The following is a 54,821-nucleotide window of genomic DNA, read 5'->3' as shown; positions in this document are numbered from 1 at the left end:
CTGGGACTACACCGCCGACCGCGCGGCGCCGGGCATGGGCCTGGCGCGGATCGCCAGCCTGATCGAGGCCGCGCGCGACGAGGTGCCGAATGCCCTCGTGCTGGACTGCGGGGATCACCTTCAGGGCAACCCGATGGGGGATCTGTTTGCAGGCGAGAATGGCTTGCACCCGATGTTCGCGGCCATGCACGCGGCGGGAATCGAGGCTACGGCGCTGGGCAATCACGACTTCAACTACGGCCTGGAAGCGCTTGAGAGGGCATCGAAAACCGCGCCGTTTCCGCTGCTTTGCGCGAATGTGGTGCGGACTGGAGACGGTGCGCCTTTGCTACCCGCTACGACGATCCTCGAGCGGCGGGTCCGCGATGCCGAGGGCGCCGAGCAGGTGCTCAGGATCGGCCTGATCGGGCTCTGCCCGCCGCAGATCATGATGTGGGATGCGCGGCACCTCTCGGGACGTGTCGAGGCGGGTGACATGATCGACGCCGCCGCCGCCTGTGTTCCCGCGCTACGCGCTGCAGGGGCCGACATTGTGATCGCGCTCAGTCATTCCGGCATCCATCCGGGGCCGCGCCAGCCGCTTCAGGAGCAGGCGAGCCTGCATCTTGCGCGCGTGCCGGGAATCGATGCCATCATCGCGGGTCATCAGCACCGGCTGTTTCCCGGGCCGGAGTTCGTGGCCAAGGACGGTATCGATCCGGGGGCAGGGACGCTCCACGGAGTGCCGACGGTCATGCCGGGGTTCTGGGGAACGCATCTTGGGGTGTTGGACCTGGACCTGGTCCGCAATGCCGAGGGTTGGCGCATCGCCGGCCACGAAAGCACCCTGCGCCCGGTGGCCGAGCGCACGGCGGATGGCTCGCTGTGCCCGCTGGTCCCCGAATCCCCCGCCGTCCTGCGCGCCACTGAAGCGGCGCACGAGCGCACGCTCGCGCACATCCGTCAGCCGATCGGGCAGACCACGGCTCGGATCGCCTCGCATTTCGCGCTGGTGGCGGATGATCCGGCCGTGCAACTGGTCGCCCGCGCGCAGGCCTGGGCGGTGACCGAGGCGCTGCGCGGCACCGCGCACGAAGTGCTGCCGCTGATCTCGATCACTTCGCCGTTCAAGGCCGGGGGGCGGGCCGGGCCGGACCACTATCATGACATTCCGGAGGGGCCGCTGCGCTTGCGCGATGCGGCGGACCTGTACCTCTTTCCCAATGCCGCTTGCGCGCTGCTGATGACCGGCGAGCAGATCGCGGACTGGCTGGAGCGCTCGGCCGGAATCTTCAACCGGATCGAAGCGGGGGCGGAGGATGCGCCACTGTTCGTGCCCGGATTCGCGACATACAATTTCGACGTCGCGCATGGGCTGCGCTACGCCATCGACCTGAGCCAACCCGCGCGCTTCGATGCCGACGGGCGGCGGGTTGTCCCCGAAGCCTGCCGCATCTGCGACCTGACCCATGCGGGCCGCCCAGTGAAACCCGAAACCCGGTTCGTTGTCGCCACCAACAGCTATCGGGCGGGCGGTGGCGGCGAGTTCCCGATCCCGAGCGATGCCACCCGTGCATTGGAGACCGACGAGAGCAACCGCGACATGCTGGTGCGCTGGATCAAGGCGCAGGGCACCGTGGACCCGCGCACCGAACCCGGCTGGGATTTCTCGCCGATGCCTGGAACGAGCGTCCAGTTCGACAGCCATCCCGAGGCCGATCCTCGCCAGGCGCCCCGCCGCCGGATCGAACCTGTGGGCCCAGCCCCCGGCGGCTTCGCGCGGTTCCGCCTGCATCTCTGAAACCGGCTGCCGCCCGGTGCCGTCTCTGTGCTATTCTGCCGCAGTCTTGGCGGCATCCTTGGGGGACATCATGGCCGTGCATCTGCTTCTGGGCACCAACAAGGGCGCCTTCATCCTCGATGGCGACGAAGATCGCGAGGACTGGACCCTGCGCGGTCCGTTTTGCGAAACATGGCCCATCAACCATGTCATCGGCGATCCCGAGACCGGCGCGATCCTCGCGGGCGGCGGCACCAGGTGGCACGGCGTCGGGGTTTGGCGCTCGGAGGATCTGGGCGAGACGTGGAGCCAGTCGGGGGAAGGGCTCAGCTACCACGAAGGTGATGAAGAGCAGGTCGAGACCGTCTGGTCGCTGGGCGGCGGTAATGGCCGGATTTATGCCGGGGTCAAACCGGCGGGCCTGTTCGAAAGCAGTGACGGCGGGCTCACGTGGACGGAACTGTCCGGGCTGCGCAGCCATCCCACCCGCGAGAACTGGATGCCGGGTGGCGCAGGCCTGATCCTGCATTCGATCGTGCCGCAGCCCGATGATCCGATGCGGATCTGGGTCGGGATCTCGACAGCCGGCGTTTTCGCGACCGAGGACGGTGGCAAAAATTGGGAGCCGCGCAACGCTGGCACGCGATGCGATTTCCTGCCCGAAGACCAGCGCTACCCGGAAGTCGGCCAATGCGTGCACAACCTGGTGCACGGAGCAGGCGCGGGAGAGGTGCTGTACCAGCAGAACCATTGCGGCATGTACCGTAGCGACGACGGTGGGCGGAACTGGGTCTCGATCGAGAACGGGCTGCCGTCGAGCTTCGGCTTCCCGGTCGCCGCGCACCCGCGCGAGCAGGGGACGGTCTGGCTGATGCCGATGAACGGTGATTCCGAGGGCCGATATCCGCCCGAGGGCCGCGCCGCGGTCTGGCGGTCCCGAGACGGGGGCGAGAGCTGGCAAGACATGCGCGACGGGCTGCCCCAGAAAGATGCATTTTTCACCGTGCTGCGTCAGGCGATGGCAGTCGACGACGGTGCGTCCGTAGGGGTCTATTTCGGTACATCGTCGGGGTCGATCTTCGCGAGCCGCGACGAGGGCGACAGCTGGCGGGAAATCGCCCGCCACCTGCCGCTGATCCTGTCGGTCGAGGTCCTGCACAGCTGAACCGGCGGAGGCGCTGGCGCGCCACGACATTCACCCCGGTTCCGCCTCCGGCAGAACCCGGGCGCCGCCATCCCAGCTGGGCGTACCCGCCTTCCACTTTCTCGAAATATCCCCGCCGGAGGCATCCTGCCGCTGCCAAGCGCTCAGGTTTCGACCGCCGGAAGAACGGCGCGGCGAGCATGTCGCGGCGCCGTCAGCCAATTGTCAGGACTCTATCATCCTGAGTTCCCAATGGCATAAGGGGGGCACGGCACCCCCCTGTGCCGCCCGCTCAGGCGCGTTCCGAGTACTCCATGGTCTCGGTGTTCACGATCACGTCTTCGTCCTGGTTGACGAAGGGCGGGACCATGATCCGGACGCCGTTGTCCAGCACCGCCGGCTTGAAGCTGTTGGCCGCCGTCTGACCCTTCACTGCAGGTTCGGTCTCGACGATCTTGCAGGTAACCTTCTGCGGCAGGGCCGCCGAGAGCGCTTCGCTCTCGTGGTACTCGATGGTGACGGTCATGCCGTCCTGTAGAAAGGGACGACGTTCGCCCAGGATGTCGGCGGGCAGTTCGATCTGCTCGAAGGTCTCCTGGTCCATGAACACCAACATGCCGTCGGTTTCATAGAGGAACTGCTGGTCCTTCTGTTCCAGCCGGACGCGCTCGACCTTGTCGGCGGCACGGAAACGTTCGTTCAGCTTGGAGCCGTTGCGCAGGTTCTTCATCTCGACCTGGGCGAAGGCGCCGCCCTTGCCGGGCTTGACGTGAGAGACCTTCACCGCGACCCACAGCCCGTCATTGTGCTCGAGCACGTTGCCGGGGCGGATCTCGTTACCGTTGATCTTGGGCATTTAGGAAACCTCGGAAAGCAGTCTGCTTGTATTGGCGTTTCCCTATCTGCCCGCGCGCGCGCTGACAAGCGGTGCGCGAACGACACGGGGTGTCGGTTTCGGCCTTGCATGCCGCGCGGGGCATGCTTTTGTGGCCCGAGAGCAGAGGCAGGGGTTCATGCGCTATTCGGGATGGCAGGTGATCGCCAGGGGCTTGCGGGGCCAGCGCGGCTGGGAGCCGGCGTGGCGGGATCCCGCGCCGAAGCCCCACTACCGGGTTATCGTGATCGGCGGCGGCGGGCACGGTCTCGCGACGGCCTATTACCTGGCGAAGAACCACGGGATCACTGATGTCGCCGTGCTGGAGCGCGGATATCTGGGGGGCGGAAACGTCGGGCGCAACACGACGATCGTGCGCGCCAACTACCATATCGACGGGAATACCGAGTTCTATTCCCACTCGCTTAAGCTGTGGGAGGGTCTCGAGAAGGAGCTCAACTACAACGTGATGATGTCCCAAAGGGGGATCATCAATCTGGCGCATTCCGACGGGCAGATGGATTTCTTCGCGCGGCGCGGCAATGCGATCCGTATGCAGGGGGATGATGCCGAATTGCTGGACCGCGATCGGGTGCGCCGCGCCTATCCCTATCTGAACCACTATGATCCGCGCTTCCCGATCTTCGGTGGTCTGCGCCAGCGCCGCGCCGGGACCGCGCGGCATGACGCGGTGGCCTGGGGCTTCGCACGCGGTGCGGACCGAAGGGGCGTGGACCTGATTCAGAATTGCGAGGTGACCGGCTTCCGGATCGCGCGGGGCAGGGTTACGGGAGTTGAGACCACGCGCGGTTTCATCGGCGCGGATATCGTCGGCATGGCCGTGGCGGGGCGCAGCTCTCAGGTCGCGCAGATGGCCGGGCTGCGTTTGCCGATCGAAAGCCACGTGTTGCAGGCCTTCGTCACTGAAGGGCTGAAGCCCGTGCTGCCCAGTGTCGTCACCTTTGGGATGGGACATTTCTATATCAGCCAGTCCGACAAGGGTGGGCTGGTCTATGGCGGTGACCTCGATTTCTACAATTCCTACGCCGCGCGGGGGAACCTGCCGATGGTCGAGCATGTGCACGAAGCCGGCACGGCCCTGATGCCGATGCTTGGCCGGGCGCGGATGCTACGCTCCTGGGGCGGGATCATGGACATGAGCATGGACGGCTCGCCGATCATCGACCGCACGCCGGTCGAGGGGCTCTATCTGAACGGCGGCTGGTGCTATGGCGGCTTCAAGGCGACGCCCGCCAGCGGTTGGTGCTTCGCGCATTTGCTGGCGACGGGGCAGCCCTCACCGCATGCGATGCGTCTGCGGCTCGACCGTTTCGAGACCGGCCATGTCCTGGACGAGGAGGGGACCGGTGCTCAGCCCAACAAGCATTAGGGGGGCGACATGCGCCTGACCTGTCCTCTCTGCGGCGACCGGGACAGCCGGGAATTCAGCTATCTCGGCTCGGCAAAGTTGTTGGCACGGCCCTCCGACGATGCGCCGTTCGATGCCTGGCATGATTACGTGCATCTCCGCGACAACCCCGCTGGGCCGAACGCCGAGCTGTGGCACCACGTCTCGGGCTGCTCCGCCTGGCTGCATGTTGTGCGCGATACGCGGACGCACCAGGTGCTCTCGGTCCGGCTGGCGGAGGAGGGCGCATGAGGCTTGAAGCCGGTGGCCTGATCGACCGTGACGCACCCCTGAGTTTCCGTTTCGACGGGCGTGAATACACCGGGTTTCAAGGCGACACGCTGGCCTCGGCGCTGTTGGCGAACGGCGTGCGGCTGATGGGGCGCAGCTTCAAGTACCACCGGCCGCGCGGCGTGCTGACCTCCGGTTCGGATGAGCCGAACGCGCTGATGGAGGTTGGTTCCGGCGCGCGCCGCCGCCCGAACACGCGCGCCACTGTGCAGGAGCTATACGAAGGTCTGGAGGCGCGCAGTCAGAACCGCTGGCCTTCTCTTGCCTGGGACGCGGGGCAGGTGAACGACCTGCTATCGCCCTTTCTTGGTGCGGGGTTCTACTACAAGACCTTTATGTGGCCCGCAGCCTTCTGGGAGCGGGTCTACGAGCCGATCATTCGGCATGCTGCGGGACTTGGGCGGCTCTCGGGCCTGCGCGATCCGGACCCTTGCGACAAGGCCTTCGCGCACTGCGACCTGCTGGTGATCGGCGCGGGGCCTGCGGGCCTCATGGCCGCGCTGATGGGGGCGCGGGCCGGGGCGCGGGTGATCCTTGCTGACGAGGACTGTCGGCCCGGCGGCCGCCTGCTGGCCGAGCAGGAAGAGGTCGGCGGCGTGCCGGGGCACGACTGGGCGGCGAAGCTCTGGGCCGGGCTTTCGCAGATGCCGAACGTCACTCTGATGCCGCGCACGACCGTCACCGGGGCCTATGATGGCGGCACCTTTGGCGCGCTCGAGCGCGTGGCCGATCACATGGCGCAGCCGCCCGAAGCCTCACCGCGTCTGACCTTCTGGCGGATAGCGGCGCGTCGGGCGATCCTGGCCTCGGGCGGGCTGGAGCGCCCTGTGGCTTTTCCGCACAACGACCGGCCCGGCGTGATGCTTGCAGGCGCCGCGCGAGCCTATGCGAACCGTTGGGCGGCTGCGCCGGGCGCGCGCGTCGCGGTGTTCACCAACAACGACGACGGTTGGCGGACGGCTCGGGACCTGTCGGCGCAGGGTGTCGAGGTCGCAGCGCTGATCGACTCGCGTACCGGTGTAGAGCCGCCTGAAGGGCCGTGGCAGGTGATGACCGGCATGCACGTCACCGACACGCGGGGGCGGCTGAGCCTGAGCGCCGTGCAGACCCGCGATGCGGGCGGGCGGCACCGCTGGTTGGAGGTCGACACGCTGGCGGTCTCGGGCGGCTGGAACCCGGCGCTGAACCTGACCTGCCACATGAACGGGCGGCCGCAGTGGAACCCGGCGATCCATGCCTTCGTGCCGACACCCGGTTCCGTTCCCGGGCTTGACGCGGCGGGGGCGGCACTGGGCCAGTTCTCGACCCGCGGCGCGATGAAATCCGGGCAGTTCCGCGCCCGCAAGGCGCTAGAGGAGCTGGGCTTTACGCCGCCCTCGATCCCGGTGCCGACGGCCGAGGACGCGCGGCCGCGACTGTCGCCGCTCTGGCAGGTGCCGCGTACCAAGGGACGCGCGTGGCTGGATTTCCAGAACGACGTGACAACGAAGGACGTCGCGCTGGCCCATGCCGAGAACTTCCGTTCGGTCGAGCACATGAAGCGCTACACGACGCTGGGCATGGCGACGGATCAGGGCAAGACGGCGAACGTCGGCGCGCTGGGCGTGATGGCCGAACTGGCGGGCCGCGAGATCCCGCAGATCGGCACCACGACCTTCCGCCCGCCTTACACTCCGGTAGACATCGCGGCGCTCGGGGCCGGGGCCGGTGGGCCGGGCTTCGCGCCGCACCGCCAGCCGCCCAGCCATGCCTACGGGCAGGAGCAGCGGGCGCCGACGGTCGAGGCCGGGCTTTGGCACCGGGTCGCCTATTACCCGCAGCAGGGCGAGACGCACTGGCGCCAGAGTTGCGACCGTGAGGCGCGGATGGTGCGGCAGGCCGTAGGCGTCTGCGACGTCACCACACTTGGCAAGATCGACGTGCAAGGCCCTGATTCGGCGGCGTTTCTTGATCGCGTCTATGCGAACACCATGTCCACGTTGAAACCGGGCCGCGTGCGCTATGGGCTGATGCTGCGCGAGGACGGGTTTGTCATGGACGACGGCACCTGCGCGCGGCTGGGCTCGGAACATTTCGTCGTCACGACCACGACGGCCGCCGCCGGGCAGGTCATGGCGCACCTGGAATTCTGTGCCCAATGCCTGTGGCCGCAGATGGACGTGGCGCTGATCTCGGTCACCGATAACTGGGCTCAGTACGCAATCGCCGGGCCGAAGTCGCGGGAATTGCTGGACGGTCTTCTGGACGCACCCTTACGCGATTTCCCGTTCATGGCCTGCGCCGAGGTCTCGGTCCGGGGTGTCGGCGCGCGGCTGTTCCGGATCTCGTACTCGGGCGAGCACGCCTATGAACTGGCGGTGCCTGCTCGCTATGGTGACGCGCTGTTCCGGCTGCTGGTCGAGGCTGCTGAGGCGCTGGGCGGCGGGCCCTACGGGATGGAGGCGCTCAACGTTTTGCGGATCGAGAAGGGCCTCTTGACCCATGCCGAACTGCACGGGCGCACGACCGCCGATGACCTCGGGCTGGGGCGCATGGTCAAGCCGGGCAGTATCGGCCACCGGATGAGCGAACGGTCGGGCCTGTCGGGCCGCTGGCGCGAGCAACTGGTGGGCTTGCAGGCGGTCGATCCGGCGGCGCGGCTGAACGCCGGGGCGCGGTTCGTGGCGCAGGGGGCGGCGAAGGTGCGGCAGACGGATGAGGGTTACATCACTTCGGCCTGCTGGTCGCCGCACCTGGAGCGGTACATCGCGCTGGGCTTCGTGCGGAACGGACGCGCCCGCACGGGCGAGGTGCTGGACATTGTCGATCACATGCGCAAGGGCGCGGCTCAGGCGCAGATCGTGCCGCCGCCGTTCTTCGACCCGGAAGGAGGCCGCCTTCGTGACTGAGCTTGCCGCCACCCCGCCGGTCAAGTTCGCGCCGTGCCGCTACGGGCAGGCGGCGCTTGCCCCGATGCCTTGGGTCAAAATTACGTCGGTTGTCCCCTTGGCGGGCACAAAGCACGACCTGCCACCTCCGGGGAGCACCGCCAAAACCGGCGAGGCGCGGGTCATCTGGATGGGCCGCAACCTGTGGTTCGTCCTCGGCGACCCGCCGAAATTTCCGGGGGTGGCGCACACAGATCAGTCAGACGGCTGGGCCGGCTTCCGCCTGACCGGGGTGGGCGCACGGGACGTGCTGGCGCGGCTCTGCCCGCTGGACCTGTATCCGGACGGCTTCAACGAAGGCGCAACCGCGCGCAGTGAACTTGCTCACATGGCAGCTTCAATCACCGCCGAGGCGGACGGCTATCTGATTCTGGTGATGCGGTCCTTCGCAGGCACGGCGCTCGACGAACTGGAGACCGCGATGCGATCCGTCGCGGCGCAGGAGGCGATGAAAGGCCGAGGGGGAGGTTATGGTACCGACTCCCCGGATTGAACGGGGGACCTCTAGATCCACAATCTAGCGCTCTAACCAACTGAGCTAAGTCGGCACCGTGGCGGGCGTGGTACCCCCAACCGAAACGGATTGCAAGACCCTCGCGCTTGCAATCGTATCGTTCCCGGCTTAGGTCAGCCGCCGTTGATACAGGAGGGCTGGTGCCATGGGCATCAACACGGAAACCGACGTCGAAACCGGGCTGCAGATCGGCCCGACCGACCGGGGCATGGTGCGGCTGTACATCTTCGGCGAGGCTGTCGATCTGCCGCTGGATTTCGATCCGGACGAGGCTGACGAGATCGCCGAGGAACTGCGCATCGCCGCGCAGCAGGCACGCAAGGTCAAGACGAAGAAGAAATAGGCGTTCAGAGCGCCGCATCCTCGAACCGGCGCAGCCGGTCGGCGGCGGTACGCGCCAGTTTCAGCGTCATCGCCTTGCGGCGGGCGGGGGCGAGCTTGCTCTCGGGGCCTTCGCGCAGGATCTCGGCATCCCAGTCGTCTGCGAGGATCAGGCCGGTTTCGTCCGGCAGCAGTTCCTGCGGAAACTCTGCATCCACTGCCCAGAAGAACCGGTCGCAATAGGGCAGGTAGCCCTGCCACTTGTGGTCCGTCATGAAATCCGCGCGGCAGGATTTGCACTCGACCACCCAGATCTCGCCCGAGCGGCCTATCGCGGCGACGTCGACACGCAGGCCGCGTGCCGGAACGAACTCCAGCACGCTGGAAAAGCCGAGGCTTTGGAGATGGCGGCTGACGCCGCGCGCCAGGCGCTGGCCGGGAAGCAGGTCGTAGTCCATGCTCCGGAGTATGAACAATAGGTGAACATTTCGCAAGCGCCCAAGGCGCGTGCGTCCTTAGTAGAGCGGCCAGAACACCGGGATCACCAGGCTTGCAAGCAGGCCGATCGTCAGGTTCAGCGGCGCACCGATCTTCAGGAAATCCGAAAAGCGGTACCCGCCAGGACCGTAGACCAGCGTGTTGGTCTGGTAGCCGATGGGCGTCGCGAAACTGGCCGAAGCAGCGACCATCACCGAAACCACAAGCGGACGTGCATCGACCCCGAGCGCATCGGCCAGACCGATGGCAACGGGCGTCACGACTACGGCGACAGCATTGTTCGACATCATCTCGGTCATCACCGAGGTCATCAGGAATACGCCCCAGATCAGCAGCGGCCCGGGCAGTTGCATCAGCGACGGGGCGAGGGCGTTGGCGATCAGCGTCACTGCACCCGATGCCTCGAGCGCCTGGCCGACCGCCAGCATCGAGAAGATCAGGATCAACAGTCGTCCCTCGATAAAGCCGAAGGCCTCGTCCGCATCGATGCAGCGGGCGGCAAGCACCAATGCGACGCCGAGGATCGCCAGCGCGAAGATCGGCGCGACCCCCATGGCGGCGAGCACGACGATGCCGGCCAGCACCATCAGCACCAGCGGCATGTGGCTGCGCCGGTAGGATCGCGCGGTGGGTGTCGCGATGTCCACCAGTCCCTGATCCAGCGCGAGGCGTCGGATGTCCTCGGGCGTGCCCTCCAGCAGCAGCGTATCGCCAACGCGGACGGTCACATCGTCGAGCTGCCGACCGATGTTCTGGTTTCGCCGATGCACTGCCAGCGGGTAGACGCCATAGCGGCGGCGCAGGCGCAGCTCGCCGAGAGAACGGCCGATCATGGCGCAGCCCGGCGAGATCAGCGCCTCGACGGTCTTGGTAGAGCGCGAACCCAGTTCGTCGATCATATGGACGGCGCCGCCTTCCTTGAGGCCCAGAAGCTCGCCCACGGCAGTGCGCAGAATGACGCGGTCGCCCTTTTCCAGCGTAACGTCCGGGAACCGTCGGCGCAGCGATTCGTCGGCGCGCAGCACGTCGATCACGCGTGTGCCGGTGCGCTGGAAGAGCGGCACGTTGAAGACGGTCTCGCCGATGAGCGGCGAGCCGTCGGGTATCGCCACTTCCGTGAAGTATTTCATCGACTTTCGGTCGGTGAGCAGGTCCGCCATGCTTTCGCGCTCGGGCAGCAGACGAGGGCCCAGGACGCGCAGGTAGAGGAGCCCCCAAGCGGCGAGGATGATGCCCAGCGGGGTGATCTCGAACAGGGTGAACGGCTCAAGCCCGCTGGAGCGGGCGACGCCGTCCACCAGCAGGTTGGTCGAGGTGCCGATCAGCGTGCAGACACCGCCAAGGATCGCCATGTAGCTTACCGGAATCAGCAGCTTCGAGGGCGCGATCTTCATGCTTTGCGCGACTGAGACAGCGACCGGGATCAGCATGACAACGACGGGCGTGTTATTCATGAAGGCCGACGAGAACAGCGTCGCGACGGCGAACGCGCCGATCACCATGCGGGGCTTGGTCTCGACATGCGCGCTGACTGCGTTGGTCAAAGCATTGAGCGCACCTGTTCGCACCAGCGCCCCGGAGATGACGAACATCGCGCCGATGGTCCAGGGGGCGGGGTTCGCGAAGACCGACAACATCGCCTCGGTGTCGATCACGCCCGCTACCAACAGTGTCACCGCGCCGAACAGGGCGACGACCTCGGTCGGATATGTCTCGCGGACAAAGAGGACGAACATCGCGAGCAGGATGCCGAGCGTGAAGTAGGCCTCCAGGCCCGAAGGAATCAGGTCGGTCAATTGATGCCCATCGCCCGCTTTGGATCAGGTCGGGGGCGCAGCTTGACCGAGAAACCCGAAAGCCTCAAGCGCGAAGGCCGTCAGAACCGCGGCCCGGTTTCGGCAAGCCGCCCGCCGACGCGTACCGCAGCAACATTGAGCGCCCGCCCGGTGCGGTCGTCGGTCTCAACCATGACGCCCGACAGCGTCGCATCCCCGCCCGCCGGCTGGAAGCGCCCCTTGCTCATGCCGGTGATGAAGCGGTTCAGCGGCTCTTCCTTGTCCATGCCGATGACCGAATTGTAGTCGCCGCACATGCCCGCGTCGGTCATGTAGGCAGTGCCCTTCGGCATTATCTGGGCATCGCCAGTCGGCACGTGCGTATGCGTGCCAACAACCAGCGAGGCGCGCCCGTCGCACCAATGTCCCATCGCCATCTTCTCGGAGGTCGCCTCTGCGTGGAAATCCACGATCACCGCTTGTGCCAGCCCACCCAACGGCGCGGTCTTCAGCGCGGCATCGACGCCTGAGAACGGATCGTCGAAAGGCCGCTTCATGAAAACCTGGCCCAGTACCTGCACGACAAGGACCTTCTTGCCGTTCGTCGCGGTGAACAGCCGCCAGCCCTTGCCAGGCGCAGCTTTGGCGAAGTTCAGCGGGCGGATGATGCGCGGCTCTCGATCTATGAAGCTGAGCATGTCGCGCTGGTCGAAGGCGTGATCGCCAAGCGTCAGGCAGTCGACGCCGGCGTCCAGAAGCTCGGTCGCGTTGCCGCCGGTGATCCCGGTTCCGGACGAGGCGTTCTCGCCGTTCACCACGATGAAGTCGAGTTTCCAGTCGGCGCGCAGTTTTGCGATGCGGTCGAGGACCGCTTTTCGCCCGCTGCGCCCAACGATGTCGCCAAGAAAGAGTAGCCGCATGGGCCGGACCTAGAGCGCCGCCGCGCGGAAGGCAAGCTTGCTCGTACTGTGGCTCATGTGGGCGTGATGAGCCCGCGTTCGGTAACGATACCGTCGAGTGGCTGGTCCGTCGGCTCGGTCGGCACCTGGTCCTGCTGCTGGGCGGCGTAGGCGAAGCCAAGCGCCTTGGTCGGGCGCGACGCCCTCAGTTGCTCGAGCGTGCGGTCGTAAAACCCGCCGCCATAGCCCAGTCGGAAGCCGCGCGCATCGAAAGCCAACAGCGGCACGATCAACAAATCGGGGGTGTTGGGTTCGGCACTTTCGGGGATCAGCGCTCCGAAAGCACCGGGGATCAGCGGCTCGCCGGGTGTCCACGCACGAAAGCCGAGCGGGCGGGCAGGACCCTCGACCACCGGCAGGCAGATCTGGTAGCCTTGTGTGTTAAGTCGTTCCAACGCTGGGGCCGGGTCGATCTCGGAGCGGATTGCCGCATAGCCCGCAATACATCCGCCTGTCGGGCAGAGCCGCGTAACCTCGTCCACAAGGCGGGCAAGAGCCTGGCCCGGGTCGACGGTCCGGTGCGCCTGCGCGCGGGTTTCGCGCGCGCGGGTTCGCGCCTGAGCCTTGGGATCGGAGGGAAGGTCATTCATCCGAATGAAGTGCCATGCGGCGCGGGGCCGGGCAAGCATCGGCGAGGAAGTAAAGCGGCGGGCCCGCAGCGACCGTTGAGGCACTGGATCCTTGAGAGCCTGGAAAACCAGGTGGGCGCCGGGTACGCAAGACCAGGGTCGAGCACAGAGCCAGCTCCCTCAAGAATGCTTAAGGCCACTAGGATGAAGGCCTCTCACGAGAAGAGCAGCACCCGCCATCGAGCAAGATAGGGGCGCCGGGGCGGGTTGAGAAGGGGGTTAAGTGTAAATCTGCGCAATCGGAGATTAACGCTCCGTTAACACCTGCGGCGCAGCATCGCGCGCATGGCGATTACGGCTTCCTCCGACGGCGATCGTATCGGCGCCCAAATTTGGGTGCTGGGCAGCTTCGCGCTGACCGGCGGGCAGCTGACCACGCATTCCGCGGTCTGCGTCGCTTCCGCCGCCGGTTCGGGCGCCGATGTTATGCCGCTCTCGATGCATCGGGGAGCGTTCGCGGCTGCAACCGTCGTGGCGGCGAAGCTGTGCCCCAGCGCCGCGGGCGTGGTCTATGCCAAGGCACTGCGGCGCGGCGCTGGTAGCGCGGGACTTGCGCCCTGGCTCGCGCAGCTTTGGCAGGTTCGGCGGCTGGTCAGGCAGTCCCGAACGGTCGTCCTCGTCCGCGAGCGTCGGACCGGAACGGTGCTGCGGATTGTGGTTCGCCTCGCGCTAGGAGGGCATGTCTCGGTCATGTCGCTCGGGATGGCGGCTGAGCGGATCCTGCGGCTTGGTCTTGGCGTCGATGCCCCCCCTGTAGCGAAAGACGAGGCCGAGGCCGCCTGCTTTGACCTGATCTCCCGCACCGGGGCTGAGCTTCGACTGACCGACCAGCACGTTGCGCGGGCGCTGGGCGGGCCGCAAGGGATGCTGCTGCCGGACAACGCGCGAGCAGACCTGCTGGCGCTGGCGCAACTGGCGCGGGGCATTTCGGCGCGCACCGTCGAGGCGGCGGCCCGGCATGGGCGCATGCGCCTGGGGTCCGATGCGTCACGGGCGTTGGACATTGCGCTGTCGCCGGACTCCGAAACCGGTCTGCCGCGCATCGCGTTGCACCTGCGTGCGCTGGGCAAGCGGCGGCGGCACTGGCAGCGTTTCGTGCCTGGACCTCCGCCCCCGGCGATCAACCGTCCCGGTCCCGAGGGGGCGGTGCTGCGCGCGCTGGCGAAGATGCCGCAGGACGGGGACGCGGCGTTGCTGGCCGATCTCGACCGGCCCGTTGCGGGTGGCAGGCTGACGCGGCGCGACTGGCTGATGATGCTGGCGCTGCGGCTTCCGGTGGAGCGCTATTCCAGTCTCGGCGCGCCCTGGGACTGTCCGCTGATGGCCGAGGCGCTGGCCGCCGCCCGTCCTGAAACGCCGCCGCCGTTGGACACCGCGCCCGCGCCAAGATTGAGGCTCGTCGGTATCGCTAGCAACGGAACAGGCCTTGCGCAGAACTTCTGGATGAGCGCCGCCGCCCTGAACCGCGCCGGGTTGACGCCGCAGTTGGAGCCGGTGGACAGCAGCGAGGCGACTTTTACGCCGTTCCCCTCGCGGCAGGGGGCGGCGCGCTGGCAGCTTCGCGGCGACGCGACGATCTATCACCTCAACGCGGACCGCGTGCCTCAGCAGATGCTCTCGCGCGGGGCGCTGGCGGGGCAGGGGCCGCAGATCGGTTTTCTGCTGTGGGAGCTGGACCGGATCCCCGCCGCGCACCGCCTTGCGCTGCAGATGCTGGACGAGGTCTGGGTGCCGACGGTGTTCCTCAAACGCATCTACCAGCGGCATTTCGGCGGCCCCGTGGTGGTCATGCGCAAGGGAATCGAGCTGCCGCCACCCGTGCCCTGGCCAGCGCCCGAGCCAGGGATGACGCGGTTTCTGGTCTGTTTCGACGCCCGGTCCTCGGTCGCGCGGAAGAACCCGCTGGCGGCGGTGCGCGCGTTTCAGGCGGCTTTTCCGGAACGGCGGGACATGGAACTGGTGGTCAAGACCACGCCCGCACCGCCCGCGCACTGGGGCGATCCCGAAGGGCAGATGGCCCGGATCGAGAAGGCCGCCGCAACCGATCCGCGGATCAAGGTGATCCGCCGGATGCTGCCGTTTCCGGAATTGCTGGGGCTGATCGACTCGTCCTCGGCGCTGGTCTCGCCGCACCGGGCCGAGGGATTCGGCTATCTGCCTGTCTGGGCGCTGGCATTGGGCGTCCCGGTGGTCGCCACGGACTGGGGCGGGACGCGGGATTTCTGCACTGCGCTGACCTCTGATCCGGTGCCGGCCGAGCTTGTCGACGTCCCGCGCAGCCACACGATCTTCCCTTGTCCCGGCGCTCGTTGGGCTGAGGTAGACCAAGGCGCGCTGGCAGAGGCCATGTTTCGCGTCTCAAATGATCCGCAAGGCGCGCGCGCTCGGGCTCAGGCCGGCAAACTGGTGATCGAAACTGAGTACTCGATGTCCGCGCAGGCCGACCGCTATGCCGAACGGCTCTTGCGCCTCGGTGTGCTTGACCCTGCAGAGACGCCGGTCGCTACGGCTTCGGGCGGTCTCTGATCCCGGACATTTCTCCGGTCGTTGTCGAACTGTCACATACCGTTGCTAAGCCCCGAGAGCCTGACACCAAGGGGACAACATGCAACGCAGCCTGCTGGCCGGATCGGCCATCCTTGCGCTCGCGGCGGGAACCGCCGATGCGCAGTCGAACTTCAACCGCATCGCATCCTTCGCGACGCCGCTCAACATGGCTGAAGGTGAGGACACCGCCCGCGAGACCGCGCCAGAGATCATCGCCGTGACCGGCGACGGCATGACGCTGGTCTACACCGACAGCCCGCTCGGCGTTCTGGGCCGTATCGACATCACCGACCCCGCGAGCCCGCAGCCGCTGGGAAATATCGCGCTGGATGGCGAGCCGACCTCGGTCGCCGTCAAGGACACCCGCGTCTACGTCGGTATCAACACCTCGGAAAGCTATGTCGAGCCCTCGGGCGCCCTGGCGCAATTCGACGCCGTCACGGGCGAGGAACTGGCCCGCTGCGATCTGGGCGGCCAGCCCGACTCGGTCGCCGTTGCCGGTGACGAGGGCTTTGTCGCCGTCGCCATCGAGAACGAGCGCGACGAGGACCTGAACGACGGCGAGATCCCGCAGATGCCCGCGGGCACTGTCGCCATCGTCCCGACCGCGGGCGGCAGCATGGACTGCGACGGCATCGTCTTCGCCGACGTCACCGGCCTGGCCGAGGTTGCGCCCAGCGACCCCGAGCCCGAGTTCGTCGACATCAACGGCTTGGGCGAGATCGTCGTCACCCTCCAGGAGAACAACCACCTCGTCGTCCTCGCCTCGGACGGCAGCGTGGTGAACCATTTCTCCGCCGGTTCTGTCGATCTCACCGGCATCGACACCGAGGAAGAGGGCGCTTACGTCTTCGACGGCGAACAGCCCGGCCGCCTGCGCGAGCCTGATGCGGTGAAGTGGCTCGACGACGAGCGCTTCGTGATCGCCAACGAGGGCGACTACAACGGCGGCTCGCGCGGCTTCACCATCTTCTCGAAATCCGGCGAGGAAGTCTTCGAGAGCGGCACCTCCTTCGAGGAAGCCGTGATCCGCATCGGCCACTACCCGGAAGATCGCTCGGGCAACAAGGGCGTCGAGCCAGAGTCGGTCGAGGCCGCGACCTTCGGTGAAACTGAGTATCTCTTTGTCGGCTCCGAGCGCGGCTCGGTTGTCGGTGTCTACACCATGGGCGATGCGCCCGAGCTGCAGCAGATCCTGCCGTCGGGCATCGGCCCCGAGGGGATCCTGGCGATCCCGTCGCGCAACCTGCTGGTCACCGCCAACGAGGGCGATCTCGGCCCCGATGGCGGCGTGCGCGCGCATGTTATGATTTATGAACTGCAGGACGCCCCGGCGGCCTATCCGACGATCACCGCCGAGGACACGGGCGAGTTGTTCGGCTGGTCCGCGCTTTCGGGCCTGGCTGCCGATCCGGAAACGCCGGGCAAGCTCTATGCCGTCAATGACAGCTTCATGGGTCTGCAGCCGCGCATATTCGAGATCGACGCGACCCAAACCCCGGCTAAGATCACCGGCTATATCGACGTGACCCGCGAGGGCCAGCCGGCGCAGAAGCTGGACCTCGAAGGCGTCGTGGTAGACCCGGACGGCGGTTTCTGGCTGGCCAGTGAGGGCCGCACCGATCGGCTGATCCCGCACGCGCTCTACCACGTCGACGACGATGGCGTAATCGACGAGGAAATCGCCTTCCCGGCAGAACTGCTTGCCGTCGAGAAGCGCTTCGGCGCCGAAGGAGTGACGCTGGTGGGCGACACGCTCTGGATCGCGATCCAGCGCGAGTGGGGCGACGATCCCGAGCATCACGTGAAGCTGGTCGCCTACAATCTCGAGACTGAGGAGTGGGGTGCGGTCCATTACCCGAAAGCCGCGCCCGAGACCGGCTGGGTTGGCCTGTCGGAGATCACGCTGCACGGCGATCACGTTTACATCGTCGAGCGCGACAACCAGATCGGCGGCAACGCGGTCACCAAGAAGCTCTACCGCATCTCGCTCGACCAGATGCAGCCCGCGCCGCTGGGCGGCGAGCTTCCGGTGGTCGAGAAGGAAGAGGTCCGCGATCTGCTGCCGGACCTGATGCAGTGGAACGGCTATGCTCAGGACAAGATCGAAGGCTTCGCCGTCGACGCGGCCGGCACCGGTTTCGTCGCCACCGACAACGACGGCGTCGACGATCATTCGGGTGAGACGCACTTCTGGTCGATCGGCAGCATGTAAGCTGCCGCCTCACCGCTGAGACACCAGCGCCTGCCGGTTCGCCCGGCAGGCGTTATTGTTCATCCAATCGTGCGTGTCCGGGCAATGGCCGCATCCAGCCCCGCTGAGATGGCGTCGCGCAGGGGGCCGTCGCGCATCACGACGAGCCCGGCCGCCGTAGTGCCCGCATAGTCGATCATTTCCTGCACATGCTCTGCCGGGCTGGGTGCATCCGCCGCCAGCATCGTGCCCGCTGCCAGAAATAGTTGCCGAGTGGCCCGGTCCGCGACATCCTCCGGAATGCCGTGGGCAGTGGCGTGATCGGCCATGCATTCTGCCAGGTAAGCAACGAAACCGGGTACCGGGCCGGTGAGCGCGGTGAAATGCTCGATATGTGCTTCCTCATAGACCTCGTCCGTGACACCGCAGGCTTCGAACAGCCGGGTGATACGGCTTCGATCGGTCACGTCGAGAGGGCTTGCGGAGATCCAGGGCGAATACGCGAGGCCCCTCGCGGCAGCGGGGCTGCTCATCGCGCGAATGACGCGCCGCGCGCCTGTGAGCGCCGCGAGCCTTTCCAGTGAGACCCCCGCCATCACCGAGACCACGAGCCGGTCTGGAGCATAGATGTTGATCGAGTCGGCAGCCGCCGGTGGTACCGACAGCAGGACCAGATCACAGGAATCGGCGAGCAACTGGTTGTCCTTTGTCGCGGTGACGCCGTCCGGCAGGCCGGAGGCATCTCCGCTACGATTGGAAACCCAGAGCCGCGAGGGTGGGTGACCCGAAGCGAGCACCCCCTCTGCTATGGCACGGCCGAGCATCCCGGTCCCTCCGATGATCCCAAGTCGGGTTTGGTTGTCGATCATGATCACACTCCCTTCGCGTAAGGAGAGCATGACATCCCATCCAGTTTTTCACATCCCCGTGGGACGACTCTCCTGCCACTGGAACGTCGCGCGGGGGCACATAGTTGGGATGGGCAATCAGATGCAATCCACGCAGGAGACCGATATGCCCGCAACCAAGCTGCAAGCTGGCGAAGCCTTTCCGAAGATCACCGTGCCGCGCCTGGGCGGCGGCACCGTCGAGCTGGGCACGCCCGCACCAGGCCGCGATTGGCAACTTGTCGTCGTCTACCGCGGCAAGCACTGCCCGATATGCACCCGCTACCTGGGTGAGTTGAACGGCGTTCTGGACCAACTGGGCGAGCTGGGCGTGGACGTGGTCGCAGTCTCGGGCGATCCCGAGGAAAAGGCCAAGGCACAGATGGAGCAAGTCGAGCCGCGTTTCACCGTCGCCTATGATCTGTCGATAGAGCAGATGGAGAAACTGGGGCTCTACATCTCGAACCCGCGCTCGCCGCAGGAAACCGACCGGCCCTTCGCCGAGCCGGGCCTGTTCGTGGTCAATGCCGAGGGCCGGATCCAGATCGTCGACATCTCGAATGCGCCCTTCGTGCGCCCGGCACTGGAGAGTCTGGTGAACGGGATCAAGTTCATCCGCGATCCCCAGAACAACTACCCGATCCGCGGCACCTACGCGGCATGAACGAAAACGGGCGGCCTCAACGGCCGCCCGTTTGATTTCAGATCTTGAATTCCTGGGTCTTTACCGTGACCTGGGGCGGCTTCTCCGCCCAGTCGGCATTCCATGGCACCTGGGTCAGGACGCAACCTGCAGGCGTGCCCTGCGCGACCGAGCTGGCACGGGAGAACGACGCCAGCGAAGGCAGGATCACCGTATCACCGTCGACAAGCCGACCTGCGCCTAGAAGCTGCGGCTCCAGCGCCGTGACGGCTGCTGATCCTTCCGAAGCGACCACGCCGCAAACCTCGGTCATGCCGGTGTTTTCGCGCAGGCCGTAGGCCAGTCGGGTCACCGCCTCGCTGTCTTCCCAATCGATCGTCGTCACCTGGAAGCCGGGACCGACAGCGAGGGTCGGGGACTGGGAGCCGGTATCGCATCCGGCCAGCGCGCCGGCGCACACCGCCAGCACGGCATAGATTGGTCTGGGCATCGGTCGGGCCTCGTTCCTTCGAAATGACTTTACGTTCGGTCAAGGGCGGCTGGGCGCCCGCGCCAACTCAATCGCATGCAACAATGCTTGTAAACAAGGTGTCAAAATGCTCGGATAACCGGCGGCGATCATCATTGCATGGAGTACTTCAATGACCTTGCGCGCGTTCCTTCTGGCCTCTGCCGGTGTCGCGGTCAGCGCTTTCCCGGCCCTGGCCGAGTTCAACCTGACGATCCTGCACACCAACGACTTCCACTCGCGTTTCGAGCCGATCAGCAAGTATGACAGCGGCTGCTCGGCCGAGGACAACACCGCGGGCGAATGCTTCGGCGGCTCGGCCCGGCTTGTGACCGCGGTCGAGGAAGCCAAGGAGCGCGCCGGCAACTACCTGTTGGTAGACGGCGGCGATCAGTTCCAGGGCACCTTGTTCTACACCTACTACAAGGGCAAGGCCGCGGCCGAGATGATGAACAAGATGGGCTATGACGCGATGACCGTGGGCAACCACGAGTTCGACGACGGCCCCGAAGTGCTGCGCGGCTTCATGGACAGCGTCGATTTCCCGGTGCTGATGTCGAACGCCGACGTCTCGGGCGAGCCGCTGCTGGCGGGTACGCTGATGAAGTCCACCGTGATCGAGAAGGGTGGCGAGCAGATCGGCCTGATCGGCCTGACCCCGCAGAACACGCCTGAACTGGCCAGCCCCGGCAAGAACATCGTCTTCACCGATCCGTCGGATGCCGTCGCGGGTGAAGTAGAGAAGCTGAAGGAGCAGGGGATCAACAAGATCGTCGTGCTCAGCCACTCGGGTTACGGCGTCGACCAGACCGTCGCCGCCAATGTGCCGGATGTCGACGTTATCGTGGGCGGCCACACCAACACCTATCTGTCGAACACCGCCGAGAATGCCGAAGGCCCGTATCCGACCATGGTCGGCAATACGGCTATCGTTTCGGCCTATGCCTACGGCAAGTTCCTGGGCGAGCTGAACCTGACCTTCGACGATGACGGCAACATCACGGAAGCCACCGGCGAGCCGATCATCATGGACGCCAGCGTGACCGAGGACGAAGCCACCGTTGCGCGTATTGCCGAACTGGCCGGACCGCTGGACGAGATCCGCAACAAGGTCGTCGCCGAAAGCGCTGCGCCGATCGAGGGCGACCGCAGTGTCTGCCGGGTCATGGAATGCGAGATGGGCAACCTGGTCGCCGATGCGATGCTGGACCGGGTCAAGGACCAGGGCATCCAGATCGCGATTGCCAACTCGGGCGGCCTGCGCGCCTCGATCGACGCGGGTGAAGTGACCATGGGCGAGGTGCTGACCGTTCTTCCGTTCCAGAACACGCTCTCGACCTTCCAGGTCAGCGGGGCGACCTTGCTCGAGGCGCTCGAAAACGGTGTCAGCCAGGTCGAGGAAGTTGCCGGCCGCTTCCCGCAGGTTGCCGGGATGAAATTCACCTGGGATCCCTCGGCCGAGCCGGGCAGCCGCGTTGTCGATGCGATGGTCGAGGTCGACGGCGGGTTCGAGCCGATCGACCCCGAAGAAACCTATGGCGTCGTGTCGAACAACTTCGTGCGCGGCGGCGGTGACGGCTTCTCGATGTTCGTCAACGCCGAGAACGCCTACGACTTCGGCCCCGATCTTGCGGACGTGACCGCCGAGTACCTGGCGGCGAACGCGCCCTACACGCCGATCGTCACCGGCCGGATCACCGAAGCGAACTGATCCGACTGGCGGGACTTGCCGCCGGGAGCCAATAGCAACAGATCGTCGCCCCCGTAGCGTGCCACGGGGGCGATGTCATTTTTCAGCGTGTGTTTTGATCGAGAGGTTTGGCGCTCAGAGCGTGTTCTTGAAGACGGTGCCGCCCTTCATGATCAGCCGCAAGTTGGGCTCGGGATCGGCAATGAAATCGAGATCGTCTTCCGGATTGCCGTCCACGACCAGCATGTCCGCCAACGCACCTTCCTCAATCACCCCCAGGCGGCCGTCGTATGGTGCCCGGGCGCCCGAGAGCTCAAGCAGCGCGCCGGCGTCGCCGGTCGCCATCCGCAAGGCGTCTAGCGGGGCCATGAAACGCGTCAGCTTGGCGAGGTGCCGGCCCTGGGCGGAAGCGCCCGCCGGATTGAAGAGCACATCCGTGCCGAAAGCCATGTTCACCCCCTCGGACCGACCCATCTCGAAGGCGCGCACCGTTCCCGCAGCGACTTCCTGCTGCTTGGCTAGACTGCCCGGGTCGGTCTTGGGGTTCGCATCCTCGTCGCCGAGGAACGGTTGAATGCTCCACCACACGCCTGCGTCGGCGATCGCACGGATGGTGTCCGCATCGGCAAGCTGACCATGCTCGATCGATTTCACGCCAGCATCGATGCATCGGCGGATCCCATCCGCCGTATAGACATGCGCGCAGACATAGGTGCCCCAGTCGGCGGCGGCCTTGACCGCAGCATGCATCTCCTCAAGCGTGAACTGCATGCTGTCCAGTGGATCGTAGAGCGAGGAAACGCCGCCGCCCGCCATTATCTTGATCTGGCTTGCGCCCTTCATCAGCTGCTCACGCGCGCGCCGCAGCACCTCCGCTCGTCCGTCCGCGATTGCGGCCACGCCGGCGATTTCGGAGTAGTTCGCAGGACCGCTCGGCATCCTGGGGAGTTCGTTCAGTAGGCGGAAGTCACCGTGCCCGGAAGTCTGGGACAGCATCGCGCCCGATGGGAATACGCGCGGCCCAGCAACGACGCCCTGATCGATGGCGGCCTTCAGACCAAAGACCGGGCCCCCGGTATCGCGGATGGTCGTGAAGCCGCGCATCAGCGTATTTCCCGCTTCGCGCCCCGCCATCAAATGCAACCATCCGATGTCTTGCGTCATCGCGGCCACCTGGCTGACCCCGACGAGGGTCGCGTGCCAGTGGCAGTCGATCAGGCCTGGGATCACTGTGCGACCGCCGCAGTCGACGATATCCGCCTCTTCCGGCCCCTGTCCGGCCTGTACGAGCGCCGCTATTCGCCCGCCGTCTACGAGAATGTCCTGGCCATCCGTCATATCGGAGCCGAGGCCGTCGTAGTACCTGAGGTTGCGCAGGAGTAGCGGGCGCCCGGGGGTCTGCGCCCAACCCTTGTCCGGCGACAGCCCGAAACCCGCGAACATCCCCACGACGCCTGCCATCCCGCCCAGCATCTGTCGCCGCGCGAGATCGCTGCTCAACGTTCCATTGCCGCTTGGGTATGTGGTGCGCCGCAATGGCAGGGATCAATCGGCTCGATACCGAGGGCACGTTGCTGAGCGCAGGTCAGACACATCGGGACGTCCTCAAAAATGGATGACACGGAATGCCTAAAGTCAGAGTGTCTTTCCCTTTGCCTGTCAAGAAACCGCTTTGCGCCTCAGCTATTGCTTCTCATCCCGAGGCCACCGGCTTAGATTCTGAGGGCAATGTGTGGCCGTTTTACTCTAACCCTGAGTGATGAGGATCTCGAGCGCCTGTTCGGGGCCGAGGTTGCGCTGGATCTCCCCCCGGTGCCCCGACTCAACATCTGTCCGACGCAGCAGGTTGCCGTGGTCGTCTCGGAGGAGGACGGCCGCGGGCTGCGGCCGATGCGCTGGGGGTTCATCCCACGCTGGTACAAGGCGGCCAACGACGGGCCGCTGCTGATAAACGCCCGCGCCGAGAGCGTGGCCGAGAAACCGGCATTCCGCGAGGCTGTCCGCGCTCGGCGCTGCCTGGTTCCGGCCAGTGGCTTCTACGAATGGACAAAGGCGCCCGACGGGGGCAAGGACCCGTGGTACATTTACCCGGCCGAACAGGGCGCAGCGCTGGCCCTCGCCGGGATCTGGCAGGAGTGGCGCGTTCCCGACTCTGACGAGACACTTACAACAGTTGCCATACTCACGACCTCGGCCAACAAGATGTTGTCCGAGGTGCATCATCGCATGCCGGTCATAATTTCGCCTCAGGACCAGCCGCTGTGGCTGGGCGAGGCGGGCAAGGGAGCTGCGCTTCTGATGCACTCCGCACCCGAGGATTTGTTGGCCTTGCACCGCGTCAGCCGCAAGGTGAACGCCATGCGCGCGGACGACCCGGACCTCACTGCGCCCGTTAACCTCTGATTAACCTAGCAGAATCTTAGCGGAAAGTGACCCGAATTGGATCACGCGTGTACCACATTCGGAAACGATAACCGGAAGGTGCATGGGGAAGGTGTGAGTGTGTGTAACCCCCGCGTGAGTAGCGAGTGGCCCCATGCACGCCATCAGCTCCGGGATCAGCCGTTCTGCGCCAGGAAGTATCCCACCGTACCCGCGAGAATGGCCCCGAGGATCACAGCGATCGCGATCTTCCAAGCCGAATAGGGTCGTTCGCCCTGCACCGCGCCGGTCCGTGCGTTGACCACGAAGCGGTAGGTCTTGCCGCCATACTTGTAGGCCGCCAGCCAGACCGGCAGCAGCACGTGCTTGAATGTAACCTCGGAGACGTCGGTCTCCATCGCGTCGATCATCTGCCGGTCGCCGCCGATGTCGAACTTCACGTCCCGGCGGATCGTCGCGTCCATGATGTCGCGCGCCTCCACGAAACCCTCGGACAGCTCGACCTGGTAGGCTTCGGCCCGGAAACCTGCGAGGTATTGCGGCTGGTACGGCTCCAGCCCCGCAAGATCCCAAGGCGCCAGCCGGTCAGTGTACTGCTTGGGCAGGCTACGGGAGGCCAGGACCAGCACGTCGTCGAAAGCGCGTGCCACGCGGCCTGAAACAGGGGTCCAGCGGATCTTCTGCACCCGCTCGGTACGTGTCTGCGACTTGCCGTTGACGTTTACCCGGCGCGTTCTTGTCTCGTAGTAGACGGTGCCGCGCTTGCCGCGATAACGGGTCCGGGTATCCGCGTCATACGTCCAGTAGGGGACGTAGATCCCGTCCATGCGACGTCCCTTGCGGGCGTATTTCTTCAGCCCGTTCGGGGCGAACCACAGCCGGCCCAGCCAGTCGGTCATCGCCTTGCGGGCCTCCTCCTCGGCCAATGCGAAGGGCAGGACGGCGGCCGGCTTGATATGCCGGTGCGTGCCGGTATCGGTCACCACCGGGGACGCACAGAACGGGCATCGCGTCGCGTGGGTGTCGGGGTCGAACTCCACTTCGGCGCCGCAGCTTTCGCAGCGGATGACGCGGGTTTCCTCGATATCCGCCTCGGGGATCTTCGCGTCGAGCGCCGCGCGGAAATCCCGTTCGCGGATCGCGTGGGCACCCGCCCAGGGTCCGCCACCCTCGATCAGCTCCTCGTTGCCGCAATGATCACAATGCAGCCTGTCCGAGCCCGGCAGGTAGCGCATGTCCGAGCCGCAGTTCCCGCAGGGAAAGCGGTGCTCCTCGGTGGTGGGGGTCATGGATCGCTCCGGGCCCGGGATTTGTGTCGGTTCGGTCGGCGGGTCAGTCGGCAGGCGGCGGAGGCGGCGGCATTACCGTGAAAAGCTGCGCCAGCTCGGCGATCTCGCCCGCCCGGGTCCAGCCGTCGATACCGGCGGTCCAGACGAAGGTCTCGCGCGTCAGCTTGCCCTCTGCGGCCATCTTGCCAAGGTCCGCGCGGCTGAACGGCCCCGAGCTTTGACCGCGGCTCGCGGTATGCCAGACCTTCTCGACCGGCGGGGGCGGCGGAACCGGGGCTGCCGACTGTTGCGCCGGGGCAGGGACCGCGCCCCATGGCCCCATGCGGGAGCCCATGGCCATACCCATGCCGGCGCCCAGCCCGGCAGCCATGCCGCCGCCAGCCGGGTTCGAGGCCGCTTCCGTCATCGCCTCGGCCGCCGAGAACTGCGTATAGGCCCCCAAATCGCCGACGATCCCCATCGAGGTGCGCTTGTCGAGCGCCTTCTCGACGGCCTCGGGCAGGCTGATGTTCTCGATGAAGAAGGCGGGCATGCTCATGCCGTACTCCGCCAGCTGCGGCGAGACCTTGGCCGCGATCAGCTTGCCCAGCTCGCCCGTGTTCGCGGCCATGTCGAGCACCGGGATGCCGCTGCCAGCGATGGTCTGGCCGAACTTGGCGACGATGATGTTGCGGATCTGGAAGCTGATCTCGTCGGTCGTGAACTCACCGTCGGTGCCGACGATCTCTTTCAGGAACAGCGCCGGGTCGGTGACTCGGATCGTATAGGTACCGAAAGCACGGAGGCGCACCGGCCCGAACTCCGGATCACGGCACATGATCGGGTTCTTCGTGCCCCACTTCAGGTCCTGGAAGCGGGTCGTGTTGACGAAGTAGATCTCCGACTTGAACGGTGACTGAAAGCCGTGATCCCAGTGCTGAAGCGTGGTCAGGATCGGCATGTTGTTGGTCTCGAGCATGTAGAGACCGGGTGTGAACACATCCGCCAGCTGCCCTTCGTGTACGAACACGGCCGCTTGGCCTTCGCGCACGGTGAGCTTAGCGCCGTACTTGATCGCATGGCCGCGCCGCTCGAACCGCCACACCAGCGTATCGCGGGTGTCGTCGGTCCACTCGATGACGTCGATGAATTCGCCGGAGAGGAAATCGAAGATGGCCATAGGTACCCCCGCTCTTGCTACTGCTGACCGTTATATGCGTGTGTCTGTTTCTAAGGAAGCGTTGCGCTCGTCGCACATTTTTCGACGATACGCGCGATACAAGAGGAAACCTCAGCTTCGTGTGCTAGAGCTTTCACCTCTTCTATTGAGGCTAGGTGTACGAGAAACATGGAATAGCTTTCTGCTTGGTCGGTTTTCGCGGAAACACAGCGGTAACTCGCAGCCAGATCCTGCACCGAGTTCTCTGCAAGCATGGCGATATGAGTTTCCCGAGCAGTGCAGGATCTGACGCCTCGGGCAAAACTACTCCATGGTTCCTCCGATAGCCACGGAAAACTGATCTGGATTACTGGCGTCTCTCGCGCAGCTACTTCGGAAAGCCCATCTACACCCCAGAGATTGGAAGCAGACGAACGGCCGGCGAGTTTGGCGATTTCTGCGTTGTTCAATCCCAAAGCGTCAATTACTTGCCTGTTAGAGAAGTACGCTAGCGCTCCCACATCAGTTCCTCCAACCTCCATTCCTGCGGGGACTAAGTCTGACAAAGCCATTGCAGGAGCGGCCAAATCCGAGACTGAAGCATGGTCCTGTCCTGATATTGGCCACTGGTGGACTGAGATTTCCTGATAGCCACTTCGAAGGACGCTAGCGAGTCCACTCGGATAGGACAGCAGCGCGTAGTTATTGAGGAGGAAGATCATAAGGACGGAGTAGCCAAAGACGCGCTTCGCGATGTTCCGGTCACTAACGAGTATCGCGAGATCAATTGCTGCGATAGGAATTATAGGTAAGAGGAACCGGCCTAACGGGTGAGGATCTCCGCCCTCGACGATGACAATTGCGAGTTGGCCGAGTACGAAAAGGACGCGTAAGGCACTGCCCTTACCTGCTGAAATTGTTATCAAAGGTGCTATGATGACTATGCCGCCTTGCCATAGAAACCAATACCTTACGTACTCCCAGCCATCTCGTATTTCGGCTAATCTCGATCCCGAGGATTTTGCATAGAATGTGTTGGGGAGTGGATGGCCATAGAGAGTAAGCCTCCAAAGAAGTAACGCCGCCACAACTGCGAAGATTGCTCCTGCATAGCGACGGGCATTCTTCACGCGCGGCTGCACCGCAAAGAACAATCCGACGGCAGGCGCAACTAGATAGCCTTCTGGCCGGATCGTGGCAAGTAAGGCGCAGGCGGCGAAAAGACCGAAGGTAAAATTCTTCGAACTCCAACACTCCTCAGCAAGAACGTAAACGCAAAATAGGCCCAAGCTGTATAGTAGTGCGTCCAGGCCTGCACCTGCCCAATGCACGTAGCCAGCAGAGAGGAAGATCAATGATAGAGCGGTTATTTGGGATGTTATTGTTTTTGGAACACGAAGGGATAAGGTGAGCGCCAGTACGGCAACAATCGCAAGGTTCAGAAGCCAATTGAACGCGATTACATCGATGTCCGCGAGAAAACCCGCCGATAGTATGATTACATGCGCCATTGACGTAAACCCATCAACGGGTGATGCCTCTGGCCACCAGGTTGCAAGGCCCGTTTCCGCGAGGTTACGGGCGTAGTGCAGGCTGATGAAGGTATCGTCTACCAGTTGGGCATCAGAGGCACAAAGAATCACGAAAAGGGCAAAGAGACCCGACAATACCGCAATCCGCGAAAAAGGATGCAGCTCATTGGCCTCTTGCATCAGTCGCTCTCCGAAGGCCCGTCAAAGCTTCAGCCCGCTCGCCCGCGCGGCATCCGCCGCGATCTGGCGCAGCATCGGGCGCGCCTGCTCCAGGCTCATGCCCTCGGTCAACCGCGGATCGTAGAGCATCCGCAGCAGGATCTCGTCATGCACGGTGAGCAGGGCGAATTCCTCGTCGTCGTTGAAGATAGACGGGCGAACCTCGTCACTGTCGTTCAGCAAACCGAGTGCTTGTGTCATTTCCTCGTGGAAGCACGAGGTCCGCATCAGACCGCGGTGCTCGGCCTTTACCAGCGCGACGGCGACGGCGATGCCGCCATTCCGCTCGTTGGGACCGAACAGCGAGGCCGAGCACAGCAGGCTGGGCCGCGAATCCCAGAGGTCGCGCGCCAAGGCAGCGGGGAAATCGCCCTCATCGAGGATTGCGCTGGCCAGCGCGCGTTGCTCCAGCCGTTCCAGGATCAGGACGATGAAGTTTACATCTCCGGTCGGGACATAGCGGATGTCGAGACCGGTCAGCTTGCGGTAACGCGACAGCAGGTCCTCGATCACGGCAAGGTCCTTCTTGCGCTGATCCGGCGGGACGCTCTCGCCGAAGATGACGCCGACGCGGACGGGCTCTGCCCAACGTGTCAGCCGGATCTCGCGCGAGCGCTTCAGACGGCCGTTGCCGCGCCGGGCGAACTCTGTGAAGAACGCGATCTCCTCGAAGTTCTTGGCCAGCGTGTCGATGCTCAAAGGCGCATCGGCGGGTGCCCGATCGGTCCGCAGCCCGCCGTTCAGGCGGATCGCGTAGGCGGTCTCCGCGTACAGGTATTCCAGAGCCGGACCGCTCAGGTCCGGCTCTTGCGAAGCAGGCGGCGCGCAGGCCGCGAGCAGGGGCAGGAGAAGCGCCACCGATAGGCGGCGCAGGAAGTCTTGGGGCGTCACTCAGGTATCCGGTACGGTCTCGCCGACGGTGACGCCGGCCTTGTCCTGGCGGGCCTTGGCTGCGGCCAGCGTCTCTTTCAGGTCGTGCTCCATCTTCGTCAGTTCTTTTTCGGCCTCTGCGCGGGCGGCCTTGCCCTGGTCGGCGATCGACAGGCTTTCCTGGATAGTGGCGATCAGGTCCGAGTTGGCCTGTTTGATCGCCTCGATGTCGAAGACGCCGCGCTCCATTTCCTTGCGGATCTCGGCGTTGGCCTCCTTGAGGTTGGAGGCGTTCGACTTCAGCAGCTCGTTGGTCAGGTCGGTGGCTTCCTTGACCGCACCGGCCGCCTCGCGCGAGCGGTGGATGGTCACTGCCTGCGCCAGCTGCGTCTCCCACAGCGGCACGGTGTTCACGAGAGTCGAGTTGATCTTCGTGACCAGCGACTTGTCGTTCTCCTGCACGAGGCGGATCGAGGGTAGGGACTGCATCGTCACCTGGCGGGTCAGCTTCAGATCGTGCACCCGGCGCTCGAGATCGTCGCGGGCGGCGCGCATGTCGCGCAGTTCTTGCGCCTTGATGACGGCCTGGTCCTCAGGGGCGTCCTGTACGGCCTGGTCAAGGCGCGGGATGTCCTCGTTGTCCAGCTGCCGGATCTTGGTCTCGCCAGCCGCAATATAGAGTGCCAGCTCGTCATAGAACTGCAGCGTCTTCTCGTAGAGCTTGTCGAGCGACTTGATGTCTTTGAGCAGCGTGTGCTCGTGGGTCAGAAGGTTCTCGGTCACGCTGTCGATCTGGCCCTGCACATCCTCGTAGCGAGCAAGGAACTCGGAGACAGGCTTGGCCTTGCCGAGCAGCTTCTCCCACCAGGACAGCTTGCGGTTCGGGTCCAGCTCGTCGACCGAAAAACCGCGGATCGAGCTGACGATGTCGCGCAGCGCGTCGCCAGCGGGGCCGGTGTCCTTGTTCTTTACGTCGGCCAGCATCTCCTGACTGATCGTCTGCAACTCGGCCTGCGCGCGCGAGCCGAACTGGATGATCGACTGGCTGTTGCCCATGTCGAGCTCGCCAATGCGCTTCTCGATCTCGACCTTTTCGAGCTCGTCTGCCTGGTCGATCACGATCAGTTCCTTCTTCGGCTCTGGCAGGGGCGCGAGGGCGACGCTTTCGACCTCGGCGACGGCGGTTTCGGCCTTGGTGCGGACTTCGGTGGACATGTTCAACCTCTCCGTTGGCAAATGCGGCGATCAGACGCCTTCTTGTTGCAGCCGCTCGCGCAGCACCTCGATCTCGACGTCCAGCGAGACCTTGTCGTCGGCGAGCAGATCCTGGCGGTGCTGGCGGAAGCTCGCTTCGAGGTCCGTCAGCAACGCCTCGTATTCCTCGCGGGCCGTCTCGTTCCGGGTGCGGGAATAGAGCTCCGCGAACTTGCGCGTCGCATCCCGCGCGCCGACCAGGTATACCCCCAGGAACTTACGGGCGCGGGTCAGGTCACGCGGATCGGCCTCGACCGTTCGGAACACCTCGCGGACCTGGCCGATCAGCCGCTCAACCCGGCCTTCGAGCCTGCGGTCGCCGATCTGGCCTGCGGCGGCCATGATCTCGGCGACGGTTTCCTCGGCGCGGTCGATGGCGCGGGCCACGCGCTCGGCCTCGAAATCATCGGTCGCGGCGCCGCCCTTGGCTTTCATCGGGTCGAACCCGAAGGCAAGCAGTTGCGCGCAACCGGCCGCGACGCCGAAGATCACGCCGCCGATCAGGTTGAAGCCCGGCGCGACGCCCGCAGCGAGGAACACGCCGAGTCCAGTCAGCACAGAGGCGAAGAGCTTGCGCGGAACAGCAGGCGGCTTTGCGATAGCGCGCGCCTCGTAGGCGGCGTCAGCTTTTAGCCCCTCGTTCAGCATCACCGCCGAAATGAGAAGCAGTGCAAAAGCGCCCAGTTCGACGACCATTCCAACGGCGTCACCGCCCGCGATCTCGCCCAGGCCCGAGAAGAGAAGGGGCAGCGGGACCAGGAACATCGCACGCGCGGCGATATTCACCCGGCTCGCCCGGCGACCACGAAACCGCGCGCCAGGTTCGTTGGCGGGCGACTCGCCCGGCTTGTTGCCGGGGGTCGGGCTGAACTGACCGCCATAGCGCTGTGCCATCAGAATGCACCGCTCATGCCCCAGGCCCGGAAGCCCGAGAACAGGATGATCGCCAGCAGCACCACTGCCGCAAAGCCGCGCAAGGTCCGGTCACTCATGTGAATTCCCCCGTTTGCGGCGCAAACCTAGCACGCCGCGCCCGCTTCACATAGTCCCCGAAGCCGCGCCGGCCAAGGCTGCGGCGGATTGCGCGCTCAGGTCCTCCGCAGCCGGCTCGCGTTGGGGCCAGCGAGGCCGTCAGGGACCTAGGCCTGCAGGGTAAAGGTGGCCGAAATCCCCTAGCTGGAGGCGGTTCCTCGCCTCAGGCGCTCTTGCTCTTCGGTTTTCCGATCGAATGCGGCCCTTCCCGGGACCGGAGTCGAGCTCCGTTCTGCCGCACATATTGCCGCAATTGAGCGACTCGGCAGATTCGGGTTAGGTTTCCTCTACGGGATCGCCGTTTGGGGGAACGCGCGCGGCCGTATGTCGTAAGGTGAGCCCTCAGTCTGCGTTGCCGGTGACGAACCGACGCCTGTCGCGTCGGAGAAATTATGATTGGACTCCGCAATGGCTAAAGGCACCGTCAAGTGGTTCAACACCGAAAAAGGCTATGGCTTCATTCAGCCGGAAGGTGGTGGGAAGGACGTCTTCGTCCACATCACGGCCGTTCAGGCCGCAGGCTTGACGACACTCAGTGAACATCAACCGATAGAATACGAGCTTCAGCAGGGCCGGGACGGGCGCGAGATCGCCGGCGAACTGAAGGTCTGACATTCACGCGATTTGCTGCCGGCACGCGATCCGGGTCGGCAGTGTCTCGGGTGCTTCGGCCCGGGTGATGGTCCGGCGCGCGCCCCAAGGGGCGGCACCGGCTCAGAAGTTGAGCCGGCGGTAGCGTTCGGGATCGAACCCGCATGCGAAGCCGTCGCCATCGGGGTCGAGGTTGTAGCGGTCGTTGTTCGGCCCGCCGGTGCTGAGAAACTGTCTCTGCGCCTCTTCGTCGGATTCGAACCGGCGGCAGACCGAGGCGGACTGGAAACGGTCGCGGAACACCGGGCGGTTGTAGACCTTGGTCCCGACCGGGTGCGTGGTCTGCCGGGCGAAGGCGACGACGTTCGCGTTGATGTCCTGCTGCGGCACGGGCTCGGGCTCGACGATGACCAGCTGGCTTTCGGCAGCCTGACGGCGTGCCTCGGCGGCTTCGCGCTGGCGTTTCTGGACCTCGAGGCTCGATTGGTTCAGATCAATGCTGTCCGCGTTCGGATCGACGCCGATCTCGGCCGCACCGGGCATCGCCTGCGGAGCGGCGGGAACCGGTGTAGCGGTCACCATCGATGCTGGCGCAGTCGCGACCGGAGCGGGGGCCCCCGTCGGCGAGGTCGACTGCAGAACATTCGTTACGTCCTGCGCCAGTTGCGCATTCGGATCCGGATTGACTGTCACCGCGCTGCGTGGCGCGCCACTGGCATCCGCGGTTTGCGCGCCATAAGCGCCCGCGGCCGCCGTTTGAGGCGCGGGGTAGGCATATGGATCCGGAACGGGCGCAGGCGGCGGCGGATCGAACGGCCCGGGTCCCCCCGCGGGAACCGAGTTGTTGCACGCCGACAAAACGGTGGCCCCAGCCACCAGGAACGCCACAAGCCTCATTTCTTGCCTCGCCTCGTTACGCGGTCTTCACCACCATTTTTCGGCATGGTGCGCGAAACCGGCGGATTTTTCCAGTGCGTAGGCGGTATTCAGCAGATCCGCCTCTTCCCAGGGACGCCCGATCAGCTGCAAACCAAGCGGCAGACCTTGCGACGACAACCCGGTCGGAACCGCGATCCCGGGCAGGCCCGAGAGGTTCACGGTCACGGTGAAGACGTCGTTCAGATACATCTGGATGGGATCCGCGTCGGCCATCTCGCCAATGCCGAAGGCGGCCGAGGGCGTCGCCGGTGTCAGGATCGCGTCCACCCCGTTGGCGTAGACCTTCTCGAAGTCCTGCTTGATCAGCGTGCGGACCTTCTGGGCCTTCTTGTAGTAGGCGTCGTAGTACCCTGCCGACAGAACGTAGGCGCCGATCATGACGCGGCGCTGCACTTCGGCGCCGAAGCCCTCGGCACGGGTACGCTCGTACATCTCGTTGATGCCTTCGCCCTGCCGGATCTTCGCCCGGTGGCCGTAGCGCACGCCGTCATAGCGCGCCAGGTTCGACGACGCCTCGGCAGGCGCGATCACGTAGTAGGCGGGCAGGGCGTATTTCGTGTGGGGCAGGCTGATGTCGACGATTTCGGCGCCGGCATCGGCCAGCATCGCGCGGCCCTCGGCCCAGAGCGTTTCGATCTCCTCGGGCATCCCTTCGACGCGATACTCGCGCGGAATGCCGATCTTCTTGCCCCGGATGTCACCGGTCAGCGCGGCTTCGAAATCGGGCACGGGCAGGTCGGCACTGGTCGAATCCATAGGATCGTGCCCCGCCATTGCGCCAAGCATGATCGCCGCGTCGCGCACGTCGCGGGTCATCGGCCCCGCCTGGTCAAGGGACGAGGCGAAGGCCACGATGCCCCAGCGCGAGCAGCGCCCGTAGGTCGGCTTGACGCCGGTGATCCCGGTGAAGGCGGCAGGCTGCCGGATCGAGCCGCCGGTGTCGGTTCCGGTTGCCGCCAGGCACAGATCGCCCGCGACAGCCGCTGCCGACCCGCCCGAGCTGCCGCCCGGCGTCAGGTCCGCGTCGGGTGCATCCTTGCGCCGCCAGGGGTTGATCGCGGGTCCATAGGCCGATGTCTCGTTGCTCGAGCCCATAGCGAACTCGTCCATGTTCAGCTTGCCCAGCATGACGGCGCCGGCATCCCACAGTTTGCGGGTCACGGTGCTTTCATAGGGCGGCTTGAACCCTTCGAGTATGTTCGACGCCGCCTGCGTCTGCACGCCCTCGGTCGCGAACAGGTCCTTGATGCCCAGCGGGATGCCGCACATGGCAGGCGCATCACCTGCCTTCAGCCGCGCATCGGCGGCGTCCGCCTGCTCCAGCGCCTGCTCGGGAGTGTGGGCGATGAACGCGTTCAGCCTCGCGCCTTCCTCGGCTGCGGCGACATAGGTCTCGGCCAGTTCGCGGGCGGTGAATTCACCCTTGCGCAGCGCGTCGCGAGCCTGGGCGATGGTCAGTCCTTTGGGAGCGGTCATAAGTCTTACTCCACGACCTTGGGGACGGCGAAGAACCCTTCGCGCGCGTCCGGTGCATTCTTGAGGATATCTGCCTGCCGGTCGCCGTCGGAGATGACGTCATCGCGCCGTTTCAGGTCCATCGGCGTGACCGAGGTCATCGGCTCGACACCGTCGGTGTCGACCTCGGACAACTCGTCCATGAAGTCCAGGATGCGGCTGAGGTCCTTGGCCAGCGGCTCCAGCGCTTCTTCGGCGACCTCGATACGCGCCAGGTGCGCGACGCGGCGGGCAGTGTCCTTGTCGATCGACATCGGCTCTCCTCAGGGATGGAACGGGTGCGGTTTAGCGATGCACCCGCGCGCGTGCAAGGGTGGTCACGCCTCGCGCCGCTCTGGAGGCAGGTGCGTGTGCAGGACCAGGATCATCCAGCCCAGCATCAGCGCGTTCAGGCTGTGCCAGAGGAAATGCGTGCCGATGGGGACGACGCTGCAGACTGCCTCATCGATCGAGCGGAAAAAGAGCGACAGCAACAGGATGCCAGCGCCGATGGCCAGCCCTCGGGCGGTCAGCGGAGCGCCGCGCCAGAGGATCGCGGCGTAGATCAGGATCAGCACCGGTACGGGAACATAGCCGAGTGAACCGTTGAGGGGACCGGTGACGGAGCCGACCAGCAGTGTCACCGCCCAGGAGAATGGGAAGAACAACGCAACCATGAACGCGCCGCCGAGGATGCCCTGTTCGAAAAAGCGCCGGGTTGCCAAATAGATGTAGACGAGAATGAACAGGAGGATAGGCAGCACGTCCGCTGCCCCGGCCCAGCGGGTCGCGTAGGTGTGAAACAGGAACGAGCCGACGCCGATCGCGAACAGGATCACCGTCAACACCCTTGCGCCGGGATCCCGCTTTCCGCCCAGGATTGCCCAGACGACCAGCGCCGCGATGATGAAGGCCGCGTTGGTGATCGCGTTGAGCGGCTCTGCCCAGAAGCCCGGGCCGAGGCGCTCGCAGTAGTTGTCGACCTGTTGCGTCCAGTTCATCACATGTCCTTTGCGCCGCCGGGGCTTGTTCGTGTTTCCGCAACGGCGAGGGATGCCGCCAGCAGCAGTGCCATGTAGGCCGCATTCAGCAGGTGCCACGCGAAATGCGTACCCGTCGACAAGGTCCCGCACCACGCGGCGTCGTTCAACCGGAACGGCAACCCGGCGGCAAGCAGCGCTGCGCCGACCGCCAGCAGTCCGGCGGGGCGCCGGAAGCGACGCAACGCAACGGCCGCCAGGAGCGTCAGAAGGATCATCAGGATATAGCCACCCGCCGCCGACATTCCCGGCAGGACCTCACCGAGGATCGGACCGGCCTGGTAGAAAATCACGGCGAGCATCACGCCGCCGACCAGCGCTGATCCTTGCCGTGCGCCCCCAAGCCGGTGCAGCGCGACCCAGCCGAGCGCGGCCATGAGAGCCATGTTCGTGACGAGGTTCAGCATGCTCGCCCAGATCTGTCCGAAACCGTGCCAGAGGAAGGAACTGACCCCGACCAGGATCAGGGTGAGTGCGGTTGCCCGCACGTCCGACCCTGACGCGCGAAACGCAAGCCACAAACCAAGCACCGCGAAGACGAGGCCGGTCGCCATGTTCAGCGGCTCCGCGCCGAAACCGGGGGCCGTCCGCTCGCAATAGTGATCTACGGCCTGCGTCCAGTTCATCTGCGATCCCTTGAGTCCGCTTGCGAATCTCTGTGCTAAACTGCCCGAAATCAGGGAGGATTCCATGAAAATCACGTGGCTAGGACATTCCGGTTTCCGGATCGAGATCGCTGGGCAGGTGCTGCTGGTCGATCCGTGGCTGACCGGCAACCCGAGCTTCGAGGGGCAGGATCGTGCAGCGGCCATCGGTGGGGCGACCTGCGTGCTGTTGAGCCATGGGCATGGCGATCATGCGGGCGACGCCGAGGGCATCTCGAAGGAACTCGGTATTCCGGTCGCCTGCATCCACGAGCTTTCCAACTGGCTCGGTCAGAAGGACGGGGTGGAGACCGTCGGTTTCGGCAAGGGCGGCACGATCTCGCTGGGCGACGTGCAGGTGACCATGGTCAATGCCGTGCATTCCTCGAGCGTCGATTTCGCCGAAGGCCCGACCGGCTATGCGGGCGGAGAGGCTGGGTTCATCATTTCGGGCGATGGCCATACCATCTATTTCTCGGGCGATACGGACGTGACCACGGACATGCAGATCTGGCACGACCTGCACCGGCCCGATATCGGCATTCTCTGCGTTGGCGGGCACTATACGATGGACCAGAACCGGGCGATCTATGCTTGCCGAAAGTTCTTCGATTTCAAGACGGTTATTCCCTGCCATTACAAGACCTTCCCGCTGCTCGCTCAGGATGTGGAGGAGCTGAAGGCGGGGCTACCGGGCGTGCAGGTAGTCGAGGCCGAGGTGATGCGGCCTTTCGATCTCTAGCGGCGTTTGGCGAAGAAATCGCGTAGAAGCGCCGCTGCCTCGGTCTCGCGCAGGCCGGGGTAGACCTCGGGCTTGTGGTGCGCCTGCGGGTGCGAGAGCACGCGGGCGCCATGCTCGACCCCGCCGGATTTCGGGTCCGCCGCCCCGTAGTAGAGCCGCCGGATCCGCGCGGCGGAAATCGCGGCGGCGCACATCGGACATGGCTCCAACGTGACATAGAGATCGAGTCCCGGCAGCCGCTCGGACCCGGCGGCGGCGCAGGCTGCGCGTATCGCCAGGATCTCGGCATGGGCGGTGGGGTCGGAAAACTCCCGCGTACGGTTTCCCGCGCGGGCCACGACCGCGCCCGTTCCGGAGTCCACAATCACCGCACCAACGGGCGTTTCGCCCCGCGCGGCGGCGGCGCGGGCCTCGTCCAGGGCTGCGTCCATATGGCTGGGAAAGCGCATGACCCCGTTCAATACCATTGCCGTGACGCGGACAAGCGCGTAAGCGGCTGCCATGACCGAGGGTGAAAGAATAGCAAAGCGGCTGGCGCGCGCCGGCGTCGCCTCGCGCCGCGAGGCGGAGCGGATCATCGAGGCCGGGCGCGTAAAGGTGAACGGCAAGAAGATCGACAGCCCCGCGCTGAACGTGACCGACAAGGACGTGATCCTCGTCGACGGCAAAGCCGTCGCCGAGCCCGAGCCGGTGCGCATGTGGCGCTATCACAAGCCCGCCGGGCTGGTGACGACCACCGCAGATGAGAAGGGGCGTCGGACGATCTTTGACGCGCTGCCCGAGGATCTGCCGCGGGTGATGAGCGTCGGACGGCTCGACCTCAACTCCGAGGGCCTGCTTCTGCTGACCAATGACGGTGAGCTGAAGCGCAAACTGGAACTGCCCTCGACCGGCTGGATGCGCCGCTACCGGGTCCGCGCCAAGGGCGAGCCTGAGGATCGGGATTTCGAGCCCCTGCGAAAGGGCATCACTGTGGATGGCGAGAAGTTCCAGCCGATGCAGGTGGCGCTCGACAAGCAGCAGGGCGCGAACGCCTGGCTGACCATCGGCATCCGCGAAGGCCGCAACCGCGAGATCCGCCGCGCCCTCGGTGCCATCGGTCTCGACGTGAACCGGCTGATCCGCCTCTCCTACGGGCCGTTTCAGCTGGGAGACCTGCCGCGAGGCGCGGTCGAGGAGATCAGACCCAAGGTGCTCCGCGATCAGCTGGGCGTGACGCGTGAGCCGACGGAAAAGCCCAAGGCCGAGGCGCAGAAAAAGCCGCGCAGCCGGAGCGTCAGGCCGAAGCGCTGACGTGCCAGCGCGGGACATAGCCCGCGCGCAGGGCGCTCAACGTCAGCTCCGGCGTCAGCACCGGCAACGCGGCGCCGGTTGCCGGGCCTGCATCGGCATAACCGCCGAAAGACCAGCGCAGAAGCCGCCCCATGCGAACGGCCAGGAAGTCATCTCCCGACCGGACCATTGCCCCGTCCGGCAGCGACGCGGGTGCGGCCTCGGGCTTTGGGCCAAGGCGCTGCTTGTGCAGGCACCGGTCCATCTCGGGCGCTGGCATGCGCGTTCCGCCCCCTGCCAGCTTGGCGAAATTGAGCGCGTCTGCCCGGCGACACTCGAAACAGGGGCGATGACCCGCGGCCAATGCCGTGACCTCGTCGAGGAAGAATAGCTCGGTATAGCCGCCACCCATCACCGTCCGCCTGCGGTCCTTGAAGTCGAGCACGCAGGCTATCCATGCCTTCGACGCCCAACGGCGGGTGAGGGTGCGGGCAGGGCCGTGGATCTGTCCGCCGCGATTGCCCATAAGCGCCCCCCTTTCGGGCGTGGCGAGGATCTGGCCGTCGGGTCGGACGCGGTTTGGCAGTGGCATTGCGGTCCTTCGGGCAGTGCGCCGGCGGCTGGCGGGGGCCTCCGGCGGGGATATTTGCCGGAAAGTGGAAGGTGGGGGCGCGGATCTGGCTCGCGCTGGCCCCCCCCGTCAGGCGCTTCCTATCAGGATGCCGGCGGCCAGAACCAGCGCGCCGCCCAGCGCGATCTGGAGCGAGGCGCGCAGCCAGGGCGTTTCCATGAACCGATGCTGGATCCAGGTGATCGCCCAAAGCTCGATAAAGACGACGATGATGGCAACGATGGTCGCGGTCCAGAAATGCGGGATCAGGTATGGCAGGGCGTGCCCCAGCCCCCCAACAGTCGTCATCACGCCTGTTGCGATGCCGCGCTTGACCGGCGAGCCGCGTCCCGAGATCACACCGTCGTCGCTCGCGGCCTCGGTGAAGCCCATCGAGATGCCCGCACCGACCGAGGCCGAGAGCCCGATCAGGAAGGTGCTCCAGGTGTCGCCGGTGGCGAAGGCCGCTGCGAAAATCGGCGCCAGGGTAGAGACCGAGCCATCCATCAGCCCGGCGAGACCCGGTTGCACGTAGGTCAGGATGAAGCGCTTGCGCTCGGTGTCGGCTTCCTGTGCCTGTACGTCCTCCGGCGCGTGCTTCGCCTCCAGTCGCTCGGCTGTCGTAATGTGCCCGGCCTCGGCGGCCGCAAGGTCGCCTAGCAGCTTTCGGGTCTCGGCGTCCTGAGTCCGCAATGCCGCGGCGCGATAGAAGCGGGCGGCCTGCTCCTCCATCTCTTTCGCTTGCGCGCGGGTCTTCTCGATCCCCAGCGGCCGCACCAACCAATCAGGCCGGCGTTCATAGTAGCCGCGCACGTGTTCGCGGCGGATCAGCGGAATACTCTCGCCGAACCGGGCGCGGTGCCGTTCGATCAGGCGGCGGCGATGCTCATCCTCTTCGGCGGCCATTTCCTCGAACATCGCGGCGGAGTTCGGGAATTCCTCGCGTAGCCCGTCAGCATAGGCGCGGTAAATCCGGGCGTCGTCTTCTTCCGACGAGATCGCGAGGGCGAGGATTTCCTGTTCGGACAGGCTGTCGAACGACCGGCGCGAAAGGCCGAGGACACGATGCAGCATGGGGGTTCTCCTTCTTGAGGGAAGGATATTGGAATCGTTCTAAACTATACAAGCCCGGTATACGCGCCGCCGGGTGGGCGCGGCGTCAGGTCGCGCGCAGCAGGCGCTTGCGGGTCGACGGGATCGCCCGGATCTCGAGGCCGGTGAAGACATGCAGCGTGTTCAGGTCGTGGTCCACAACCGCGTGGTCCGAGACCCAGCCGCCCATAACCAGGTAGCTGCGCAGCAGCGGGGGCATGCCCTTCATCGCCAGTTTGAGGTTCGGCTTGCGCAGCCGCAGCCGCGTGGCGAATCGGAACACGCGGGGCGCCTTGACCCGGGGCAGCCAGCGATTCGGCGCGAGGTGGCGCTCCTTGAGCAGGGCGAAGGCGTCCATGTAGGCCTCGGCCTCGGTGCCCTTGAAGCTGGAGCAGCCGAACAGCAATTCGACCCCCTCGCGGTCGACGTATTCTGTCATGGCCCCCCAGGCGATGCGCAGCACATCCGGGTCGCGCACGGCCGGGTCTATGCAGAAGCGCCCCATCTCGACCATCGGGCCGTCGAACGCGGCCAGATTGTCCAGTCCGTAGAACTGCGCGGCGTAGGAATCGCTGATGCTGGCGCCGTTCTCGAAGGGCAGCAGGCGGAAACAGCAGACGAGTTTGCCGCTGGACGCGTCTTCGACCAGCACATGCAGGCAGCGCTCGTCGAAGCGATCCGAGTCGAGGCCGTCAGGCTCCGCGCCGCGGAAGCAGCGATAGCGCAGCCGTTGAGCAGCCTGCACGTCGGCAGGCCCCTCGGCGAAGCGGGCGAGATAACGTCCCCTGCGAAACACCGCCATTGCAAGCCTCATATCCAGCGTTACATAGGACGCTGTGGCATCGAACCGTGACGTCTATATGACCACCGGAGCGTTTGGGTGCAAAGAGTATTTCCCCACAATCGAGGAGAGGGCGAAAATGGCCGACAAGATCGTCAAGAGCGATGCGGAGTGGCGCGCGCAGCTGTCCGACCTTGCCTACAAGGTCACGCGTCGGCACGGGACCGAGCGCGCCTTCACCCATGACGACTTTCCCAAGGAGCCCGGGACCTTCGCGTGCACTTGCTGCGGACAGCCGCTGTTCGACCAGGCGACCAAGTTCGACAGCGGCACCGGCTGGCCGAGCTTCTGGGCTCCGGTCGACGCACAGGCGGTCGACGAGAAAGAGGATCGGTCCTTCTTCATGCGCCGGACCGAGGTGCTTTGTTCGCGCTGCGACGCCCACCTTGGCCACGTCTTTCCGGACGGGCCGCAGCCGACCGGCCTGCGCTACTGCATGAACGGCGTTGCGCTGGATTTCCGCCCGGCGGGGATCCCGGACGCTGACGATGTCGATGCGACGGACGGGCAGGACGGCGGCGAAGGCTAGGCTCCGGCGGCAGGCCGGACCGCACCTGCGCCCGCGTCGGGCGGGGTCCAAGGCAAGCGGGGGACGAGCAGGCTCCATCGCGCGGCCTGCGGCAGGCAGCCGGCCTCGGCCTTGAGCGCTGAGATTGTCCAGTTGTGGCGGTTGCGCAGCATCTCGGAGTAGAGCCCCAGCACGCCGGGCCGCGTGTAGAAGCTCCAGTGGCAGATGCGGCGCGTGTCGGGGCCGAGGTGCACGCCGCGCCGGCGAAGCAGCGGTGCCAGATCCTCGCTGTCGAGGGGCAGGTCGTAGGCCTGTCGCACGTGCTGCCCTAGCCCCTCCGACAACGGCCGGTGATAGCCCGGGGGGCGCGGCGCGAACCGGGTGAAGAGCAGGTCGAACAGGTCGTTCTGACGCGAGGTCACGTTGAACACTTGTGCGGCCCTGGCTCCCGGCGCGGCGAGACAGTCCAGCGCCACACCGTCATACTCGGCCCCGCCCATGAGGATGATCTGCCCAAGCGTGCCCCGGCGCAGGTGCCGTGCAGCCTGCAGCGCGACGCGGGCGCCCAGCGAATGCCCCAGAAGGTCCACCGGGCGGTCCGGCGCAAGATCGTGGATCGTTTCGATCACCCCGGCCAACGCCGCACCCGCCCGGGCCGCCGCCTCGTAAACCCTTGCGAACCGGCGTAGCGGCGGGCCGGAGTGGTCGGTGTCGTGCGCCGGCCAGCCAAAGCCAAGGCACAGACCGTCCGAGACGCCTCCTTCGCGAAACCCCAGCCCGGCGGGCCAACTGGTGTTGCGGAAGCAGGGATTGGCGGGCGAGAGCGAGAAGATCTCGCGGTTCGGGTCGGCATCGACCCGGTTGGGCGAAAACTTGTAGCCGTGGATCAGGATGACGATGGGCGCGTTCCGCGGCAAGGCCCGCAGGCGCGGAGCAAGCGCCGCCTGCAGATCGGACTCTGGTGCCGCGTCGCAACGCACCACGCCTTCGGCCAGGGAAAGCCCGATCACCGCCATCTTGCCTGTCCGCCAGTGTTTTCATGGCTTGTTCACCGGATTCGACTGCGCCCCGGTGACGTCAGGATGAAGATTGGATGACAGGCGGCGACGTGCCGGACATTGACCGCCATGCGCGCTTGGAGTACCCAGTCGCCCGTGGCGATTTGTTCACCGGATTGCGGGCCACGTTAAAGAAACCGCTAAAGAGGTCGCGGTCCAGCCTATGGAACCCCGATCGTACCCCGGTCGGGGTTTTTGTTTGACCAGGAGGCCGCCGGCAGGGCGGAGCGCAGATGAAAGACGAACGGCCCGAAGCGAAGAAATCCGATCCCGCGTGGAAGCCCCGCACCAAGGCGGTGCACGGCGGCACCCGCCGCTCGCAATACGGCGAGATGTCCGAGGCGATCTTCCTGACGCAGGGCTTCGTCTATCCCGACGCCGAAACCGCCGAGGCGCGGTTCCTGGAATCCGGTCCGGACGAGTTTATCTACGCCCGCTACGGTAACCCGACCGTCCGGATGTTCGAGGACCGGATCGCCCAGATCGAAGGGGCCGAGGACGCGTTTGCCACCGCCAGCGGCATGGCCGCGGTCAACGGCGCGCTTTTCGCCGGGCTGAAGGCGGGAGATCACATTGTGTCGGCCCGCGCACTGTTCGGCTCGTGCCTCTGGATCGTCGAGTCCCTGTTGCCGCGCTTCGGGGTCGAGGTGACCTTCGTGGACGGCGCCGACCTCGCCCAGTGGGAGGCGGCGGTGCGCCCCGACACCAAGCTGGTGTTCCTCGAGAGCCTGTCGAACCCGACCCTGGAACTGGTTGATATCCGGGCGGTTTCCGAGATCGCGCATCGCCACGATGCACTTGTCGTGGTGGACAATGTCTTCGCCACGCCGATCTTCCAGCGCTCGCTGGATCTTGGGGCAGACGTGCTGATCTACTCGGCCACCAAGCATATCGACGGGCAGGGCCGCTGCCTCGGCGGTGTGGTTCTCGGCACGCAGCAATTCATCCGCGGCACGCTTGAGCCCTATCTCAAGCACACCGGTGGCGCGATGAGCCCGTTCAACGCCTGGGTTATGCTCAAGGGGCTCGAGACGCTTGAACTGCGGTGCCGCGCCCAGGCCGACACCGCGCTGAAACTGGCGCAGGCGGTCGAGGGTCATGCCAAGGTAAGCCGCGCGCTTTATCCGGGGCTGAAGAGCCATCCGCAGTCGGACCTGGCCGCGCGCCAGATGGAGGCAGGCGGAACGGTCCTCGCTTTCGACATCGACGGCGGGCAGGAGGCCGCGTTCCGCTTCCTCAACGCGCTGAATATCGTGCTGATCTCGAACAACCTCGGCGATGCCAAGTCGATCGCCACGCATCCGGCGACGACCACGCACCAACGGCTTGACCAGGCGACCAAGGATCACCTTGGAATCACGCCCGGCTTGATCCGGCTCTCGGTGGGCCTGGAAGACGCGGACGACCTGATCGCGGACGTACTTGGCGCCCTCGATGTGGCGTAGCCTGCGGCGACACGTCGCTCACGTGTGAACGACCGGGCCTTTTCCAATCGCCCGGTCGCCCCATCTTCTCGGCAGGAGAAAACGGACGGGACCCGGAAAGGACGCCGCATGAATGTGCACGACTCGAAGATCGCCACTGAACGCGAGACCGTATTGCCCGCACCTCGCCCGACGCGAGAGGAGGCCGAACAGGCCGTACGCACTCTGCTGCGCTGGGCCGGCGATGATCCGGCGCGCGAGGGGCTTCTGGATACGCCCGGTCGAGTAACGCGCGCCTACGGCGAATGGTTCCGAGGGTATGAAGAAGACCCGGCAGCGATGCTCCAGCGAACCTTCGAAGAGGTCGAGGGCTATGACGAGATGGTCGTCCTGCGCGACATCCGCTTCGAGAGTTACTGCGAGCATCACCTGGCCCCGATCATTGGCAAGGCGCACGTCGCCTACATCCCGACCGATCGCGTCGTGGGCATCTCCAAGCTTGCACGCGTGGTCGACGCTTTCGCCAAACGCCTGCAGGTGCAGGAAAAGATGAATGCTCAGATCGCCAACACGCTGAACGACGTTCTGAAGCCGAAGGGCGTGGCCGTGGTGCTGGAAGGCGAGCATCACTGCATGTCCACCCGTGGCGTTCACAAACCGGGCGTCACGATGGTGACCTCGACCCTGCTCGGGGCGTTCCGCGACAGCGATACGCGGCGCGAATTCCTGTCGATGATTGGCAACCCCGTCAGCCGAGGTGCCTGAGCACGCTTGACTCCGGGTGCGGCTGCGGAAAAGCGTTGCCGCATGATTGATGTCAGGCCCGTGGGCTACGTGATCGGCATGCTGGTCGCCGCGCTGGGCGTTACCATGCTCCTGCCCATGCTGGCCGACCTGCTCGAAGGCCGCGACCAGGGCGGAACCTTCGCGGTCTCGGCGCTGGTGACGGTGCTGACGGGCGGCGCCATCGCGCTGGCCTGCAAGAGCGGGCGCGCACCGGGTCTGACGCTGCAGCAGATATTCCTCCTGACCACCGGCACGTGGGTGTTTCTGCCGCTCTTCGGGGCGATCCCGTTCTGGATCGGCGCTCCCGACGCCAGTTTCACCGACGCATTCTTCGAGGCCATGTCCGGCTTCACCACCACCGGCGCCACGGTCTTCGTCGGCCTGCAGGATTTGCCGGCGGGCACCCTGCTCTGGCGCGGGCTGATGCAATGGTTCGGCGGCGTCGGCATGGTTGTGGTGGCGCTATCGTTTCTGCCCGCGCTCCGCGTCGGGGGCATGCAGATCTTCCGCTCGGAGGCGTTCGACACAGGCGGCAAGATCCTGCCCCGCGCCGGTGAGATCGCAGTTTCGATTTCTGTCATCTACCTCGGGATTACCGTGGTCTGCATGCTCGCCTACAGCTGGACCGGGATGAACCTGCTCGACTCGATGGTCCACGCGATGACCACGGTCGCGACGGGTGGGATGGCGAACGACGACGCCTCGTTCGGAGCCTACCGCGGGGCGGCGGAATATGTCGCGGCGATCTTCATGCTGATCGCCAGCCTGCCGTTCGTGCTCTACGTCTTCGTGTTGCGCGGGACCGTCCGCCCGCTGCTCCGCGATCCGCAAGTGCACGGCTTCCTGACGCTACTTGCCTTCGTCGTCGTCGTGCTTACCGCCTGGCAGATCTTCAAGCATGAGGCGCCGCTGGAGCCCGCCTTCCGCGAGGCGTTCTTCAACGTCACCTCGATCATCAGCGGCACCGGTTATTCCTCGGTCGACTACCAGCTCTGGGGCGGTTTCGCGGCGGCGATCTTCTTCCTGATCGGCCTTGTCGGAGGTTGCGCCGGCTCGACCTGCTGCTCGGTCAAGATCTTCCGCTACCAGCTGCTGTTCGCCGCTATCCGGGTGCAGATCCGCCGCCTGCAAAGCCCGCGCGGCCTGTTCGCGCTGCGCTATGATGGCAAGCCGGTGACCGACGACGTGATCAACTCGGTCATGGCCTTCTTCGTGGTGTTCTACCTTTCTCTCGCGGTGCTCTCGGTGCTGCTGTCGCTGATGGGCCTCGACCCGGTCACGGCGATCTCGGGGGCGGCGACGACGCTGGCGAACATCGGCCCCGGCCTTGGCGACATCATCGGTCCGGCAGGAAACTTTTCCAGCCTCACGCCCGAGGTGAAATGGGTCATGGCCATCGCCATGCTCATCGGCCGGCTCGAGCTGATGTCGGTCTTCGTCCTCTTCACCTTCGCCTTCTGGCGCAAGTGACCCGCCCGGGTGAATTGACCGCACCGCCGCGTCCGTCTAAGCAGGCGCGCGAACGGCAGAGGGTTCCAGAATGACGTCCCAGATCACCCGCCCCCGCAGCTTCCAGGAGATCATCCTGCGGCTTCAGACCTACTGGGCCGGCAAGGGCTGCGCGGTCTTGCAGCCCTATGACATGGAAGTCGGGGCAGGGACCTTCCATCCGGGCACCACGCTGCGCTCGCTGGGCTCGACGCCCTGGGCGGCGGCCTATGTGCAGCCCTCGCGCAGGCCGACAGATGGCCGCTATGGCGAAAACCCGAACCGTCTGCAGCACTACTACCAGTTCCAGGTGCTCATCAAACCCAGCCCGCCGCAGATGCAGGAGCTCTATCTCGGCTCGCTCGAAGCGATCGGCATCGACATGGCACTGCACGACATCCGTTTCGTCGAGGACGACTGGGAAAGCCCGACCCTGGGCGCCTGGGGCCTAGGCTGGGAGGTCTGGTGCGACGGCATGGAAGTCAGCCAGTTCACCTATTTCCAGCAGGTCGGCGGCCACGACTGCCACCCGGTTTCGGGCGAGCTGACCTACGGGCTGGAGCGTCTGGCGATGTACGTGCTGGGCATCGACCACGTCATGGACATGCCCTTCAACGACCCGGATGCGCCGATCCCGCTGAGCTACGGCGACGTGTTCCGCCAGACCGAGCAGGAATACTCCCGCTGGAACTTCGACGTGGCCGACACCGACGTGCTGCTGCGCCATTTCGAGGAGGCCGAGGCCGAGTGTGCCCGGATCCTCGCGCAGGAGGACGTGGACCCGAAGACCGGCAAGCGCATCGTCATGGTCCACCCGGCCTATGACCAGTGCATCAAGGCCAGCCACATCTTCAACCTGCTCGACGCGCGCGGCGTGATCTCGGTGACCGAGCGCCAGGCCTACATCGGCCGGGTCCGGGCGCTGGCCAAGCAGTGCGCCGACGCCTTCGTGCGGACCGAGGCCGGCGGCTGGACACCCGAGGCCGCCTGAGTTTTCCGCTTTGCTGCATCGGACGGGAACGTGCAGACTGCCCCGGTAACAACCTCCGGGGACAGACCATGACACTCGAGTCCGCCACGCCGGTGCTCAGGTCCGGCAACTACGCCCGCGCCCGGGCGTTCTACATCGACGTCCTCGGGTTCCGCCTCGCCGAAGAGGCTGGCGAGCCGCCGGGCTTCGGCATCTTCATTCGCGACGGCGCGCGCATTTTCATCGAGGCTTATCAAGGCCCGGAGGCGCCATACGACCGCTGGCGGGCCTATTTCCACGTGACCGGGCTCGACGCGCTGGCCGAGGAATTTCAGCGCAACGGCGCGCAGCTTCTGCGGCAGATCACCCACACCGTCTATGACATGCGCGAGTTCGAGATAGCAGACCCGGACGGCAACGTGCTCTGCTTCGGCGCCGACCCCTGAGGGAACTTTTCGCCGCGCCAAACGCTCCTTTCCCGACAGCAAGGGGAGAGGACAGATGGCAGAGATGGCTCCGGCCTGGGTGGTTCCGGCAATGCGCGCTGGGTATGCGGCACGCGGACTGGTCTATGTGATCGTGGGCGGAATCGCGGTCTCCAGCGCTCTGCGGGGCGGGCAGGCCGAAGGCACCACCGGCGCGATCGAAGCGCTGCGCGGCGCGGCCTGGGGGCAGGTTCTGCTCTGGGCCGTGGCGCTCGGCCTGCTGGCCTATGCGGTCTGGCGCGGGCTTTCGGCCTGGATGGACCTCGAGCGTCACGGCAGCGACGGCAAGGGCCTCATTGCCCGGATCGGCACCGCCGTCTCGGGCGTGATCCACCTGGGCCTTGCCATCTACGCCGCCCGCGTTGCACTGGGCGGCGGCGGCTCTGGCGACAGTACCGAAAGCTGGACGGCGAAACTTATGCAGATGCCCGCGGGCCGTTGGCTCGTCGTCGCGGTCGGTCTGATCGTCGTGGGAGCGGGGATCTACTACGCGCACAAGGGCCTCTCCGAGCGCTACAAGCGCAACCTGCGCAATACCGAGCTCACGCAGCGGCTGGAGCCGGTCTGCAAGGCCGGGTTGCTTGCCCACGGCATCGCCATTGGCCTGATCGGCTTCTTCTTCGTCTATGCCGGCTGGACCGCCGATCCGTCCGAGGCCGGAGGCCTAGAGCAGGCGTTCCAGACCGTCCGGCAGGCCGCCTTCGGCCGCATCCTGCTGGCGCTGATGGGCCTCGGCTTCGTCGGGTTCGCGGTCTACTGCTGGATCGAGGCCGCCTACCGTATCGTCCCGGCCCGTGCCGGCAGGGACGTGGTCAGCCTCGCTCGCGCAGCGAAGCGAAAGGCCGAAGCGCACGCCTGATCCCGGACACGGGGGGCGAGAAACGGCTTTACGCCCCCCGGCGCGCCCGCTATCCCCCCACCGGACCAGTCCACGAGGGAAACATGTCGGGCCGCTTCTTCGTCGGCACCTTGCTGTTGTTCGTCGCCGTCTTCGGGGCGGCGCTTTTCTGGTTCCAGACCTACGCCTATTACGAGCGGGTCGAGGGGCTGGGCAGCATCACTGTGGCCGACCGCGAAATCCCGGTGCAAGATTACGATGGCATCGACGCCACGTCCTCGGGCCTCAAGCTGCGCGGCTGTTTCACCACCGACCCCGCCGCCTTCGAGGGGCTTCCGGAATTCGCGGAGCCAGAGCCGCTAAACCCGCCGTTCTGGTTCGACTGCTTCCCGACCGAGGACCTCGCCCGCGACCTCGAAGCCGGGGAGGCCGCCGCCTACCTCGCCGCACCCGAAGAACTCGACGGCATCGACCGGATCGTCGCCGTCTATCCCGACGGCCGCGCCTACCAGTGGCGCCAGCTCAACGAGAGATTTGCGAAGTAATGCCCGACCTTCTGCTCGAACTCCTGTCCGAAGAGATCCCCGCCCGGATGCAGGCCCGCGCCGCCGAGGACCTCAAGCGTATGGTCACCGACGCGCTGGTCGAGGCCGGCCTGACCTATGCCGGGGCAGGGGCCTTCGCCACGCCCCGCCGCCTGACGCTGGCTGTTGAAGGGTTGACCGACCGCTCGCCTGACACGCGCGAGGAGCGCAAGGGCCCCCGCGCCGACGCGCCTGAGAAGGCGATCGAGGGCTTCCTGCGCTCCACCGGCCTGACCCGTGACCAGCTTGAGGTGCGCGACGACAAGAAGGGCCAGGTCCTGTTCGCCGTCATCGAGCGCCCGGGCCGCGCCGCCTCCGAGATCATCGCCGAGGTCGTCCCGCAGGTCGTCCGCACGTTCCCCTGGCCGAAATCCATGCGCTGGGGCAGCGGCAGCCTGCGCTGGGTGCGCCCGCTGCACTCGATCCTCTGCATCCTGAGCGACGAGGCCGGCGCAACGGTCGTGCCCTTCGACGTCGACGGCATCGCCTCGGGCGACAGCACCGTCGGGCACCGTTTCATGGCGCCGGATCGTTTTAGCGTGACCTCGTTCGAGGATTACGAGCTGAAACTGGCCCGTGCGCATGTCGTCCTGAACCCCGAGACCCGCGCCGACAAGATCCGCCACGACGCCGAGCAGATGGCCTTTGCGCAAGGGCTGGAAGTCGTCGAGGATAAGGGCCTGCTGGCCGAGGTCGCGGGCCTCGTTGAATGGCCGGTCGTTTTGATGGGTGACATCGGCCCCGACTTCCTGGACCTGCCGCCCGAGGTGCTTCAGACCTCGATGAAGGAACACCAGAAGTTCTTCTCGGTGCGGAACCCCAAGACCGGCCGGATCGAGAAATTTGTCACCGTCGCGAACCGCGAGACGGCGGATCAGGGCGCGACGATCCTGCACGGCAACGACAAGGTGCTGGCAGCACGCCTGTCCGACGCGAAGTTCTTCTGGGAGAACGACCTGCGGACGGTGAAAAGCAAGGGTCTCGAAGGCATGGCCGCGCCGCTGGCGAACGTCACCTTCCATGCCAAGCTGGGCACTCAGGCCGAACGCATCGCCCGGATCGAGGCACTGGCCCGCGAGATCGCCCCGCTGGTCGGCGCGCAGCCGGATCTCGCCGCCGAAGCCGCCCGCGTGGTCAAGGCCGACCTGTCGTCCGAAATGGTCTACGAGTTCCCCGAGCTTCAGGGTGTGATGGGCACCTACTACGCCAAGGCCGCCGGGCACGACGACGCCGTGGCGACCGCCTGCGCCGCCCACTACCAGCCCCTCGGCCCCTCCGACGACGTACCGACCGAGCCTGTCTCGGTCGCCGTGGCGCTGGCCGACAAGATTGACATGTTGACCGGCTTCTGGGCCATCGATGAAAAGCCCACCGGCTCGGGCGATCCCTATGCGCTGCGTAGGGCGGCGCTGGGGGTTATTAGAACAGCAGTTAGCCGGGGTACGCGAGCCCGCTTGGTCGAATTGTTCGGCAAAGCGTTCTTATCACTACGGGCTCAATATGCGCAGAAAGCATTTGACGAAGAAGCATTTTGCTTGGCTAGGGAAGTAAATGACCAAGTAGAGATAGTTTGGCCGGCAGATGGCGTCGCATACGACGAACCTGATGTTTGTGAAATGCTTCAGAGTTTGCAGGTCAGCTTTGCTGCTGGTGAAGAGATCATCACTGCCCGGTTAATTGGAAATAATGAAGATTCATTACTTCCAAGTGATGAATGGAATGCAGATACTACTTTTGCAACGGCTGCGTGGTCGATGGATGGATTTTCTGCCACCGACCTCCTCTCCTTCTTCGCCGACCGCCTCAAGGTCCACCTCCGCGCCGAGGGCATCCGTCACGACGTGATCGACGCTTGCTTCCAGCTTGGCGGGCAGGACGACCTCGTGCTGCTGGTCAACCGCGTCCGCGCGCTGCAGGCGTTCTTGGAAACAGACGACGGCGCGAACCTGCTGGCGGGCTACAAGCGCGCCGCGAACATCCTCGCGCAGGAAGAAAAGAAGGACGGCGTCGAATACTCGCTCGATCCGCAGCCGCAGCTGGCCGAGACCGACGAGGAGCATGCGCTCTTCGCCGCCCTCGACACCGCCGAGGCCGAGATCGCCCCGGCGCTGAAGGCCGAGGATTTCGCCGCCGCCATGTCCGCGATGGCCGACCTGCGCGCGCCCATCGACGCGTTCTTCGACAATGTGAAGGTGAACGCCGATAGCGACATGGTGCGCCGCAACAGGCTCTGCCTGCTCAACCGCATCCGCGCGGTGATGAACCGCGTCGCAATTCTCTCGGCGATTGAGGGCTGAGCCCGGAAAGCCACGAAGCCATTCCGGTGCAGCATTCCCGATTTGCGTCAGACGCAAACAAGTTTATGCTGCACTGCACATGGATGACAGGCTGACAGAGCCGCCAGCAACGGGTTTCGCCCGTCTGCGTGACGCAGTTAGCGCGGCCGGACGGTTCGGCGCGCGCGCGGAACGGCTTGCGCGCATGGCGGGCCTCGGTCTGCCGGTGCCCGACGCCATGCTTCTCGATTTCGAATCGGTTCGCCAGATCGGCGAGGGGGCGGCGCTGCCGACGCCCGATCCGTCGCTGGGACCGGTTCTGGCGGTGCGCGGCTCGGCCGGCAACCGGCTCTGGGGTGGGCCGCAGGCGATCCTCAACATCGGCATGTGCGACGCGGTTCTGCCCGAGCTTTCGGCCCGCATCGGCCGTCGCGGCGCGCTCGAGGCCTATCGCCGGGCGATCCGCGCCTACGCGGTGCGCGTCGGCGGGCTCGATCCCGAGGATTTCGAGAACCTCTACTACGACCGCGCCAAGCTTCGCGACCGGCTGACCGAGGCCGATCTGGAAGCCATCGTCGACGCCTCCAAGGAGTTCTACGCCGAGGAACTGGAGCAGCCCTTCCCGCAGACCCTGGCCGAACAGCTGGACGGCGCGGTGCGCGCCATGGTCGCCGAATGGAACGGCCTGACCGCCCGCATCCTGCGCGAGGCGAACGGCGCGCCGGCGGATGCGGGTCTGGGCCTGATTCTGCAGCGCATGGCCTTCGGTCTTGGCGACGCGCATTGCGGCGCCGGGTTCTTCCAGACCGTGGACGGCTCCACCGGCAAGCCTGCCGCGACCGGGCGCTACCTTCCCGATGCGCAGGGCAACGACGCCGCGCGCGGCGCCCGCACCCCGCACATGGTCACCGAGGCCGAACGCGAGGCTCAGGGTCAGACGCTCTGTTCGTTCGAAATCCTCGAGCCGGCCGCCTATGCCGCCCTCGGCCGTCACGCCGATCGGCTGACCGCCGAACTGGGCGACGTGTTCGAACTGCCCTTCACCATCGAGGCCGGGGCGCTGTCGATTCTCGACGCGACGCCGGTGCGCCGCAGCCCCTCGGCGGCGGTGCAGATCGCCGTGGACATGGTCGAGCGCGGCGCGATCACCCGCGAGATGGCCCTGCTTCGCATCGAGCCGCGTAACCTGATCGAGACACTGCACCCGCGGATCGACCCGAACGCCCGGCGCGACATCTTCGGCACCGGTCTGCCTGCCAGTCCGGGCGCTGCGACCGGCAGGATCTGCTTCTCGCCCGAAGCGGCGATGGCCGCCCATTCCCAGGGTGAGGACGTGATCCTCGTCCGTGTGGAAACCAGCCCCGAGGACATTCGCGGCATGCACGCCGCCGCCGGTGTGCTGACCGTTCGTGGCGGCATGACCAGCCACGCGGCGGTCATCGCGCGCGGCCTGGGCCTGCCCTGCGTCGTCGGAGCAGGAGAGCTGCACCTCGACCTGCGCAAGGGCCGCCTGACCGCCCCCGACGGCCGTACATTCGAGGCCGGCGACAGCATCACGATCGACGGCACCGCCGGCGAGGCGCTGGCCGGCGCACCCGCGATGCTGCCCGCTGTGCCCTCGGACGCGTTTGACACGCTGATGGGCTGGGCCGACGAGGTGCGCGAGCTGGGCGTTCGGGCCAATGCGGACACACCCGCCGATGCCGCGCTTGCCCGGCGGTTCAAGGTCGACGGCATCGGTCTCTGCCGGACCGAGCACATGTTCTTCGAAGGCGACCGCATCGACGTGATGCGCGAGATGATCCTCGCCTCGGACGTGGCCGAGCGGAAAGCGGCACTCGATCGCTTGATGCCGATGCAGCGCGGCGATTTCAGAGCGTTGTTTGACACCATGCGCGGCCTGCCGGTGACGATCCGGCTGCTCGATCCGCCGCTACATGAATTCCTGCCGCACGGGCAGGAGGAATTGGCGGCGCTGGCGCGCGCCATGAACCTGCCGGTCGAGGATGTCGTCTCCCGCGCCGAGGATCTGCGCGAGTTCAACCCGATGCTCGGCAAGCGCGGCGTGCGGCTCGGCATTACCATGCCCGAGATCTACGACATGCAGGCCCGCGCGATCTTCGAGGCGGCACATGACGCCGCCGAAAGCGCCGGTGCACAGGTGATCCCCGAGATCATGATCCCGCTCGTCTCGGCCAATCGCGAGCTGGAACTGGTGAAAGCCCGCGTCGACAGCGTCGCGGCAGCAGTGGCCTCCGAGCGGGGGCAGCGCATCGACTACAAGATCGGGGTCATGGTCGAGACACCGCGCGGTGCGCTGAGGGCGGCTGACCTGGCGAAGTCCTCTGCCTTCCTCAGCTTCGGGACGAACGATCTGACGCAGATGACGTACGGGCTCAGTCGCGACGACGCGGGCCGTTTCATGCGTGACTACGTCGCCCAGGGGGTGTTCCCCGAAGACCCGTTCCACTCGCTCGACGTCGAGGGGGTGGGCGAACTGCTTCTGCTGGCGACAAACCGGGGGCGCTCGGTCCGTTCGGACCTGACGCTCGGCCTCTGTGGTGAGCATGGCGGCGACCCGGAGTCGATCCGGTTCTGCAAGATCGCGGGCTTCGACTACGTCTCCTGTTCACCCTTCCGGGTGCCGATCGCGCGGCTCGCGGCGGCGCAGGTGACGATTCTGACCCGACCCACCGCTCCGCCTGTGGAAAACGGGGATGATTCTGAAACACGTTGAAATATCGGCAGGTTGCAGGGGCCGGTGGTGATGCTACATGAGCGGATTTCCGCCGATGTGGATTTCTGAGCAAGTCGCCTCAAAATCCTGCCCTGATTGCAGTTTTCGGGCTTGAACTTTCCAAAGTGGCTGCGGCCACCTGTCCCATGTCCTTTCCCTTGAGTCGACTCTAGATAGCGCCTCGCTGCACAACCGCCTTTGCGCCTGCGCTCATCGTGGGGGAAGTGTCGATGACGCGCGGTTCGCGGGTAAATCCTTCGGGATCGTTGCGTGGGGAGTGACTATGTTTGGTACAATGGAGGCCCGCCCGACCGGGGCGGGACGGCCAATTCTGGCCGCACTTTTTGCCGCCATCACCATGACGTTCGCCTCTTCGGCCCAGGCCGAGCGCGTCGTCGTGGAGACACCCGAGGTGCGCAATCGCCTCGATGATCAGATCGCGTCCATGATGGACCAGCAACAGACGCTCTCGCAGGCTGTCGCCAGCGAGGAGGGGGCCGGGATCGCGTCGCCCTCCGAAAGCGGCATCGAAACCAGCAGCAGCGCCGCACGTGTGCAGGGTCTCAGGATCCGCATCGGCATGGCGATCTCGCGGCACCTGTCGCAACTCGACGTGAGCGCGGCAGACCGTGCGGCGCGCGATGCCCAGCTGGCCGTGCGCGGGCTCGATGACCGAAAGCTTCCGGATGTGGAGCGGGCGCTGCTCGACAAACTGCCCAAGGCGTCCGGCGGTCCCGAGTGGGCCTGCCTGACCGAGGCGCTCTACTTCGAGGCGCGGGGCGAGTCGCTCAAGGGCCAACTTGCCGTGGCAGAGGTGATCCTGAACCGCGTGGAAAGCCGGCGCTATCCCGACAGCATCTGCGGGGTGATTTCGCAGGGCGAGTCGCGCCGTCACGGCTGCCAGTTCTCGTTCCGTTGCGACGGCAAGCCCGAGACCTTCAACGAGCGCCGCGCCTACGAGCGAGTGGGCAAGATCGCCCGCGTGATGCTCGATGGCCGGGACCGGGCGCTCACCGACGGAGCGACGCACTACCACACGACCGCGGTGAAACCGTCGTGGTCGCGGCGGCTGACCCGCACCGCCCGGATCGGCAGCCACCTGTTCTACCGCCTGCCTT

At 65.7% G+C, this 54,821-nt stretch carries 50 protein-coding genes, 1 tRNA gene, 1 other RNA gene and 1 riboswitch (2 of these 53 only partly in view); of the genes, 26 read left to right on the top strand and 26 right to left on the bottom strand.

What is annotated here, in order from left to right:
* Window positions 1-1,780: the 3' portion of a bifunctional 2',3'-cyclic-nucleotide 2'-phosphodiesterase/3'-nucleotidase gene (locus tag ACW9UR_RS14690; RefSeq protein ID WP_458917751.1), read on the top strand. Its footprint begins 80 nt before the window's first position; only the last 1,780 of its 1,860 coding nucleotides appear in the window; its start codon lies off the left edge, out of view; its stop codon occupies window positions 1,778-1,780.
* A gap of 70 nt (window positions 1,781-1,850) precedes the next feature.
* Window positions 1,851-2,924, top strand: coding sequence for a WD40/YVTN/BNR-like repeat-containing protein (locus ACW9UR_RS14685; protein WP_458917750.1), 1,074 nt, complete (start codon window positions 1,851-1,853; stop codon window positions 2,922-2,924).
* A gap of 271 nt (window positions 2,925-3,195) precedes the next feature.
* On the opposite strand, the gene efp is transcribed toward ACW9UR_RS14685, so the two are convergent.
* Entirely contained in the window at window positions 3,196-3,759 is a 564-nt protein-coding gene (efp, locus tag ACW9UR_RS14680) for an elongation factor P (protein ID WP_458917749.1), read from the bottom strand.
* A gap of 157 nt (window positions 3,760-3,916) precedes the next feature.
* Between efp and ACW9UR_RS14675 the strand changes: the two genes are divergently transcribed.
* The 4 genes from ACW9UR_RS14675 to ACW9UR_RS14660 are packed head-to-tail and all read left to right on the top strand — an operon-like array spanning window position 3,917 to window position 8,896.
* Window positions 3,917-5,167 (top strand): sarcosine oxidase subunit beta family protein, encoded by a 1,251-nt coding sequence (locus ACW9UR_RS14675; RefSeq protein WP_458917748.1) that lies wholly within the window; start codon window positions 3,917-3,919, stop codon window positions 5,165-5,167.
* Window positions 5,168-5,176: 9 nt separating this feature from the next.
* Window positions 5,177-5,437 (top strand): sarcosine oxidase subunit delta, encoded by a 261-nt coding sequence (locus tag ACW9UR_RS14670; RefSeq protein ID WP_458917747.1) that lies wholly within the window; start codon window positions 5,177-5,179, stop codon window positions 5,435-5,437.
* On the top strand, window positions 5,434-8,364 hold the full coding sequence (locus ACW9UR_RS14665) for a sarcosine oxidase subunit alpha family protein (protein WP_458917746.1): 2,931 nt from the start codon (window positions 5,434-5,436) through the stop codon (window positions 8,362-8,364). Before ACW9UR_RS14670 ends, ACW9UR_RS14665 begins: the two co-directional genes overlap by 4 nt.
* A complete protein-coding gene (locus ACW9UR_RS14660) occupies window positions 8,357-8,896 on the top strand; it encodes a sarcosine oxidase subunit gamma (protein ID WP_458917745.1) in 540 nt (179 codons plus the stop codon). Before ACW9UR_RS14665 ends, ACW9UR_RS14660 begins: the two co-directional genes overlap by 8 nt.
* Here ACW9UR_RS14660 and ACW9UR_RS14655 read toward each other — a convergent pair.
* Window positions 8,875-8,951: transfer RNA gene (locus ACW9UR_RS14655), tRNA-His, on the bottom strand. The two genes, ACW9UR_RS14660 and ACW9UR_RS14655, sit on opposite strands and share 22 nt — an antisense overlap.
* A gap of 111 nt (window positions 8,952-9,062) precedes the next feature.
* Between ACW9UR_RS14655 and ACW9UR_RS14650 the strand changes: the two genes are divergently transcribed.
* The gene (locus ACW9UR_RS14650) at window positions 9,063-9,260 is read left to right on the top strand and encodes a DUF6324 family protein (protein ID WP_458917744.1); all 198 of its coding nucleotides are present in this window, start codon (window positions 9,063-9,065) and stop codon (window positions 9,258-9,260) included.
* A gap of 4 nt (window positions 9,261-9,264) precedes the next feature.
* Here the strand turns inward: ACW9UR_RS14650 and ACW9UR_RS14645 are convergent, their stop codons facing one another.
* The 5 genes from ACW9UR_RS14645 to ssrS all read right to left on the bottom strand — a co-directional run bounded on the left by ACW9UR_RS14645 (window position 9,265) and on the right by ssrS (window position 13,275).
* Complete coding sequence (locus tag ACW9UR_RS14645) at window positions 9,265-9,696, bottom strand: MmcB family DNA repair protein (protein WP_458917743.1); 432 nt, start codon at window positions 9,694-9,696, stop codon at window positions 9,265-9,267.
* A gap of 57 nt (window positions 9,697-9,753) precedes the next feature.
* Window positions 9,754-11,472, bottom strand: a complete 1,719-nt coding sequence (locus tag ACW9UR_RS14640; RefSeq protein WP_458917801.1) for an SLC13 family permease — start codon at window positions 11,470-11,472, stop codon at window positions 9,754-9,756.
* A gap of 140 nt (window positions 11,473-11,612) precedes the next feature.
* Window positions 11,613-12,431, bottom strand: a complete 819-nt coding sequence (locus ACW9UR_RS14635; protein WP_458917742.1) for a TIGR00282 family metallophosphoesterase — start codon at window positions 12,429-12,431, stop codon at window positions 11,613-11,615.
* 53 nt (window positions 12,432-12,484) lie between these two features.
* Entirely contained in the window at window positions 12,485-13,060 is a 576-nt protein-coding gene (locus ACW9UR_RS14630) for a 5-formyltetrahydrofolate cyclo-ligase (protein ID WP_458917741.1), read from the bottom strand.
* Between the two features lie 56 nt (window positions 13,061-13,116).
* Window positions 13,117-13,275: non-coding RNA, 6S RNA (gene ssrS / locus ACW9UR_RS14625), on the bottom strand.
* Window positions 13,276-13,384: 109 nt separating this feature from the next.
* Here ssrS and ACW9UR_RS14620 point away from each other — a divergent pair.
* Window positions 13,385-15,625 (top strand): glycosyltransferase, encoded by a 2,241-nt coding sequence (locus tag ACW9UR_RS14620; protein ID WP_458917740.1) that lies wholly within the window; start codon window positions 13,385-13,387, stop codon window positions 15,623-15,625.
* A gap of 79 nt (window positions 15,626-15,704) precedes the next feature.
* Window positions 15,705-17,861: an esterase-like activity of phytase family protein gene (locus ACW9UR_RS14615; RefSeq protein ID WP_458917739.1), complete on the top strand. Its 2,157-nt coding sequence runs from the start codon at window positions 15,705-15,707 to the stop codon at window positions 17,859-17,861.
* A gap of 59 nt (window positions 17,862-17,920) precedes the next feature.
* Here ACW9UR_RS14615 and ACW9UR_RS14610 read toward each other — a convergent pair whose 3' ends face one another.
* On the bottom strand, window positions 17,921-18,709 hold the full coding sequence (locus tag ACW9UR_RS14610) for a pyrroline-5-carboxylate reductase family protein (RefSeq protein ID WP_458917738.1): 789 nt from the start codon (window positions 18,707-18,709) through the stop codon (window positions 17,921-17,923).
* Window positions 18,710-18,854: 145 nt separating this feature from the next.
* Between ACW9UR_RS14610 and ACW9UR_RS14605 the strand changes: the two genes are divergently transcribed.
* Entirely contained in the window at window positions 18,855-19,391 is a 537-nt protein-coding gene (locus ACW9UR_RS14605; RefSeq protein WP_458917737.1) for a peroxiredoxin-like family protein, read from the top strand.
* 37 nt (window positions 19,392-19,428) lie between these two features.
* Here the strand turns inward: ACW9UR_RS14605 and ACW9UR_RS14600 are convergent, their stop codons facing one another.
* Window positions 19,429-19,860 carry a hypothetical protein gene (locus ACW9UR_RS14600; protein ID WP_458917736.1) on the bottom strand — a complete coding sequence of 144 codons (432 nt, stop codon included), beginning with the start codon at window positions 19,858-19,860 and terminating at the stop codon, window positions 19,429-19,431.
* 151 nt (window positions 19,861-20,011) lie between these two features.
* Here ACW9UR_RS14600 and ACW9UR_RS14595 point away from each other — a divergent pair, with 151 nt between their 5' ends.
* Window positions 20,012-21,589 (top strand): bifunctional metallophosphatase/5'-nucleotidase, encoded by a 1,578-nt coding sequence (locus tag ACW9UR_RS14595; RefSeq protein WP_458917735.1) that lies wholly within the window; start codon window positions 20,012-20,014, stop codon window positions 21,587-21,589.
* Between the two features lie 114 nt (window positions 21,590-21,703).
* Here ACW9UR_RS14595 and ACW9UR_RS14590 read toward each other — a convergent pair whose 3' ends face one another.
* Window positions 21,704-23,041: a metal-dependent hydrolase family protein gene (locus tag ACW9UR_RS14590; RefSeq protein WP_458917734.1), complete on the bottom strand. Its 1,338-nt coding sequence runs from the start codon at window positions 23,039-23,041 to the stop codon at window positions 21,704-21,706.
* 255 nt (window positions 23,042-23,296) lie between these two features.
* Between ACW9UR_RS14590 and ACW9UR_RS14585 the strand changes: the two genes are divergently transcribed.
* A complete protein-coding gene (locus ACW9UR_RS14585; protein WP_458917733.1) occupies window positions 23,297-23,971 on the top strand; it encodes an SOS response-associated peptidase in 675 nt (224 codons plus the stop codon).
* 155 nt (window positions 23,972-24,126) lie between these two features.
* Here ACW9UR_RS14585 and ACW9UR_RS14580 read toward each other — a convergent pair whose 3' ends face one another.
* From ACW9UR_RS14580 to ACW9UR_RS14555, 6 genes are read right to left on the bottom strand one after another with little or no spacing between them, the layout of a single operon-like run.
* Window positions 24,127-25,239: a TFIIB-type zinc ribbon-containing protein gene (locus ACW9UR_RS14580; RefSeq protein WP_458917732.1), complete on the bottom strand. Its 1,113-nt coding sequence runs from the start codon at window positions 25,237-25,239 to the stop codon at window positions 24,127-24,129.
* Window positions 25,240-25,282: 43 nt separating this feature from the next.
* The gene (locus ACW9UR_RS14575; RefSeq protein WP_458917731.1) at window positions 25,283-26,398 is read right to left on the bottom strand and encodes an SPFH domain-containing protein; all 1,116 of its coding nucleotides are present in this window, start codon (window positions 26,396-26,398) and stop codon (window positions 25,283-25,285) included.
* Between the two features lie 50 nt (window positions 26,399-26,448).
* Window positions 26,449-28,089 (bottom strand): hypothetical protein, encoded by a 1,641-nt coding sequence (locus ACW9UR_RS14570; RefSeq protein WP_458917730.1) that lies wholly within the window; start codon window positions 28,087-28,089, stop codon window positions 26,449-26,451.
* 21 nt (window positions 28,090-28,110) lie between these two features.
* A complete protein-coding gene (locus tag ACW9UR_RS14565; protein ID WP_458917729.1) occupies window positions 28,111-29,019 on the bottom strand; it encodes a DUF2927 domain-containing protein in 909 nt (302 codons plus the stop codon).
* Window positions 29,020-30,213, bottom strand: a complete 1,194-nt coding sequence (locus tag ACW9UR_RS14560; protein ID WP_458917728.1) for a toxic anion resistance protein — start codon at window positions 30,211-30,213, stop codon at window positions 29,020-29,022.
* A gap of 30 nt (window positions 30,214-30,243) precedes the next feature.
* Complete coding sequence (locus ACW9UR_RS14555; protein ID WP_458917727.1) at window positions 30,244-31,146, bottom strand: 5-bromo-4-chloroindolyl phosphate hydrolysis family protein; 903 nt, start codon at window positions 31,144-31,146, stop codon at window positions 30,244-30,246.
* 546 nt (window positions 31,147-31,692) lie between these two features.
* Here ACW9UR_RS14555 and ACW9UR_RS14550 point away from each other — a divergent pair.
* Complete coding sequence (locus ACW9UR_RS14550; RefSeq protein ID WP_458917726.1) at window positions 31,693-31,896, top strand: cold-shock protein; 204 nt, start codon at window positions 31,693-31,695, stop codon at window positions 31,894-31,896.
* A gap of 102 nt (window positions 31,897-31,998) precedes the next feature.
* Here the strand turns inward: ACW9UR_RS14550 and ACW9UR_RS14545 are convergent, their stop codons facing one another.
* From ACW9UR_RS14545 to ACW9UR_RS14525, 5 genes are all read right to left on the bottom strand, one after another.
* Complete coding sequence (locus ACW9UR_RS14545) at window positions 31,999-32,568, bottom strand: hypothetical protein (protein ID WP_458917725.1); 570 nt, start codon at window positions 32,566-32,568, stop codon at window positions 31,999-32,001.
* A 231-nt stretch (window positions 32,569-32,799) separates the two neighbouring features.
* Complete coding sequence (gene gatA, locus ACW9UR_RS14540; protein ID WP_458917724.1) at window positions 32,800-34,290, bottom strand: Asp-tRNA(Asn)/Glu-tRNA(Gln) amidotransferase subunit GatA; 1,491 nt, start codon at window positions 34,288-34,290, stop codon at window positions 32,800-32,802.
* 5 nt (window positions 34,291-34,295) lie between these two features.
* The gene (gene gatC, locus ACW9UR_RS14535; protein ID WP_458917723.1) at window positions 34,296-34,583 is read right to left on the bottom strand and encodes an Asp-tRNA(Asn)/Glu-tRNA(Gln) amidotransferase subunit GatC; all 288 of its coding nucleotides are present in this window, start codon (window positions 34,581-34,583) and stop codon (window positions 34,296-34,298) included.
* A 63-nt stretch (window positions 34,584-34,646) separates the two neighbouring features.
* Window positions 34,647-35,309 carry a ceramidase domain-containing protein gene (locus ACW9UR_RS14530; RefSeq protein WP_458917722.1) on the bottom strand — a complete coding sequence of 221 codons (663 nt, stop codon included), beginning with the start codon at window positions 35,307-35,309 and terminating at the stop codon, window positions 34,647-34,649.
* Window positions 35,309-35,974 carry a hypothetical protein gene (locus tag ACW9UR_RS14525; protein WP_458917721.1) on the bottom strand — a complete coding sequence of 222 codons (666 nt, stop codon included), beginning with the start codon at window positions 35,972-35,974 and terminating at the stop codon, window positions 35,309-35,311. Before ACW9UR_RS14525 ends, ACW9UR_RS14530 begins: the two co-directional genes overlap by 1 nt.
* Window positions 35,975-36,038: 64 nt before the next feature.
* On the opposite strand from ACW9UR_RS14525, the gene ACW9UR_RS14520 reads away from it, so the two are divergent.
* Window positions 36,039-36,734, top strand: a complete 696-nt coding sequence (locus ACW9UR_RS14520) for a metal-dependent hydrolase (RefSeq protein WP_458917720.1) — start codon at window positions 36,039-36,041, stop codon at window positions 36,732-36,734.
* Here the strand turns inward: ACW9UR_RS14520 and ACW9UR_RS14515 are convergent.
* Window positions 36,731-37,183 carry a nucleoside deaminase gene (locus ACW9UR_RS14515; protein ID WP_458917719.1) on the bottom strand — a complete coding sequence of 151 codons (453 nt, stop codon included), beginning with the start codon at window positions 37,181-37,183 and terminating at the stop codon, window positions 36,731-36,733. The two genes, ACW9UR_RS14520 and ACW9UR_RS14515, sit on opposite strands and share 4 nt — an antisense overlap.
* 52 nt (window positions 37,184-37,235) lie before the next feature.
* Between ACW9UR_RS14515 and ACW9UR_RS14510 the strand changes: the two genes are divergently transcribed.
* On the top strand, window positions 37,236-38,027 hold the full coding sequence (locus ACW9UR_RS14510) for a pseudouridine synthase (protein ID WP_458917718.1): 792 nt from the start codon (window positions 37,236-37,238) through the stop codon (window positions 38,025-38,027).
* Here the strand turns inward: ACW9UR_RS14510 and ACW9UR_RS14505 are convergent.
* The 3 genes from ACW9UR_RS14505 to ACW9UR_RS14495 all read right to left on the bottom strand — a co-directional run bounded on the left by ACW9UR_RS14505 (window position 38,011) and on the right by ACW9UR_RS14495 (window position 40,510).
* Window positions 38,011-38,598 carry a hypothetical protein gene (locus tag ACW9UR_RS14505; protein ID WP_458917717.1) on the bottom strand — a complete coding sequence of 196 codons (588 nt, stop codon included), beginning with the start codon at window positions 38,596-38,598 and terminating at the stop codon, window positions 38,011-38,013. The genes ACW9UR_RS14510 and ACW9UR_RS14505 overlap by 17 nt on opposite strands.
* A gap of 108 nt (window positions 38,599-38,706) precedes the next feature.
* Window positions 38,707-39,690: an iron exporter MbfA gene (gene mbfA, locus ACW9UR_RS14500; RefSeq protein WP_458917716.1), complete on the bottom strand. Its 984-nt coding sequence runs from the start codon at window positions 39,688-39,690 to the stop codon at window positions 38,707-38,709.
* 85 nt (window positions 39,691-39,775) lie between these two features.
* Window positions 39,776-40,510 (bottom strand): GNAT family N-acetyltransferase, encoded by a 735-nt coding sequence (locus ACW9UR_RS14495; RefSeq protein WP_458917715.1) that lies wholly within the window; start codon window positions 40,508-40,510, stop codon window positions 39,776-39,778.
* Between the two features lie 118 nt (window positions 40,511-40,628).
* Between ACW9UR_RS14495 and msrB the strand changes: the two genes are divergently transcribed.
* A complete protein-coding gene (gene msrB, locus ACW9UR_RS14490; RefSeq protein ID WP_458917714.1) occupies window positions 40,629-41,078 on the top strand; it encodes a peptide-methionine (R)-S-oxide reductase MsrB in 450 nt (149 codons plus the stop codon).
* Here msrB and ACW9UR_RS14485 read toward each other — a convergent pair.
* Window positions 41,075-42,073, bottom strand: a complete 999-nt coding sequence (locus ACW9UR_RS14485; RefSeq protein WP_458917713.1) for a thioesterase domain-containing protein — start codon at window positions 42,071-42,073, stop codon at window positions 41,075-41,077. The genes msrB and ACW9UR_RS14485 overlap by 4 nt on opposite strands.
* A gap of 128 nt (window positions 42,074-42,201) precedes the next feature.
* A riboswitch (SAM riboswitch) is annotated at window positions 42,202-42,280 on the top strand.
* Between the two features lie 68 nt (window positions 42,281-42,348).
* On the opposite strand from ACW9UR_RS14485, the gene metZ reads away from it, so the two are divergent.
* The 10 genes from metZ to ACW9UR_RS14435 form a co-directional block, all read left to right on the top strand.
* The gene (gene metZ / locus ACW9UR_RS14480) at window positions 42,349-43,560 is read left to right on the top strand and encodes an O-succinylhomoserine sulfhydrylase (protein ID WP_458917712.1); all 1,212 of its coding nucleotides are present in this window, start codon (window positions 42,349-42,351) and stop codon (window positions 43,558-43,560) included.
* 108 nt (window positions 43,561-43,668) lie between these two features.
* Window positions 43,669-44,304 (top strand): GTP cyclohydrolase I FolE, encoded by a 636-nt coding sequence (gene folE / locus ACW9UR_RS14475; RefSeq protein WP_458917711.1) that lies wholly within the window; start codon window positions 43,669-43,671, stop codon window positions 44,302-44,304.
* 42 nt (window positions 44,305-44,346) lie between these two features.
* Complete coding sequence (locus tag ACW9UR_RS14470; protein ID WP_458917710.1) at window positions 44,347-45,795, top strand: TrkH family potassium uptake protein; 1,449 nt, start codon at window positions 44,347-44,349, stop codon at window positions 45,793-45,795.
* Between the two features lie 70 nt (window positions 45,796-45,865).
* Window positions 45,866-46,804, top strand: a complete 939-nt coding sequence (locus ACW9UR_RS14465) for a glycine--tRNA ligase subunit alpha (protein WP_458917709.1) — start codon at window positions 45,866-45,868, stop codon at window positions 46,802-46,804.
* Between the two features lie 68 nt (window positions 46,805-46,872).
* Window positions 46,873-47,229, top strand: coding sequence for a glyoxalase superfamily protein (locus tag ACW9UR_RS14460; RefSeq protein ID WP_458917708.1), 357 nt, complete (start codon window positions 46,873-46,875; stop codon window positions 47,227-47,229).
* A 55-nt stretch (window positions 47,230-47,284) separates the two neighbouring features.
* Window positions 47,285-48,127 carry a DUF1206 domain-containing protein gene (locus tag ACW9UR_RS14455; RefSeq protein WP_458917707.1) on the top strand — a complete coding sequence of 281 codons (843 nt, stop codon included), beginning with the start codon at window positions 47,285-47,287 and terminating at the stop codon, window positions 48,125-48,127.
* An 83-nt stretch (window positions 48,128-48,210) separates the two neighbouring features.
* Window positions 48,211-48,651, top strand: coding sequence for a DUF6446 family protein (locus ACW9UR_RS14450; protein ID WP_458917706.1), 441 nt, complete (start codon window positions 48,211-48,213; stop codon window positions 48,649-48,651).
* On the top strand, window positions 48,651-50,987 hold the full coding sequence (glyS, locus tag ACW9UR_RS14445; protein WP_458917705.1) for a glycine--tRNA ligase subunit beta: 2,337 nt from the start codon (window positions 48,651-48,653) through the stop codon (window positions 50,985-50,987). The genes ACW9UR_RS14450 and glyS overlap by 1 nt, the downstream gene beginning before the upstream one ends.
* A 79-nt stretch (window positions 50,988-51,066) precedes the next feature.
* The gene (gene ppdK, locus ACW9UR_RS14440) at window positions 51,067-53,703 is read left to right on the top strand and encodes a pyruvate, phosphate dikinase (protein ID WP_458917704.1); all 2,637 of its coding nucleotides are present in this window, start codon (window positions 51,067-51,069) and stop codon (window positions 53,701-53,703) included.
* 580 nt (window positions 53,704-54,283) lie between these two features.
* Window positions 54,284-54,821, top strand: the 5' portion of a protein-coding gene (locus ACW9UR_RS14435) for a cell wall hydrolase (protein WP_458917799.1). The gene runs 20 nt beyond the window's last position; only the first 538 of its 558 coding nucleotides appear in the window; it begins with the start codon at window positions 54,284-54,286; its stop codon lies off the right edge, out of view.

It is taken from the genome of Halovulum sp. GXIMD14794 (genome assembly GCF_054457455.1).
This window is presented reverse-complemented; position numbering and strand designations above follow the sequence as displayed.

Excerpts from the sequence above, each read along its gene's own strand:
- ACW9UR_RS14685 (WP_458917750.1), top strand. The coding sequence starts at position 1,851 with ATGGCCGTGCATCTGCTTCTGGGCACCAACAAGGGCGCCTTCATCCTC.
- efp (WP_458917749.1), bottom strand. The coding sequence starts at position 3,759 with ATGCCCAAGATCAACGGTAACGAGATCCGCCCCGGCAACGTGCTCGAG.
- ACW9UR_RS14675 (WP_458917748.1), top strand. The coding sequence starts at position 3,917 with ATGCGCTATTCGGGATGGCAGGTGATCGCCAGGGGCTTGCGGGGCCAG.
- ACW9UR_RS14670 (WP_458917747.1), top strand. The coding sequence starts at position 5,177 with ATGCGCCTGACCTGTCCTCTCTGCGGCGACCGGGACAGCCGGGAATTC.
- ACW9UR_RS14665 (WP_458917746.1), top strand. The coding sequence starts at position 5,434 with ATGAGGCTTGAAGCCGGTGGCCTGATCGACCGTGACGCACCCCTGAGT.
- ACW9UR_RS14650 (WP_458917744.1), top strand. The coding sequence starts at position 9,063 with ATGGGCATCAACACGGAAACCGACGTCGAAACCGGGCTGCAGATCGGC.
- ACW9UR_RS14645 (WP_458917743.1), bottom strand. The coding sequence starts at position 9,696 with ATGGACTACGACCTGCTTCCCGGCCAGCGCCTGGCGCGCGGCGTCAGC.
- ACW9UR_RS14640 (WP_458917801.1), bottom strand. The coding sequence starts at position 11,472 with ATGTTCGTCCTCTTTGTCCGCGAGACATATCCGACCGAGGTCGTCGCC.
- ACW9UR_RS14635 (WP_458917742.1), bottom strand. The coding sequence starts at position 12,431 with ATGCGGCTACTCTTTCTTGGCGACATCGTTGGGCGCAGCGGGCGAAAA.
- ACW9UR_RS14630 (WP_458917741.1), bottom strand. The coding sequence starts at position 13,060 with ATGAATGACCTTCCCTCCGATCCCAAGGCTCAGGCGCGAACCCGCGCG.
- ACW9UR_RS14620 (WP_458917740.1), top strand. The coding sequence starts at position 13,385 with ATGGCGATTACGGCTTCCTCCGACGGCGATCGTATCGGCGCCCAAATT.
- ACW9UR_RS14615 (WP_458917739.1), top strand. The coding sequence starts at position 15,705 with ATGCAACGCAGCCTGCTGGCCGGATCGGCCATCCTTGCGCTCGCGGCG.
- ACW9UR_RS14610 (WP_458917738.1), bottom strand. The coding sequence starts at position 18,709 with ATGATCGACAACCAAACCCGACTTGGGATCATCGGAGGGACCGGGATG.
- ACW9UR_RS14605 (WP_458917737.1), top strand. The coding sequence starts at position 18,855 with ATGCCCGCAACCAAGCTGCAAGCTGGCGAAGCCTTTCCGAAGATCACC.
- ACW9UR_RS14600 (WP_458917736.1), bottom strand. The coding sequence starts at position 19,860 with ATGCCCAGACCAATCTATGCCGTGCTGGCGGTGTGCGCCGGCGCGCTG.
- ACW9UR_RS14595 (WP_458917735.1), top strand. The coding sequence starts at position 20,012 with ATGACCTTGCGCGCGTTCCTTCTGGCCTCTGCCGGTGTCGCGGTCAGC.
- ACW9UR_RS14590 (WP_458917734.1), bottom strand. The coding sequence starts at position 23,041 with ATGCTGGGCGGGATGGCAGGCGTCGTGGGGATGTTCGCGGGTTTCGGG.
- ACW9UR_RS14585 (WP_458917733.1), top strand. The coding sequence starts at position 23,297 with ATGTGTGGCCGTTTTACTCTAACCCTGAGTGATGAGGATCTCGAGCGC.
- ACW9UR_RS14580 (WP_458917732.1), bottom strand. The coding sequence starts at position 25,239 with ATGACCCCCACCACCGAGGAGCACCGCTTTCCCTGCGGGAACTGCGGC.
- ACW9UR_RS14575 (WP_458917731.1), bottom strand. The coding sequence starts at position 26,398 with ATGGCCATCTTCGATTTCCTCTCCGGCGAATTCATCGACGTCATCGAG.
- ACW9UR_RS14570 (WP_458917730.1), bottom strand. The coding sequence starts at position 28,089 with ATGCAAGAGGCCAATGAGCTGCATCCTTTTTCGCGGATTGCGGTATTG.
- ACW9UR_RS14560 (WP_458917728.1), bottom strand. The coding sequence starts at position 30,213 with ATGTCCACCGAAGTCCGCACCAAGGCCGAAACCGCCGTCGCCGAGGTC.
- ACW9UR_RS14555 (WP_458917727.1), bottom strand. The coding sequence starts at position 31,146 with ATGGCACAGCGCTATGGCGGTCAGTTCAGCCCGACCCCCGGCAACAAG.
- ACW9UR_RS14550 (WP_458917726.1), top strand. The coding sequence starts at position 31,693 with ATGGCTAAAGGCACCGTCAAGTGGTTCAACACCGAAAAAGGCTATGGC.
- gatA (WP_458917724.1), bottom strand. The coding sequence starts at position 34,290 with ATGACCGCTCCCAAAGGACTGACCATCGCCCAGGCTCGCGACGCGCTG.
- gatC (WP_458917723.1), bottom strand. The coding sequence starts at position 34,583 with ATGTCGATCGACAAGGACACTGCCCGCCGCGTCGCGCACCTGGCGCGT.
- ACW9UR_RS14530 (WP_458917722.1), bottom strand. The coding sequence starts at position 35,309 with ATGAACTGGACGCAACAGGTCGACAACTACTGCGAGCGCCTCGGCCCG.
- ACW9UR_RS14525 (WP_458917721.1), bottom strand. The coding sequence starts at position 35,974 with ATGAACTGGACGCAGGCCGTAGATCACTATTGCGAGCGGACGGCCCCC.
- ACW9UR_RS14520 (WP_458917720.1), top strand. The coding sequence starts at position 36,039 with ATGAAAATCACGTGGCTAGGACATTCCGGTTTCCGGATCGAGATCGCT.
- ACW9UR_RS14515 (WP_458917719.1), bottom strand. The coding sequence starts at position 37,183 with ATGCGCTTTCCCAGCCATATGGACGCAGCCCTGGACGAGGCCCGCGCC.
- ACW9UR_RS14510 (WP_458917718.1), top strand. The coding sequence starts at position 37,236 with ATGACCGAGGGTGAAAGAATAGCAAAGCGGCTGGCGCGCGCCGGCGTC.
- ACW9UR_RS14505 (WP_458917717.1), bottom strand. The coding sequence starts at position 38,598 with ATGCCACTGCCAAACCGCGTCCGACCCGACGGCCAGATCCTCGCCACG.
- mbfA (WP_458917716.1), bottom strand. The coding sequence starts at position 39,690 with ATGCTGCATCGTGTCCTCGGCCTTTCGCGCCGGTCGTTCGACAGCCTG.
- ACW9UR_RS14495 (WP_458917715.1), bottom strand. The coding sequence starts at position 40,510 with ATGGCGGTGTTTCGCAGGGGACGTTATCTCGCCCGCTTCGCCGAGGGG.
- msrB (WP_458917714.1), top strand. The coding sequence starts at position 40,629 with ATGGCCGACAAGATCGTCAAGAGCGATGCGGAGTGGCGCGCGCAGCTG.
- ACW9UR_RS14485 (WP_458917713.1), bottom strand. The coding sequence starts at position 42,073 with ATGGCGGTGATCGGGCTTTCCCTGGCCGAAGGCGTGGTGCGTTGCGAC.
- metZ (WP_458917712.1), top strand. The coding sequence starts at position 42,349 with ATGAAAGACGAACGGCCCGAAGCGAAGAAATCCGATCCCGCGTGGAAG.
- folE (WP_458917711.1), top strand. The coding sequence starts at position 43,669 with ATGAATGTGCACGACTCGAAGATCGCCACTGAACGCGAGACCGTATTG.
- ACW9UR_RS14470 (WP_458917710.1), top strand. The coding sequence starts at position 44,347 with ATGATTGATGTCAGGCCCGTGGGCTACGTGATCGGCATGCTGGTCGCC.
- ACW9UR_RS14465 (WP_458917709.1), top strand. The coding sequence starts at position 45,866 with ATGACGTCCCAGATCACCCGCCCCCGCAGCTTCCAGGAGATCATCCTG.
- ACW9UR_RS14460 (WP_458917708.1), top strand. The coding sequence starts at position 46,873 with ATGACACTCGAGTCCGCCACGCCGGTGCTCAGGTCCGGCAACTACGCC.
- ACW9UR_RS14455 (WP_458917707.1), top strand. The coding sequence starts at position 47,285 with ATGGCAGAGATGGCTCCGGCCTGGGTGGTTCCGGCAATGCGCGCTGGG.
- ACW9UR_RS14450 (WP_458917706.1), top strand. The coding sequence starts at position 48,211 with ATGTCGGGCCGCTTCTTCGTCGGCACCTTGCTGTTGTTCGTCGCCGTC.
- glyS (WP_458917705.1), top strand. The coding sequence starts at position 48,651 with ATGCCCGACCTTCTGCTCGAACTCCTGTCCGAAGAGATCCCCGCCCGG.
- ppdK (WP_458917704.1), top strand. The coding sequence starts at position 51,067 with ATGGATGACAGGCTGACAGAGCCGCCAGCAACGGGTTTCGCCCGTCTG.